The sequence below is a fragment of the Streptomyces sp. NPDC093097 genome (genome assembly GCF_044754325.1).
Lineage (GTDB): Bacteria > Actinomycetota > Actinomycetes > Streptomycetales > Streptomycetaceae > Streptomyces.
Map to the genome: position 1 here is coordinate 110,546 of NZ_JBIVOW010000021.1, position 55,986 is coordinate 166,531.

45 protein-coding genes and 3 pseudogenes (1 of these 48 running past the window's edge) are annotated in these 55,986 nt (G+C 73.9%); 28 read left to right on the forward strand and 20 right to left on the reverse strand.

The window, feature by feature from the left end:
* The 8 genes and pseudogenes from phnA to ACIQE0_RS29995 all read left to right on the forward strand — a co-directional run.
* On the forward strand, positions 1 to 988 hold the 3' portion of the coding sequence (gene phnA, locus ACIQE0_RS29960; RefSeq protein WP_402338122.1) for a phosphonoacetate hydrolase. It extends 278 nt beyond the left edge of the window; the window shows 988 of its 1,266 coding nt (coding positions 279–1,266); its start codon lies off the left edge, out of view; the stop codon is at positions 986 to 988.
* 159 nt (positions 989 to 1,147) lie between these two features.
* A pseudogene (locus ACIQE0_RS29965) lies at positions 1,148 to 2,254 on the forward strand (TIGR03364 family FAD-dependent oxidoreductase); the annotation flags it as partial.
* Between the two features lie 38 nt (positions 2,255 to 2,292).
* Positions 2,293 to 2,412, forward strand: a pseudogene (locus tag ACIQE0_RS29970) (LLM class F420-dependent oxidoreductase); the annotation flags it as partial.
* A 3-nt stretch (positions 2,413 to 2,415) separates the two neighbouring features.
* Positions 2,416 to 2,562, forward strand: coding sequence for a hypothetical protein (locus ACIQE0_RS29975; RefSeq protein WP_366336733.1), 147 nt, complete (start codon positions 2,416 to 2,418; stop codon positions 2,560 to 2,562).
* Positions 2,563 to 2,636: 74 nt separating this feature from the next.
* The gene (locus ACIQE0_RS29980) at positions 2,637 to 3,092 is read left to right on the forward strand and encodes a GNAT family N-acetyltransferase (protein WP_402338125.1); all 456 of its coding nucleotides are present in this window, start codon (positions 2,637 to 2,639) and stop codon (positions 3,090 to 3,092) included.
* A gap of 258 nt (positions 3,093 to 3,350) precedes the next feature.
* The gene (locus ACIQE0_RS29985) at positions 3,351 to 4,682 is read left to right on the forward strand and encodes a hemolysin family protein (protein WP_402338128.1); all 1,332 of its coding nucleotides are present in this window, start codon (positions 3,351 to 3,353) and stop codon (positions 4,680 to 4,682) included.
* Positions 4,679 to 5,698 carry a hemolysin family protein gene (locus ACIQE0_RS29990; protein WP_402338131.1) on the forward strand — a complete coding sequence of 340 codons (1,020 nt, stop codon included), beginning with the start codon at positions 4,679 to 4,681 and terminating at the stop codon, positions 5,696 to 5,698. The genes ACIQE0_RS29985 and ACIQE0_RS29990 overlap by 4 nt, the downstream gene beginning before the upstream one ends.
* Before the next feature lie 156 nt (positions 5,699 to 5,854).
* A complete protein-coding gene (locus tag ACIQE0_RS29995; RefSeq protein ID WP_402338134.1) occupies positions 5,855 to 7,096 on the forward strand; it encodes an FAD-dependent oxidoreductase in 1,242 nt (413 codons plus the stop codon).
* On the opposite strand, the gene ACIQE0_RS30000 is transcribed toward ACIQE0_RS29995, so the two are convergent.
* Complete coding sequence (locus ACIQE0_RS30000) at positions 7,085 to 7,711, reverse strand: TetR/AcrR family transcriptional regulator (protein ID WP_402338137.1); 627 nt, start codon at positions 7,709 to 7,711, stop codon at positions 7,085 to 7,087. The genes ACIQE0_RS29995 and ACIQE0_RS30000 overlap by 12 nt on opposite strands.
* An 89-nt stretch (positions 7,712 to 7,800) precedes the next feature.
* Between ACIQE0_RS30000 and ACIQE0_RS30005 the strand changes: the two genes are divergently transcribed.
* The 5 genes from ACIQE0_RS30005 to ACIQE0_RS30025 all read left to right on the forward strand — a co-directional run bounded on the left by ACIQE0_RS30005 (position 7,801) and on the right by ACIQE0_RS30025 (position 12,182).
* On the forward strand, positions 7,801 to 8,637 hold the full coding sequence (locus ACIQE0_RS30005; protein WP_402338140.1) for an SGNH/GDSL hydrolase family protein: 837 nt from the start codon (positions 7,801 to 7,803) through the stop codon (positions 8,635 to 8,637).
* 82 nt (positions 8,638 to 8,719) lie between these two features.
* Positions 8,720 to 8,875 carry a hypothetical protein gene (locus tag ACIQE0_RS30010; protein ID WP_366336721.1) on the forward strand — a complete coding sequence of 52 codons (156 nt, stop codon included), beginning with the start codon at positions 8,720 to 8,722 and terminating at the stop codon, positions 8,873 to 8,875.
* Between the two features lie 204 nt (positions 8,876 to 9,079).
* Positions 9,080 to 10,513 carry an adenylosuccinate lyase gene (gene purB / locus ACIQE0_RS30015; protein WP_366336794.1) on the forward strand — a complete coding sequence of 478 codons (1,434 nt, stop codon included), beginning with the start codon at positions 9,080 to 9,082 and terminating at the stop codon, positions 10,511 to 10,513.
* 12 nt (positions 10,514 to 10,525) lie between these two features.
* Complete coding sequence (mug, locus tag ACIQE0_RS30020) at positions 10,526 to 11,074, forward strand: G/U mismatch-specific DNA glycosylase (protein ID WP_402338144.1); 549 nt, start codon at positions 10,526 to 10,528, stop codon at positions 11,072 to 11,074.
* 388 nt (positions 11,075 to 11,462) lie between these two features.
* Positions 11,463 to 12,182, forward strand: a complete 720-nt coding sequence (locus tag ACIQE0_RS30025) for a hypothetical protein (RefSeq protein ID WP_402338147.1) — start codon at positions 11,463 to 11,465, stop codon at positions 12,180 to 12,182.
* 196 nt (positions 12,183 to 12,378) lie between these two features.
* On the opposite strand, the gene ACIQE0_RS30030 is transcribed toward ACIQE0_RS30025, so the two are convergent.
* A complete protein-coding gene (locus ACIQE0_RS30030; protein WP_402338150.1) occupies positions 12,379 to 12,963 on the reverse strand; it encodes a hypothetical protein in 585 nt (194 codons plus the stop codon).
* A 151-nt stretch (positions 12,964 to 13,114) separates the two neighbouring features.
* Between ACIQE0_RS30030 and ACIQE0_RS30035 the strand changes: the two genes are divergently transcribed.
* Positions 13,115 to 14,272 (forward strand): ROK family transcriptional regulator, encoded by a 1,158-nt coding sequence (locus ACIQE0_RS30035; protein WP_366336713.1) that lies wholly within the window; start codon positions 13,115 to 13,117, stop codon positions 14,270 to 14,272.
* An 88-nt stretch (positions 14,273 to 14,360) separates the two neighbouring features.
* On the opposite strand, the gene ACIQE0_RS30040 is transcribed toward ACIQE0_RS30035, so the two are convergent.
* Positions 14,361 to 15,107, reverse strand: coding sequence for a GntR family transcriptional regulator (locus ACIQE0_RS30040; protein ID WP_384093042.1), 747 nt, complete (start codon positions 15,105 to 15,107; stop codon positions 14,361 to 14,363).
* 358 nt (positions 15,108 to 15,465) lie between these two features.
* Between ACIQE0_RS30040 and ACIQE0_RS30045 the strand changes: the two genes are divergently transcribed.
* Positions 15,466 to 16,128 (forward strand): aspartate/glutamate racemase family protein, encoded by a 663-nt coding sequence (locus ACIQE0_RS30045; protein ID WP_402338155.1) that lies wholly within the window; start codon positions 15,466 to 15,468, stop codon positions 16,126 to 16,128.
* Here ACIQE0_RS30045 and sigJ read toward each other — a convergent pair.
* Positions 16,114 to 17,013: an RNA polymerase sigma factor SigJ gene (sigJ, locus tag ACIQE0_RS30050; protein WP_402338158.1), complete on the reverse strand. Its 900-nt coding sequence runs from the start codon at positions 17,011 to 17,013 to the stop codon at positions 16,114 to 16,116. The genes ACIQE0_RS30045 and sigJ overlap by 15 nt on opposite strands.
* A 376-nt stretch (positions 17,014 to 17,389) precedes the next feature.
* Complete coding sequence (locus ACIQE0_RS30055; RefSeq protein ID WP_402338161.1) at positions 17,390 to 17,812, reverse strand: VOC family protein; 423 nt, start codon at positions 17,810 to 17,812, stop codon at positions 17,390 to 17,392.
* A 213-nt stretch (positions 17,813 to 18,025) separates the two neighbouring features.
* On the opposite strand from ACIQE0_RS30055, the pseudogene ACIQE0_RS30060 reads away from it, so the two are divergent.
* The 4 genes and pseudogenes from ACIQE0_RS30060 to ACIQE0_RS30075 all read left to right on the forward strand — a co-directional run bounded on the left by ACIQE0_RS30060 (position 18,026) and on the right by ACIQE0_RS30075 (position 23,626).
* Positions 18,026 to 19,631, forward strand: a pseudogene (locus tag ACIQE0_RS30060) (alkaline phosphatase D family protein).
* A gap of 83 nt (positions 19,632 to 19,714) precedes the next feature.
* Positions 19,715 to 21,127, forward strand: coding sequence for a GNAT family N-acetyltransferase (locus ACIQE0_RS30065; protein WP_366336701.1), 1,413 nt, complete (start codon positions 19,715 to 19,717; stop codon positions 21,125 to 21,127).
* A gap of 181 nt (positions 21,128 to 21,308) precedes the next feature.
* Complete coding sequence (locus tag ACIQE0_RS30070) at positions 21,309 to 23,003, forward strand: DUF885 domain-containing protein (protein ID WP_402338164.1); 1,695 nt, start codon at positions 21,309 to 21,311, stop codon at positions 23,001 to 23,003.
* A gap of 176 nt (positions 23,004 to 23,179) precedes the next feature.
* On the forward strand, positions 23,180 to 23,626 hold the full coding sequence (locus tag ACIQE0_RS30075) for an Lrp/AsnC family transcriptional regulator (RefSeq protein WP_366336697.1): 447 nt from the start codon (positions 23,180 to 23,182) through the stop codon (positions 23,624 to 23,626).
* 415 nt (positions 23,627 to 24,041) lie between these two features.
* Here the strand turns inward: ACIQE0_RS30075 and ACIQE0_RS30080 are convergent, their stop codons facing one another.
* Entirely contained in the window at positions 24,042 to 27,263 is a 3,222-nt protein-coding gene (locus tag ACIQE0_RS30080; RefSeq protein ID WP_402338168.1) for an AAA family ATPase, read from the reverse strand.
* Positions 27,260 to 28,426 (reverse strand): exonuclease SbcCD subunit D, encoded by a 1,167-nt coding sequence (locus ACIQE0_RS30085; RefSeq protein ID WP_402338171.1) that lies wholly within the window; start codon positions 28,424 to 28,426, stop codon positions 27,260 to 27,262. Before ACIQE0_RS30085 ends, ACIQE0_RS30080 begins: the two co-directional genes overlap by 4 nt.
* Before the next feature lie 381 nt (positions 28,427 to 28,807).
* On the opposite strand from ACIQE0_RS30085, the gene ACIQE0_RS30090 reads away from it, so the two are divergent.
* The gene (locus tag ACIQE0_RS30090) at positions 28,808 to 29,179 is read left to right on the forward strand and encodes a YciI family protein (protein ID WP_366336691.1); all 372 of its coding nucleotides are present in this window, start codon (positions 28,808 to 28,810) and stop codon (positions 29,177 to 29,179) included.
* On the forward strand, positions 29,176 to 30,390 hold the full coding sequence (locus ACIQE0_RS30095) for an RNA polymerase sigma factor (RefSeq protein WP_402338174.1): 1,215 nt from the start codon (positions 29,176 to 29,178) through the stop codon (positions 30,388 to 30,390). The genes ACIQE0_RS30090 and ACIQE0_RS30095 overlap by 4 nt, the downstream gene beginning before the upstream one ends.
* Here the strand turns inward: ACIQE0_RS30095 and ACIQE0_RS30100 are convergent.
* Positions 30,351 to 31,430, reverse strand: a complete 1,080-nt coding sequence (locus tag ACIQE0_RS30100; RefSeq protein WP_402338177.1) for an alpha/beta hydrolase family esterase — start codon at positions 31,428 to 31,430, stop codon at positions 30,351 to 30,353. The genes ACIQE0_RS30095 and ACIQE0_RS30100 overlap by 40 nt on opposite strands.
* A gap of 233 nt (positions 31,431 to 31,663) precedes the next feature.
* Here ACIQE0_RS30100 and ACIQE0_RS30105 point away from each other — a divergent pair, with 233 nt between their 5' ends.
* Positions 31,664 to 32,485 (forward strand): 3-hydroxybutyrate dehydrogenase, encoded by an 822-nt coding sequence (locus ACIQE0_RS30105; RefSeq protein ID WP_366336685.1) that lies wholly within the window; start codon positions 31,664 to 31,666, stop codon positions 32,483 to 32,485.
* Between the two features lie 27 nt (positions 32,486 to 32,512).
* Here the strand turns inward: ACIQE0_RS30105 and ACIQE0_RS30110 are convergent, their stop codons facing one another.
* From ACIQE0_RS30110 to ACIQE0_RS30130, 5 genes are all read right to left on the reverse strand, one after another.
* The gene (locus ACIQE0_RS30110; RefSeq protein WP_402338225.1) at positions 32,513 to 32,974 is read right to left on the reverse strand and encodes a GNAT family N-acetyltransferase; all 462 of its coding nucleotides are present in this window, start codon (positions 32,972 to 32,974) and stop codon (positions 32,513 to 32,515) included.
* A 164-nt stretch (positions 32,975 to 33,138) separates the two neighbouring features.
* Positions 33,139 to 34,026, reverse strand: coding sequence for an alpha/beta hydrolase (locus tag ACIQE0_RS30115; protein WP_366336682.1), 888 nt, complete (start codon positions 34,024 to 34,026; stop codon positions 33,139 to 33,141).
* Between the two features lie 43 nt (positions 34,027 to 34,069).
* Entirely contained in the window at positions 34,070 to 35,305 is a 1,236-nt protein-coding gene (locus ACIQE0_RS30120; protein WP_402338182.1) for a beta-ketoacyl-[acyl-carrier-protein] synthase family protein, read from the reverse strand.
* 267 nt (positions 35,306 to 35,572) lie between these two features.
* A complete protein-coding gene (locus ACIQE0_RS30125) occupies positions 35,573 to 35,893 on the reverse strand; it encodes a hypothetical protein (RefSeq protein WP_402338227.1) in 321 nt (106 codons plus the stop codon).
* Positions 35,894 to 36,029: 136 nt separating this feature from the next.
* Complete coding sequence (locus ACIQE0_RS30130) at positions 36,030 to 36,671, reverse strand: TetR/AcrR family transcriptional regulator (protein ID WP_366336678.1); 642 nt, start codon at positions 36,669 to 36,671, stop codon at positions 36,030 to 36,032.
* 155 nt (positions 36,672 to 36,826) lie between these two features.
* Here ACIQE0_RS30130 and ACIQE0_RS30135 point away from each other — a divergent pair, with 155 nt between their 5' ends.
* The 3 genes from ACIQE0_RS30135 to ACIQE0_RS30145 all read left to right on the forward strand — a co-directional run bounded on the left by ACIQE0_RS30135 (position 36,827) and on the right by ACIQE0_RS30145 (position 42,151).
* A complete protein-coding gene (locus ACIQE0_RS30135; RefSeq protein WP_402338185.1) occupies positions 36,827 to 38,701 on the forward strand; it encodes an MMPL family transporter in 1,875 nt (624 codons plus the stop codon).
* Positions 38,701 to 39,147 (forward strand): MMPL family transporter, encoded by a 447-nt coding sequence (locus ACIQE0_RS30140; protein ID WP_402338188.1) that lies wholly within the window; start codon positions 38,701 to 38,703, stop codon positions 39,145 to 39,147. The genes ACIQE0_RS30135 and ACIQE0_RS30140 overlap by 1 nt, the downstream gene beginning before the upstream one ends.
* Before the next feature lie 235 nt (positions 39,148 to 39,382).
* Positions 39,383 to 42,151, forward strand: coding sequence for an AAA family ATPase (locus tag ACIQE0_RS30145; protein WP_402338191.1), 2,769 nt, complete (start codon positions 39,383 to 39,385; stop codon positions 42,149 to 42,151).
* Between the two features lie 58 nt (positions 42,152 to 42,209).
* On the opposite strand, the gene ACIQE0_RS30150 is transcribed toward ACIQE0_RS30145, so the two are convergent.
* From ACIQE0_RS30150 to ACIQE0_RS30180, 7 genes are all read right to left on the reverse strand, one after another.
* On the reverse strand, positions 42,210 to 43,385 hold the full coding sequence (locus tag ACIQE0_RS30150; protein WP_402338194.1) for a thiopeptide maturation pyridine synthase: 1,176 nt from the start codon (positions 43,383 to 43,385) through the stop codon (positions 42,210 to 42,212).
* Complete coding sequence (locus tag ACIQE0_RS30155) at positions 43,382 to 44,407, reverse strand: lantibiotic dehydratase C-terminal domain-containing protein (protein ID WP_402338196.1); 1,026 nt, start codon at positions 44,405 to 44,407, stop codon at positions 43,382 to 43,384. The genes ACIQE0_RS30150 and ACIQE0_RS30155 overlap by 4 nt, the downstream gene beginning before the upstream one ends.
* Positions 44,379 to 47,009: a lantibiotic dehydratase gene (locus ACIQE0_RS30160; protein ID WP_402338199.1), complete on the reverse strand. Its 2,631-nt coding sequence runs from the start codon at positions 47,007 to 47,009 to the stop codon at positions 44,379 to 44,381. The genes ACIQE0_RS30155 and ACIQE0_RS30160 overlap by 29 nt, the downstream gene beginning before the upstream one ends.
* A 12-nt stretch (positions 47,010 to 47,021) precedes the next feature.
* The gene (locus ACIQE0_RS30165) at positions 47,022 to 48,986 is read right to left on the reverse strand and encodes a TOMM precursor leader peptide-binding protein (RefSeq protein ID WP_402338202.1); all 1,965 of its coding nucleotides are present in this window, start codon (positions 48,984 to 48,986) and stop codon (positions 47,022 to 47,024) included.
* 89 nt (positions 48,987 to 49,075) lie between these two features.
* On the reverse strand, positions 49,076 to 49,258 hold the full coding sequence (locus ACIQE0_RS30170; RefSeq protein ID WP_366336664.1) for a hypothetical protein: 183 nt from the start codon (positions 49,256 to 49,258) through the stop codon (positions 49,076 to 49,078).
* A 159-nt stretch (positions 49,259 to 49,417) separates the two neighbouring features.
* Positions 49,418 to 51,061, reverse strand: a complete 1,644-nt coding sequence (locus tag ACIQE0_RS30175; RefSeq protein ID WP_402338206.1) for a SagB family peptide dehydrogenase — start codon at positions 51,059 to 51,061, stop codon at positions 49,418 to 49,420.
* A 21-nt stretch (positions 51,062 to 51,082) separates the two neighbouring features.
* A complete protein-coding gene (locus ACIQE0_RS30180; protein ID WP_402338209.1) occupies positions 51,083 to 52,981 on the reverse strand; it encodes a hypothetical protein in 1,899 nt (632 codons plus the stop codon).
* Between the two features lie 285 nt (positions 52,982 to 53,266).
* Here ACIQE0_RS30180 and ACIQE0_RS30185 point away from each other — a divergent pair, with 285 nt between their 5' ends.
* The 3 genes from ACIQE0_RS30185 to ACIQE0_RS30195 all read left to right on the forward strand — a co-directional run bounded on the left by ACIQE0_RS30185 (position 53,267) and on the right by ACIQE0_RS30195 (position 55,693).
* On the forward strand, positions 53,267 to 53,443 hold the full coding sequence (locus ACIQE0_RS30185) for a CopG family transcriptional regulator (RefSeq protein ID WP_366336658.1): 177 nt from the start codon (positions 53,267 to 53,269) through the stop codon (positions 53,441 to 53,443).
* A gap of 1 nt (position 53,444) precedes the next feature.
* The gene (locus ACIQE0_RS30190) at positions 53,445 to 53,789 is read left to right on the forward strand and encodes a VOC family protein (protein WP_402338212.1); all 345 of its coding nucleotides are present in this window, start codon (positions 53,445 to 53,447) and stop codon (positions 53,787 to 53,789) included.
* A 761-nt stretch (positions 53,790 to 54,550) separates the two neighbouring features.
* Positions 54,551 to 55,693 carry a hypothetical protein gene (locus tag ACIQE0_RS30195; RefSeq protein WP_402338215.1) on the forward strand — a complete coding sequence of 381 codons (1,143 nt, stop codon included), beginning with the start codon at positions 54,551 to 54,553 and terminating at the stop codon, positions 55,691 to 55,693.
* Positions 55,694 to 55,986: the final 293 nt, after the last annotated feature.

The following is a 55,986-nucleotide window of genomic DNA, read 5'->3' on the forward strand; positions in this document are numbered from 1 at the left end:
CCCGGCCTCCCATGGCGAGGTCATGATGAACGACCCGGCGCTGCTGCGCGCCCCGACCCTGTTCGCGGCCTTCTCAGCACACGGCGCGCGGGTCGCGGTGATCACCGCCAAGGACAAACTGCGCCGCCTGCTGGGCCACGGGCTCACCGGCGGCATCTGCTTCTCCGCCGAACGGGCCGACCGGGTCACCGAGGCGGAACACGGCATCGACAAGGTGCTGGAGCGCACCGGCATGGACCTGCCGCCGGTCTACAGCGTCGAGCTGAGCGAACTGGTGCTGGCCGCGGGCGTGGACGTGCTCGAACGCGAGCGCCCGGAGCTGATGTACCTGTCGCTCACCGACTACATCCAGCACAAGCACGCCCCCGGCTCACCGGTCGCGAACGACTTCTACGCCATGCTCGACCGGTACTTCGCGCGACTGGACGCGCTCGGCGCGGTGCTGGTGGTCACCGCCGACCACGGGATGAACGCCAAGAGCGACGGCGCGGGCCGCGCCCAAGTCGTCTTTCTTCAGGACCGGTTGGACCGGAGCCTCGGCACGGGACGGGCCCGGGTGGTGCTGCCGATCACCGACCCGTACACGGTCCACCACGGCGCGCTGGGCTCCTACGCCACGGTGCACCTGCCGCCGGGCACCGGCCCGGAGGAGACCGCCGCGCTGGCCGCCGGGCTGGCCGAACCGGCCGGGGTGGCGGCAGTGCTGACCCGCGCCGAGGCGTGCGAGCGGTTCGAGCTGCCGGGCGACCGGATCGGCGACCTGGTCGTGCTCGCCGAGCGCAACACGGCACTGGGCACCACCCCCGCCCGGCACGACCTGAGCGGTTTCACCGAACCACTGCGCTCGCACGGCGGACTGACCGAGCAACGGGTCCCGTTCCTGGTCAACGCCCCCGTCGGCGCCCTCCCCGACGGACACCGACTGCGCAACTTCGACAGCTACTGGATCGGCACCGCGCTGGCCGCCGGACGACCCCTGACCGGCTGACCGCCCCTCCCCACTCCCCCGCTCCCCCTGACCGGACTGTTCCTCCCTCAACGGGAACAGCCGTCCTACTACGCTTTTTTGACGATGCGTCAGCCTTGTCGTACTCCGGCACCACACGGCACCTCCTCGCGACCCACCCCGTCTCCAGAGAGGGAACCGATGACGACGCACCCCACCCACCGCACGCCCGATCCCCGTACCGCCGCGGCATCCGGCCGCGCCACCGGGCCGGTCCGCACCGCCGACACCGCGGTGGTCGGCGGCGGCATCGTCGGCCTGGCGCACGCGCTGGCCGCCGCCCGGCGCGGCGACCGCGTGGTCCTCTTCGAACGGGACACCCGCGCGGTCGGCGCCTCGATCCGCAACTTCGGGATGGTCTGGGCGATCGGCCAGCGCCGCGGCACGGTCTACGAACGAGCGCTCCGCAGCCGGGACATCTGGCTGGAGCTCAGCGCGAAGACCGGGATGTGGGCGGAGCCGACCGGCTCGCTCCATCTCGCCCACCACCCGGACGAACTCGCCGTCCTGGAGGAGTTCGTGGCCACCACCCCGGCCGCCCGTGAGCGCGGCACGACGATGGTCACCGCGGCGGAGGCGGTGCGCCGCGGCCCCGCGGTGCACGCGGAGGGGCTGCTCGGCGCGATGTGGAGCCCCACCGAGGTCAATGTCGATCCCCGGCGGGCGATCCCCGCGGTCGCGGCCCAGCTGGCCGACGCCCACGGTGTGGACGTCCGCTTCGGGACGGCGGTGCGCGGGATCGCGGCGCCGCGGCTGTCCACCACCGACGGCGCGTGGCGGGCCGACCGGATCGTGGTGTGCAGCGGCAACGACTTCGCCACCCTCTACCCGGAGGTGTTCTGGGAGAGCGGGCTGGTGCGCTGCAAGCTCCAGATGCTGCGGACGGGGGTGCAGCCGGACGGCTGGCAGCTCGGACCGATGCTGTGCGGCGGGCTGACCCTGCTGCACTACGCGGCGTTCGAGCGGTGCGCGGCCCGTGCGGCGCTGGACGCCCGGTTGCGCGCGCGGCTGCCGTTCCACCGGGAGCACGGCATCCACGTGCTGCTGTCGCAGACCGCCGACGGCCGGCTGACGATCGGCGACAGCCACGCCTACGCGGTGACCCACGACCCGTTCGCCAGCGAGGAGATCGACCAGGCGATCCTGGGCGCGCTGCGGGAGTTCGCGCGGCTCCCGGACCCCCGGATCACCGAGCGCTGGACCGGCTACTACCCGTCGCTGCGGGACGGCCGCACCGAGCTGGTGGTCGATCCGGAGCCGGGGAGGACTTCCGCTTCGGCGTCGCTCTGCTCGCCCTCGACACCGGTCCGGCCTGGCGCGCGAAGTGCCGCCGCGCCGAGGAACTGGGCTATGACGTGCTGCTCGTCCCGGACCATCTGGGGTGGCCGGCGCCGTTCCCCACGCTGTAGGTGCCGACGCTGCTGATCGGCACCCCGGCGCAGATGGCCGAGCAGCTGCGGGAGCACCGGGAGCGCCACGGCTTCTCGTACCTGACCGTCCTCGAATCGGCGAGGGAGGAGTTCGCCCCGGTCATCGAGGAGCTCAAGGGCAGCTGACCGGACGCCGCCCCCGGTCTCACTCCGCGGAATCCCTTCGACGGGGCGGCGGCCGCGGTGATGGGATCCCCACCATGAGTGACGTGCAGATACGGGCCGCTGGGCCGGCCGATCTCGATGCCGTGCTGGCCTTCTGGAAGAGCGCCGCCGAGGGCACCAGCATCAGTGACGACACCGACGGCGTGGCCCGGCTGGTGGCCCGCGACCCGGAGGCGCTGCTGCTGGCCGTGCGGGTCCCCCAGGCCGGGACGGAGCCGGGAGCCGACGAGGAACTGGTGGGCACGGTGATCGCGGGCTTCGACGGCTGGCGGTGCAGCCTCTACCGCCTCGCCGTCCTGCCGGAACGGCGTCGGCAGGGCATCGCCACGGCGCTGCTCGCGGCCGCCGAGCGGCGGTTCACGGCCCTGGGCGGCCGGCGTGCCGACGCGATGGTGCTGGAGGCGAACGAGCCGGCGCACCACGCGTGGGCCGCCGCCGGCTACCACCGGGAGGACCAGTGGCGCCGCTGGGTCAGGCCGCTGGAGGCCTGAGCGCCGCGCCGACCCGCCGCTCTGGAGCCCGTCCCCGTTTCCGGGGCGGGCTCCTCGCGTCTCCACGACCGTCCGACCCCTCGAACTTTGCCGTCGCTTTACTATGGGCGTTCGGGATGAACGGAAATCCCCCGAAACCCCTCTCCGACGAAAGGTGTGTGAGCGTCCGGCCATGGCCGAACCTCCCAGTTGTCGTGCGTCCTTCCGACAGGGCGCGAACCTCCCGCCCGTGCCCGACCATGGGACGGAGGTGACCCGATGACCGACCTGCTCCTGCTGGCCGTGGCGCTGCTGCTGACCCTCGCCTGCGGCGTCTTCGTCGCGGCGGAGTTCTCGCTGACGACGGTGGAGCGCGGTGATCTGGAGCGCGCCGCCGCCCGCGGCGAGCGCGGCGCGGACAGCGCCCTGAAGGCGGTCCGCGGACTGACCTTCCAACTGTCCGGCGCCCAGCTCGGCATCACCGTGACGGGCCTGATCATCGGCATGCTCTCCAAGCCGGCCATCGCCACCGTGCTGACCGGTCCGCTGGCCGCGATCGGGCTGTCGCGCGCCGCCGCCGGCTCACTGGCGGTGGTCCTGGGGACCGCGCTGTCCACCGTCGTGCTGATGGTCATCGGCGAGCTGGTGCCCAAGAACTGGGCGATCTCCAGCCCCCTGGCCGTGGCCAAGCGCGTCGCCACCGCCCAGCGCGCGTTCAGCGCCGTCTTCAAGCCGCTGATCACCCACCTGAACAACACCGCCAACCGGGCCGTCCGCCGGCTGGGCCTGGAGCCGGCCGAGGAACTGGCCTCGGCCCGCGGGCCGCAGGAGCTGATGGCGCTGGCCCGGCACTCGGCCAGGGCGGGCGCCCTGGAGGCGGACACCGCCGAACTGTTCGTCCGGACCCTCAACCTCGCCGACCTGACCGCGGAGAACGTGATGACCCCGCGGGTGCAGGTGGTGGCGCTGGACGTGCAGTCCACCGCCGAGGACGTCGCGTCCGCGTGCCGGGCCACCGGGCTCTCCCGCTTCCCCGTCTACCGCGGCAGTCTCGACAGCGTCGTCGGCGTGGCACACGTCAAGGACGTGCTGGCCGTCCCGGCCGAGCTGCGGCCCCGCCATCCGGTCGCCGAGCTGCTGCGCGAGCCGCTGCTGGTCCCCGAGACGCTGACCGTGGACCGGCTCCTGGACCGGCTGTCCGACCGGCGCACGATGGCCGTGGTCATCGACGAGTACGGCGGCACGGCCGGCGTCGCCACGCTGGAGGACATCGTCGAGGAGGTGGTCGGCGAGGTCCGCGACGAGCACGACCCGCTGGAGATCCCGGACCTGGCCCCGGCCGGCGCCGACGCGGACGGGCGGGCGATCTACCAGGCCGACGGCGCCGCCCGCACCGACCAGCTGGAGCGGATCGGCCTGCGGCTGCCGGAGGGCCCGTACGAGACCCTCGCCGGCGTGATCGCCACCGAGCTGGGCCGCATCCCCCAACCCGGCGACAGCGTCGAGATGGCGGGCTGGACGATGGAGGTGCTCGACGCCACCGGCCGTCGCGCGGCCCGGGTGCTGCTGCACGCGCCGGCCGACGCCGCCGGCGAGGAGGCCGGCCGATGATCGCCCTCCAGTTGTTCGTCGGCCTGCTGACCCTGGTCGTCAACGCCTTCTTCGTCGGCGCCGAGTTCGCGCTGATCTCGGTGCGCCGCAGTCAGATCGAGCCGTACGCGGAGTCCGGTGACCGCCGGGCGAGCAGCGTGCTGTGGGGTCTGCAGCACGTCTCGGCGCTGCTGGCCGCGGCCCAGTTGGGCATCACGCTGTGCACGCTGGTGCTGGGCGCGGTGGCGGAACCGGCCATCGCGCACCTGCTGGAGCCGCTGTTCGACCTGGTGGGGATGCCGCAGGCGCTGACCCACCTGATCTCGTTCGTGATCGCGCTGGCCGCGGCGACCTATCTCCACATGCTCTTCGGCGAGATGGTCCCGAAGAACGTGGCGCTGGCCGAACCGGTCCGCAGCGCGCTGCTCCTCGGGCCGCCGCTGGTGGCGCTGGCCCGGGCGCTGCGCCCGGTGATCTTCTCGGTCAACGCGCTCGCCAACAGCCTGCTGAAGCTGCTGCGGGTGGAACCCAAGGGCGAGATCGCGGCCGCCTTCTCGAACGTCCAGCTGGCCCAGTTGGTCGAGGACTCACGGGCCGCCGGCCTGCTCGACGAGCGGGCCCAGGAGCGGCTCCGGGACGCCCTGGAGCTGGGCCGGCGCCCGGTGCGGGACGTGGTGCTGCCGGTGGACGAGGTGGTCTCGGCGCGCATCGGGACCACCCCCGAGGAGCTGGAGCGCCTGGCCGCCGAGTCCGGGTTCTCGCGGTTCCCGGTCGTCGACGACACCCGCCGCATCCTCGGCTACCTGCACGTCAAGGACGCCCTGGACGCCGCCCCGCGCACCGCGCCGTTCCCGGTGTCGGCGCTGCGGCCGATCGCCCGGGTCCGGGCCGCGACCCCGCTGGACGACGTGCTGACCGCGATGCGCGGTTCCCGTACGCACCTGGCCGCGGTGATCGGTGACGACGGCCGGCTGGCGGGTCTGGTGACCATGGAGGACGTCCTGCGGGAGCTGGTGCTGCAACAGCCCACGGCCTGACGCCCCTTGGGGTCCCGCCGCGACGGAACGACCCCCTGAACACCACCACTGACCGATCGGTTAGATTGCTAACCGATCGGTCAGTCGCGTGGCGCACCGCCACCGCGACGGCCCGGTCGCGCATCCGTACGCGCAACGCGACGAGGGGGAGACACCATGGACCGCACGACATGCTGCGTGGTGGGCGGGGGCCCGGCCGGCATGATGCTCGGACTGCTGCTGGCCAGGGCCGGCATCGAGGTCACCGTCCTGGAGAAGCACGGCGACTTCCTCCGCGACTTCCGCGGCGACACCGTCCATCCGTCCACCCTGAACCTGCTGGACGACCTCGGCCTCGGCGAGGAGTTCGCCAAGCTGCCCTTCCCCAAACTGGAGGAGATGCGGACCCAGATCGGCGACACCACCGTGGTGATGGCCGACATGCGGCGCATCCCCGGCCGCCACAAGTACTTCGCCATGGTCCCGCAGTGGGACTTCCTCAACCTGATCGCCCGCGCCGCCGCCGAGGAACCCGCCTTCACCCTGCGGATGCGCACCCGGGCCACCGGACTGCGCACCGAGGGCGGCCGGGTGACCGGGGTGACCTACGTCGACGAACACGGCGAGGCCGGGGAGCTGGCCGCGGGCCTGACCTTCGCCTGCGACGGCCGGGACTCAAAGATCCGCGAGACGGCCGGCATGCGGCAGCGGTACTTCGACGTCCCGATGGACGTCTGGCAGATCCGGGTGGACGCCCCGGCCGACGCCCTCAAGGAGGGCCGGGTCTTCGGCCGGTTCGGCGGCGGCCAGGCCGCCGTCACCATGGACCGCGGCACCTACTTCCAGACGTCCTACCTGATCGGCAAGGGCCAGGACGCCGCCCTGCGCCGTCACGACATCCAGTGGCTGCGGGACCGGCTGGGCGCGCTGTTCGGCTGGGGCGACGAGGTGACCGGCACCATCGGCTCCTGGGACGACGTCAAGCTGCTGGACGTGACCTTCGGGCGGCTGCGGCGCTGGCACCGGCCCGGCCTGCTGTGCCTGGGGGACGCCGCGCACACCATGTCGCCGGTCGGCGGGGTCGGCGTCAACCTCGCCCTCCAGGACGCGGTGGCCGCCGCCCGGATCCTGGCCGGGCCGCTGCGCCTGGGGACGGTCGGCAGCGACGACCTGGCCCGGGTCCAGCGGCGGCGGGAGTGGCCGATGGCGATGGTGCAGAAGTCGCAGCAGAGCGAGCACGCCTTGATCCGGTCCGCGCTGGACGGCACGCTCCACGGGGATCGACTCCCGGTCCCGATGAGGCTGCTGCGGCGGGTGCCCGCACTGCGGACCGTCACCGGCTACCTCGGCGGCATCGGCTTCCGGCCCGAGCCGACCCCGGACTTCGCCAGGGCGGGCACCGGCGCGCTACGACGCTGAGCGCGCCACCGCGTTGAGGGTGAAGGTCTCCAACTCCGCGGCGGCGGCGTCCAGATCGAGGTCCGGGTGGGCGAGCCAGTGCCCGATCACCCCGTCGATCGCGCCGCCGATCGCCAGCGCCACCGTGCGGGGGTCGAACTCCCGCAGCGCGCCGGCCCGTTGCCCCTCCGCCAGCAGCGCGGCAAGGCTCTGCCAGCGGTCGTAGGTGTCGTGCGAGCCGGGCGTCTTGAGCCGGGTGCCACCGTGGTCGTCGAGCAGCATCTCGGTGATCAACCGGACCTGGCGGCGATTGTCCCGCTGGTAGCCGATCATCGCGTGCACATAGGCGACGACCGCGGCCGGCGGGTCACCGGCCCGCTCCACCCGCTCGCGGACATAGGCGCCGAACTGCTCCAGCACCTGGGTCAGCGCCGCGCGGGTGAGGTTGTCCTTCGAGGAGAAGTGGTAGAGCACCGCGGCCTTGGAGACCCCGGCCCGCTCCGCGATCGCGGACAACGAGGTCGACGGGAAGCCGCGGGTGGAGATCAGGTCGATGGTGCAGTCGATCAGCTGCTGCCGCCGGGCCCGCTCGGTGAACGTCGCCGCCTCGGGATCGGTGCTCCGCCGAGGACTCATCCCACGCCCACCTGTGCCTTTCCCTGCCTCGTCGCGACCGGCACTCCGGCCGCTGTCGACCGTACACCGCGGGATAGGATCACCGCGCCATGGAGACGAATGCGCAATACAACAGTTTCGTCGCGGTCGGCGACAGCTTCACCGAGGGGATGTCCGACGGCCTCCCCGACGGCTCCTACCGGGGCTGGGCGGACCTGCTCGCGGCCCGCCTGGCGGCCCGGACACCCGGCTTCCGATACGCCAACCTCGCGGTGCGCGGCAAGCTCATCGACCAGATCGCCGACGAGCAGTGCGGCCCGGCCGCCTCGATGGGCGCGGACCTGGTGACCCTGGTCGGCGGGCTCAACGACGTCCTGCGCCCCACATGCGACGTGGCCCGGGTCTGCGCGCGGCTGACGGAGTGCGCCGACCTGCTGGTGCGCGGCGGCGGACAGTTGGTGCTGATGCGCAGCCCGGGACGCCGCGGACCGGTGCTGGAGCGGTTCCGGCCGCGGATGGAGCAGCTGTTCGCGCACATCGACGAACTGGCCGCCCGGCACGGCGCGCTGGTCGTGGACCTCTACGCCTCCCGGGCACTGGCCGATCCGCAGATGTGGGCGGAGGACCGGCTGCATCTGAACGCCGAGGGACACCGCCGCGTCGCCGAGGCCGTCTGGCAGACCCTGGGCCTGCCCGCCGAGTCGGACTGGGACACCCCGCTGCCGGCCGCGATACCGCCGGGCTGGGCCGCCCGGCGCACCGCCGACCTGCGGTTCGCCCGCGAGCACCTGGGCCCGTGGATCGGCCGCCGGCTCACCGGACGCTCGTCGGGGGACGGCCGGACCGGCGCCCAGTTCAGCGCCGCCCTCGGCAGGGCCTTCTGGATCACCCCGGCGGACCACGCCGACCCCGGCCCCGTGACAGGCTGGCGCACGGTCGGGGCGTGAGGTCCGGCCGGCCCGGGCCGTCGCCCCTTTCGCGCGATACGCTCGTTGTGCACGCATACGTTCCGATCGTGCGGAGGCGGCCATGAGCCAGTACGACGAGTACACGACTCCGTCACAGGCCGAGGGCGAGCGGCTGGACGAGGACCGGGATCCCAACGAGCCGCGCCACCCCGAGACGATGCGCACCCAGCCGTCCCAGGCGGAGGGCGAGCGCACCGCGGAGGACGACGAGAGCTGACGGCACGGGACCGCGCGTGCCGACGAGGGCGCGCCGCGGCTGCAGCACAGCGCCGCGGCGCGACGGCCGCCACCGCAGGATCGCGGGCGGCGGTGAGCGGAGGCGCGGGGCGCCGGCCCTCGGGCTGGACCTGTAGGAAAGCACAGCCGGGACCGGGGCGCTGGCCTGCGCAAACCGCCAGTAGACTCTGACCACGTGACTGCTGTGTCTGCGAAGCCTCGCATCCCCAATGTCCTGGCCGGCCGCTACGCCTCCGCGGAGCTGGCCGTGCTGTGGTCCCCCGAGTACAAGGTCAAGCTGGAACGAAAGCTGTGGCTCGCGGTGCTGCGCGCCCAGAAGGACCTGGGAGTGGAGGTCCCCGAGCAGGCGCTGGCCGACTACGAGCGCGTGCTGGAGACCGTCGACCTGGCCTCGATCGCCGAGCGGGAGAAGGTCACCCGGCACGACGTCAAGGCCCGCATCGAGGAGTTCAACGCCCTGGCCGGGCACGAGCAGATCCACAAGGGCATGACCTCCCGGGATCTGACCGAGAACGTCGAGCAGTTGCAGGTGCGGCTCTCGCTGGAGCTGGTGCGGGACCGCACCGTCGCGGTGCTGACGCGCCTGGCCTCGCTGGCCGCCCAGAACTCCGAGCTGGTCATGGCCGGCCGCTCGCACAACGTCGCCGCGCAGGCCACCACCCTCGGCAAGCGCTTCGCGACCGCCGCCGACGAACTGCTGGTCGCCTTCGCACGGACCGAGGAGCTGCTCTCCCGTTACCCGCTGCGCGGCATCAAGGGCCCGGTCGGCACCGCCCAGGACATGCTCGACCTGCTCGGCGGGGACGCCGGCAAGCTCGCCGAGCTGGAGCAGCGGATCGCCGCCCACCTCGGCTTCGGGCAGGCGTTCACCTCCGTCGGCCAGGTCTACCCCCGGTCGCTGGACTACGAGGTGGTGACCGCGCTGGTGCAGCTGGCCGCCGCGCCGTCGTCGCTGGCCAAGACGATCCGGCTGATGGCCGGGCACGAGCTGGTGACCGAGGGCTTCAAGCCCGGCCAGGTCGGCTCCTCGGCGATGCCGCACAAGATGAACACCCGCTCCTGCGAGCGCGTCAACGGCCTCATGGTGATCCTGCGCGGCTACGCCTCGATGACCGGCGAACTCGCCGGCGACCAGTGGAACGAGGGCGACGTCTCCTGCTCCGTGGTCCGCCGCGTCGCGCTGCCGGACGCCTTCTTCGCGCTGGACGGCCTGCTGGAGACGTTCCTGACCGTGCTGGACGAGTTCGGCGCGTTCCCCGCCGTGGTCGCCCGCGAACTCGACCGCTACCTGCCCTTCCTGGCCACCACCAAGGTCCTCATGGGCGCGGTGCGGGCCGGGGTGGGCCGCGAGGAGGCGCACGAGGCGATCAAGGAGAACGCGGTCGCCTCGGCACTGGCCATGCGCGAGCAGGGCGCCGAGCGCAACGAGCTCCTCGACAAGCTCGCCGCGGACGCCCGAATCCCGCTGGACAAGGCGCAGTTGGCCGAGCTGATGGCCGACAAGCTGTCCTTCACCGGCGCGGCCGCCGACCAGGTGGCGGCGGTGGTCGCCCGGATCGACGCGATCGCCGAGCAGCACCCCGAGGCCGCCGCCTACGCCCCTGGCGCGATCCTCTGACCGGGGCCTGACGTGCGCTTCACCCCTGAGGAACTGGAGGCCGCTCGCGACCGCGTCGTCCCGGACGTGGTCGCGGGCGGACTGCGGGTGCTGTTCTGCGGGATCAACCCCGGGCTGATGACGGCGGTCACCGGGCACCACTTCGCCCGCCCCGGCAACCGCTTCTGGCCCGTGCTGCACGCCGCCGGCTTCACCCCCCGGCAGTTCCACCCCGCCGAGCAGGCCGAACTGCTCGACCACGGGCTGGGCATCACCAACGTCGTGGCCCGGCCGACCGCCCGGGCCGACGAACTGACCGCGCAGGAGTACCGCGAGGGCGGCCGGCTGCTGGCCGAGAAGGTGGCCCGGCTCCAGCCGCACTGGCTCGCGGTCGCCGGGGTCACCGCCTACCGCGTCGCCTTCGGCGACAAGCACGCCGCGATCGGCCCCCAGGAACGCACCCTGGGCGCCACCCGCATCTGGGCACTGCCCAACCCCAGTGGCCTGAACGCCCATTGGACGCTCGCGACCATGGCGGAGGAGTACGGGCGGCTGCGGACGGCGGCGTTCACCGAGTCCTGACGGGCGGCGGGCACGGCCCGCGGCGGGTGCCCGCCGCGTGCGCGCCGTGGCCCTGGGGCCTGTCCGATGAGTCTGCCCCGCGGCAGCCATCGGACAGGCCCCGGTGGTGCTTCTCCGGTAGCGCTTCTCCAGTAGTGCTTCGCCAGTAGCGCTGTGGCGACACAGAATGGTCTGTTCCGTCAGCTGTGGGCACGGACGTCGATCCCGCACGCCGCCCCCATTGCCGCCCGGTCCGCGTACGTGACGGAGACCGGCAACGTGCGCGCCCTTCCAGCTCACCCGCGTTAGCCGGATGTTAGAGGAGCGGCAGTCCCGCGATAGCGGCCCCGATCAGAGTGGGTGACCTACCAAGGAGACCACGTCACCAACTGTCCCGGGGGGACCTGAAATGCACTCCAGCGCCGCCGTCCGCACCGCTCGCCGCCGTACCCTGCACGTTGCCGCGGCGGCCCTGACCGCAGCCGCCGCCCTGACCCTGACCGCCTGCTCCGGCTCGGACGCCGGCGGCGCGAAGTCCGCGGGCCACACGGACACCAGCGCGGCCACCGTCGAGTCCAGCGGCGCGGGCTCCTCCGCCGGCGCCCAGGGCTCCGGTGACAAGGCGGGCTCCGGTGACAAGGCGGGCACCAAGGCGAGCGCCACGGGGAAGCAGTCGAGCGGCTCGCACGCCGGCACGGGCACGACGGCATCCCCGATCCGCACCCAGACCCTGGCGGACGGCAGCAAGGCCGAGATCTACGACCTCGGCGCCCAGCGCTACCGCGCCAAGATCATCAGCCGCGGTTCGGTCCTGGCCACGCTGGAGACGACGGGGGAGGAAGCCGACGCCGGGCTCGACGCCAACGACATGTTCGTCGTGCTCACCATGGGCGGCCAGGTCCACTCCTGGATGGGCGGTGGACACCAGGGACCGGGCACCTTCAAGCTCGCGGGCGGCTGGACCGCCAAGGTCACGAAGGTCGGCGAACTGCGGTACCGCGCCCAGATCATCGGCCACGACGGCTCGGTGAACGCCACGCTGGAGACCAAGGGGCACGACACCGGGGTCGACGCCAACGGCGTGTACATCGTGCTCAGCACCGGCGGCGTGATCAGCGCCCACGGCTAACCACCCGACAGACCGCGGCGGTGGAGCCTCCTCCGGCGGGGCGGCCCCACCGCCGCCGGGACGACAACCTCCGCGTGCCCCCGACGCCCTGGGCCGACGCCTCGCGAAGGCGGCCCGGCAACGCCCCCTTCACCACGCGTCCGCGTCCCAGGGGCATCCCCCAAGAGCCTCTCCACCGGGCCGATCGAGCGGACGATCAGAAAGCGCCTCCCCAGGGCATGCGTATGACCCGGCCCGGCGGTCGCGCCGCCACCGCGCCCAGGACCTGGCGCGGCTGCCCGGGCTCCAACGGCCCGGCGCCCACCGCGATCCAGCGACCGCCGTCGCCCCAGGCGTACACCCGCGGTACCAGGGCGCACAGCACGTCCAGCGGAGCCGGGACGGGCAACCCCTGCGCGCCGCGCTCCAGCGCGTCGGTCAGATCGTGGACGACGGGCTCGCCCCAGCGTAAGGACACCACCGCGACCAGCGCGGCGAGTTGGTCCGTGCACTGCGCACGGGCCGCGGCGGCATCGGCCGGATCCGCGTCCCACAGCGGTCCGCTCCGCCACAGCCGCGCCACATGGAAGCCCGGTCCGCTCTCGCCTGCCGCGGTGGCCGCCCTCCGCTCCGGGAACGGACGGGCCGTCAACGCGTCGAGCCGGGCGAGCGCGGTGGACGCGCCGCCGGACGGCTCGGGCCCGTGCGGTGCGGTGGGCGGAGCCCCGGCGGACCCCGCGGGGGCCCGGGGCGCCGGGATCGTCGGACGGGACTGCTCGCTGCCGGTCGGTTCGGGCGTCATACCGTCAGTAAACCGGCAGGGTCTGACAATTGACGGCGCCGGGCACCTCCGCAGCACCGCCGCCGGGCCCTCGGGAGCCGGTCCACAGGGCTCGCCGCACACCCGCTGACCGGCTACGATCCGCCAGACAGGCGAGGCGAGGAGACGGACGTTGGGTCGGCTCACCGGCGGGGACCCCTCTCTGCTGCGACGGATCAACTCCGCGGTGGTGCTGCACGCGTTGCGCGCCGCGGACTCCCCCACGCTCACCGATCTCGTCCAGATGACCGGCCTGTCCCGGCCGACGGTCGAGGGCGTCATCGAGGGGCTCATCGAGACCGGGCTGGTGGCCGAGGCCCCCGCCGAGGACGGCGAGATCCGGCGCCAGGGCCGGCCGGCCCGCCGGTTCCGCTTCCGTACCGAGGCCGGGCACCTGCTGGGCATCGAGATCGGGCCGCACCGGGTCGCGGTGGTCCTCGCCGACCTCAGTGGGCAGCTGCTGGGCTCCGCGCAGCGCGACGTGGCCGAGACCGCGGCGGCCGGCGAACGGCTGGAGCGAGTCCGGGCCGTGGTGTCCGATCTGCTGCGCCGGGCGGGCGTGGCCCGCAGTTCGCTGCGGGCGGTCGGGGTGGCAAGTCCCGGCATCGTGGAGGCCGACGGCACGGTGCGGCTGGGCACCGCGCTGCCCGGCTGGACCGGACTGCCGCTCGGCGAGCGGCTGCGCCGCTCGTTCCGCTGCCCGGTGCTGGTGGAGAACGACGCCAACGCGGCCGCGGTGGCCGAGCATTGGCAGGGTGCCGCCGCCGGCTCCGACGACGTGGTGTTCGTCCTCGCGGGGCTGAGCCCGGGCGCCGGGGCGTTGATCGGCGGGCGGTTGTACCGCGGGTTCGGCGGCGCGGCCGGGGAGATCGGCGCACTGCACCTCCTGGGCCGGGAGGCGACGCCCGAAAAGCTGCTGTCGACGACCGGTGAGCCGCTGCACCCCTTGGACGAGGCGCAGGTGGCGACGGTGTTCGCGGCGGCCAGGGACGGGGACGCCCAGGCCCAGGAGGCGGTGGACCGCTTCCTTCAGCGGCTGGTGCACGACGTCGCCGCACTGGTGCTGGCCCTCGATCCGGAACGGGTCGTGGTCGGCGGCTGGGCGTCCGGTCTGGCGGGCGTCCTGACGCCGCTGCGACGGGAGTTGGCGCGCTACTGCCTGCGCCCGCCGGAGGTGGTCCTCTCGCAGCTGGGGCAGGCCGCGATCGCCACCGGTGCGCTGCGGCTGGCGCTGGACCACGTGGAGGGCGAACTCTTCGCGGTGGACGGGACGGTGACCGCGCGGCGGTGAACCGCGCGCCCCGGGCCGGGCGGTGGACGGCGTACGGGCCCGCACCGGGAGCGCCCCGGTGCGGGCCCGTACGCGGTGCCGTTCCCGGTCAGCTCGCGAGGAGCGGTTCCGTCTCGCGCTCCCCGAAGGTGAGCCGGCAGGTGTCGGCGCGGTAGGTGGAGACCGCGACGGCGACGGCCCGCCCCTGGGAGACGTAGCGGGTGGTGACGACGAGGACGGGTGCGCCGGGCAGCCGGTCCAGTTGCCTGGCGTCCTCGGCGCGGGCCGAGCCCAGTTCGACGGTGCGGTCCTGGCCGTCCAGGTCGAGGCCCTGGAGGGCGAGCAGCACCGCGCGGGCACGGGCGGCGGGGTCGACGGGCGTGACCTCGATGCAGCCGGGCACCGCGTCGGCCCGGACGTAGAGCAGTTCGGCGGCGACCGGCTGGCCCGCCGAGACGCGGCTGCGGCGCACGAGGTGGACCGCCTCGCCGGGGGCGGTCTCCAACAGGCGGGCCACCGCGGTGGGCACCGCGTCGGCCTCGCCGGCGTCGACCGGCTGCCAGTCGTCGCCGGCGGCGCCGGGCCAGGTGTGGCGGGCGGGGTCGACGGCCACGCCGACCCGGGGCGGCGCGACGGTGGTGCCGACACCGCGGCGGCGCTGGAGTCTGCCCTCCAGCTCGAGCTGTTCCAGCGCCTGCCGGAGCGTGGCCCGGGCGACGCCGAACCGCGCCGCCAGATCCCGCTCGTTGGGCAGGATCTCACCGACCGCGAACTCCTTGTCCAGCGCCTCGCTGAGCACGGTCTTGAGATGCCAGTACTTGGGCTCCGGAGCCGTTTCGAGCTGCGTGATCCCCACCCCCCGAGGCCGCGGGCCCGCCGTGCGGACCCGGTGCTGATGACGTGAGGGCCCGCGGACGGGCCCCATCGCGCGCGAGCCCGGACGGACCCGGTGCCACCCGGCCCCGACGGGCGCGGTGACATGTGGGCCCAGCGGGCGCGGTGACATATGGGCCCAACGGGCTCAGTGACATCTGGGCCCCAGCGGGCCCGAATAATGCGCGCTTCTTTATTAAAGGTTGTTGCAGTATCTCGACGATATGACTGCCCCCATCCTTGGTCAAGACCAATCCCTTATCCTTTGCGCCCCGCTCACCGCCTCTTCACCAGGCCGCCGGCCGTCCGCTGCGCCATGTGCCGGCGTTAGGCTCCCGGGCATGCTCGCCCTGCTGCACACCTCGCCGGTCCATGTCCCCGTCTTCGACGCCCTGCGCGACGCCGACGCCCCCGGACTGCCGCTACGGCACCTGGTCCGGCCCGAACTCCTGGCGGGGGCCCGGGAGTCGGGGCCCGACGGGGTGGCGGAGGAGGTCGCCGAGGCGCTCGGCGAGGCGGCGCGCGCCGGGGCCCGGGCGGTGCTGTGCACCTGCTCGACGCTCGGCCCGGTGGCCGAGGCGGCCGGGCCGGCGGCCGGCCTGCCGGTGCTGCGGGTGGACCGGCCGATGGCCGCGGCGGCCGTCGCCGCCGGCCCCCGGATCGCGGTCCTCGCCGCGCTGGAGAGCACCCTGGCGCCCACCACGGAACTGATCGCCGAGGAGGCCCGCAGGGCCGGACGCCCGGCGCGGGTGCACCAGGTGCTCGTCCCGGGTGCCTGGGAGCGGTTCGAGGCCGGCGACCGGGCCGGCTATCTCGCGGCGGTGGCAGACGCGGCCCGGCGGGAGCGGGACTCCGGCCGGGCCGACGTCCTCGTCCTGGCGCAGGCGTCCATGGCACCCGCCGCGGAACACCTCCCGGCCGACGGGCGGCCCGGCCGCGAGGTGCCCGTGCTGTCGAGCCCGCGGAGCGGCCTGCGGGCCGCGGCCCGGCTAGCCGGCGAGTGACACCAGCTTGTCCGGGTTGCGGATGATGTAGACCGTGTCGATCCGGCCGTCCCTGATGCCGAGTTGGAAGACCGAGTCCGGAGCGCCGCCGGCACGGACGACCAGCCCCATCCCGCCATTGAGCTCGCGGAAGTCGAGTTCCAGGTCCGCCGGGGAGGTGCGCAGGACGCCGATGAGGAAGCGGGCGACCTTGTCGGCGGTCTCGACGATCCGCAGCGGCGCCTTGGCCTTGCCGCCGCTGTCCCCCACCAGCCGGGCGTCGTCCGCGAGCATGGCGAGCAGCCCCTCCAGGTCGCCCCCGGTGGCGGCGGACAGGAACCGCTCGGTCAACTCCCGCTGCTGCTCGGGGTCGACGTCGAACCGCGGAGTACCCTCCGCCACGTGCCGCCGGGCCCGGCCGGCCAGTTGGCGCACCGCGGCCTCGCTGCGCTCCAGGACGGCGGCGATCTCCGCGTACGGGTAGCCGAACGCCTCGCGCAGCACGAACACCGCGCGCTCCAGCGGGGAGAGCGCCTCCAGCACGACGAGGACGCCGAAGGTGACCGTCTCGGCGAACACCGCGCGCTCGGCACCGTCCGGGACCGGCCGCTCGGGGGCCAGCACATCGGTGGCGAGGGGTTCGGGCAGCCAGGGCCCCACGTAGGACTCACGGCGCGACCGGACCTGCCGGAGCCGGTCGATGGCCAACCGGGTGGTGATCCGCACCAGATAGGCGCGCGGTTCGCGCACCTCCGCCCGGTCGACGGCGAACCAGCGCAGCCAGGCGTCCTGGACCACGTCCTCGGCGTCGGCCACCCGGCCGAGCATGCGGTAGGCCACGGACTGGAGCAGCGGGCGGTGGTCCTCGAAGACCGTGGTGGCGTCGTCGGCGGGTTCGGTCGGCACCGTTCCATCCCAGCGGGCGAACGCCGCGTTGTCCAGCGAAAACGGCAACCCGCCGGCCGCCCCGGGGTGTTGCCTTCGTCTCGTCAGGGGCGGTGCGGTGGCGTCTTCCCCGTGGCCGGCTCGGTGCGGCGCTCCGGTGCCGCGGCAGGTTCGGCGCTTGGGGCCCGGTCCCGTTCGGGTCCGCGGTCCGCTCGGCGGCCAGGACCGCGAGGTCGAAGCCGAGCATCCCGACGGCGGCGAGCGGCGCCGGCCACACCCGGCGCCACCACGAAGGACCGGCGGGTGCGCCTGGTACTGGGGTACGCGCATCCGACGCCGGCGGAGATCCGTCAGAGGCGCCCCGGGGACGGCCAACCCCCGTCCCCTGCAAGGCGGTTCAGGACCCCGCCAGCACCCGCGCGTTGTTCCATTCCCGGGTGCACAGGACCAGGCGGTAGCCGTCGGGGTCCTCGACGGTGACGCCCCAGGTGTCCCAGTAGGGGTTGTGGGCCGGGACGCGGGTGCCGCCGCAGCGCTCCAACCGGGCGAGAAGGTCGTCGGGGACCGGCCCGCCCAGGTAGATGACGAGGAGGTCGTCGGGCGTGGGGGTCGGGCGGAGCGCGCCCGTCGGGTCGAGGGTCAGTTCCAGGTGCCAGGAGGCGTCCGGCCGGCCCAGCATCAGGAGGGAGTGCTCGCCCGCCTCCGCGGTGTGGCGGTGGAGCTCGTGCAGGCCCAGCCCGTCCCGCCAGAACCGGCCGGCGGCGGCCAGATCGCGGGACGGGCGGGCGAGGCGGAGGTGCGCGGAACCGAGGGTCGGCATGGCGGTCGCCTTTCGTGGGGCCGCCGGGCGGCGGCGCGTTACCGGAGCGTAGAGCTCCGGGTCGGTACCCGGCGATCGGTCGTTGGTCCTGCGACCCTGGTCCCGGTTCGCGCCTCATATGACGGGAGTTCACCGGGAGTTCGTGCGTGCGGCACCGGACAGCGATACCAACGGGACGGAACGAACGAGATCGACGCAGCACGGAGGTAGGACATGGCGCAGGGTTCCGGCGGTGGCTTCGGACGGCGGGCGCTCCTTCAGGGCGCGGCGGCGGGTTCCGCGGCACTCGCGCTGCCTGCGGTGGCCGCTGCCGCCCCCCGCGGCGGCCGCGCCGGCACTGGTGCGCGGCGGGCGGCCGCGCGCCTCCTGGGGCGTACAGGCCGGCGACGTGACCGCCTCGTCCGGCCTGGTGTGGACGCGGTCCGACCGGCCGGCCCGGATGGTGGTGCAGACCGCGGCCACCGAGGCGTTCCGCAACGCCCGCACCTGGTACGGGCCGTTGCTCGGTCCCGGTACGGACTTCACCGGGGTGACCGCGCTGCACGGACTGCCGGCCGGCGAGCAGATCCACTACCGGGTGCTGCTGGCCGATCCGGACCGCCCCGGGCACGCCGGCGAGCCGGTGACGGGCACGTTCCGCACGGCGCCCGACAGCCGCCGCGGTGGCGGCCGCCGGGAGGGCATGCGGTTCCTGTGGTCCGGCGACCTGGCCGGACAGGGCTGGGGCATCAACCCCGAGCACGGCGGCTACCGCGTCTACGAGGACATGCGGCGCCTGGACCCGGACTTCTTCCTGTGCAGCGGCGACAACATCTACGCCGACAACCCCATCCCGGAGCGGGTGAACCTGCCGGACGGCCGGGTCTGGCGGAACGTGACGACGGAGGAGAAGTCCAAGGTCGCCGAGACGCTGGCGGAGTTCCGCGGCGCGTTCCGCTACAACCTTCAGGACGCGAACCTGCGCCGGTTCAACGCCCAGGTGCCGACGATCACCCAGTGGGACGACCACGAGGTGCACAACAACTGGTATCCGGGCCAGCTGCTGGACGACGACCGGTACCGCGTCAAGGACGTCGACGTGCTGTCCGCGCGGGCGCTGCGCGCGTTCGGCGAGTACTTCCCGATCCGCACGCTCCGCCCGGACGCCGGAGGCCGGGTCTACCGCGTCCTGCGGCACGGCCCCCTGCTGGACGTGTTCGTGCTGGACATGCGCCGCTACCGCAACGCCAACTCCCCCGACCGGCAGACCGACGACCCGCAGGGCACCCTGGGCGCCGAGCAGCTGCGCTGGCTCAAGCGGGAGCTGTCGCGCTCGCGGGCGGTGTGGAAGGTGATCGCCGCGGACATGCCGCTGGGCCTGGTCGTCACAGACGGCCCGGAGAACTTCGAGGCGGTCGCGCAGGGCGACCCGGGCGCGCCCCTGGGGCGGGAGTTGCAGATCGCCGAGCTGCTGCGGCACATCAAGCACCAGCGGATCACCGGTACCCTCTGGCTGACCGCCGACGTCCACTACACCTCGGCGCAGCACTACGCGCCGGAGCGGGCCGCGTTCAAGGACTTCGAGCCGTTCTGGGAGTTCGTCTCCGGGCCGCTGAACGCGGGCGGCTTCCCGGCCGTGAAGCTGGACGGAACCTTCGGACCGGAGCAGCCGTTCGTCAAGGCACCGGACCGTGCGAACGTCTCCCCCGCGGAGAGTCCGCAGTACTTCGGCGAGGTCGTGATCGACGGGGGAAGCGGGGAGCTGACGGTGCGGTTGCGTCAGGAGGGTGGAGAGGTGTTGTTCGCGAAGACGCTGCAACCGGGACGGGTTGGACAGTAGAGGCCAATGCGTCGATTGCGTCTTTTACCCGCCCGACACAAGGTGTTGGCGGCCAGGCAACACCCGTCGGCCAGGCTGTCGGCATGACTGATGCGACTTCCGCCCGTTCGGCCCGGCGCCACCACTGGCGTCGGGACGTCGTCGAGCTGGCCGCCCTGTTCACGGCCGTGGCGGTGGCCGACGCCGTCGCCAACACCCTCGTCCGCGGCCCCTCCGGCCCCGTGCTGCTGTGCGCCGGCGCGGTCGCCCTGCTGGCCACGGCCGGTTTCCACGTCTGGTGGGCACGCCGGCGAGATCACGCAGTGCGCCGGCACGAACACGCTCCACCACCGCCGATCACCGCGGATACCGGCGCCACCGCACCGCCCGCCGCACCGGCTCCCGAGGCCGGCGCCCGGGAGGCGGTGCTGTGGCGGATGCGCACCACCGTCCGGGACGAGCCGGGCAGCCTGGCCGCCCTGTGCACGGCCCTGGCCGCCCGGCACATCGACATCCTCAGCCTCCAGACCCACCCGCTGTCCACGGGGACCGTCGACGAGTTCCTGCTGCGCGCCCCGGCGGGGCTGGCGCCGGCACAGCTGACCCGCGCGGTCGCCGGCGCGGGCGGCACGCACAGCTGGCTGGAGCGGGCCGACGCGCACGACCTCGTCGACGGCCCGACCCGGATGCTCGCCCTGGCCACCCGCACCGCCCTGGACTCCGCCGAACTCCCGCTCGCGCTACGGCAGTTGCTGGGGCGGTGCACCCTCCACTCGGTGCCGGCCCGGTCGCTGACGGGCCGGCCGCTCGCCGAAGCCGTGCCGGCCGAGGGCGTGCTGGCGGACCACACCATGACCTTCCGCGCGCCCTCCGGGGGCTCGCTCACCATCGAAAGGCCGCAGTTGCCGTTCACCCCCACCGAGTTCGCCCGGGCGCGCGCACTGGTCGAGCTGGACACCCGGCTCGGCCCGCGCGTACCCCCGCGCCGCGAGGTGCTCACGCTGCCGGAGGGCAACGACATCACGATCCGCCGTGCCGGCCCCGGCGACCTGGCCGCCGCCCGCACGATGCACCAGCGCTGCTCGGACCGCACGCTGGCGCAGCGCTACCACGGCCCGGTCGGGGACGCCGACCGCTACCTCGGGCATCTGCTCAGCCCGCGGTTCGGCCGCACACTGGCCGCGGAGACCGCCTCCGGACGGCTGGTCGCCCTGGGCCACCTGCTGTGGGACGGCGACGAGACCGAGGTGGCGCTGCTGGTCGAGGACGCCTGGCAGCAGCGCGGAGTCGGCGCGGAACTGCTGCGCCGACTGGTCGCGATGGCCGCCGAGACCGGCAGCGAGAGCGTCTACGCCGTCACCCAGGCGTCCAACACCGGCATGGTCGCGGCGATGCGGAGCCTGGGCCTGCCGCTCGACTACCAGATCGAGGAGGGCACGTTGGTCATCACGGCACGCCCGACGGGCGTCCCGGCCCACCGGGAGCCCCGGGAGGCGCTCCGGGTCCGGGACGGCTGACGCCCCCGGTGCCCTGCCGCCGGGGCGTCCGGCCGGCCCCCGCGCCCCGACGGCCCGGCACATCCCGCCGCGCTCCCCCTCTCACCCGGGGACGGACGGACGACGAACACGTCAGCAACGTCAGCAACGTCAGTCGGAATGGTGGTGACGCGGCGGCTCGATCCGTACGAGGATGGCCCGCATGTCCAACACCACTACTCCCACGAGCGGTCCGCTGCCCCGCCAGGTTGCCGACGCCTATGTCGACGCCCTCGTCGAACTGGACCCGATCACCGGCACCTTCCTCGGCGTCGCCGAGAGCTCCGGCAAACTCCCCGACTTCTCGCCCGAGGGCCAGGAAGCGGTGGCCCGGCTCGCCCGTACGACCCTGGACGAACTGACCGAGGCCGAGGCCCGCCCGGGCGCGGACAGCGCCGCCGAGAAGATCTGCGCACGGCTGCTGCGCGAACGGCTCACCGCGGAACTCGCGGTCCACGACGCCGACGAGGGCCTGCGCACCGTCAGCAACCTCAGCTCGCCGCTGCACCACGTACGAGAAGCCCTCACCCTCACGCCCGCCGACACCGAGGCGGACTGGGCGGCGATCGCCCAGCGGCTGCGCGCCGTGCCCGCCGCACTGGCCGGCTACCGCGCCTCCCTCCAGGCCGGCCTGGAGAAGAACCTCCCCGCCGGGCCGCGCCAGGTCACCACCGTCATCGGACAGCTCGGCGAGTGGATCGGCACCGACCGCAGCTGGTTCGCCGAGTTCACCGCCCCCGGCCCCGAGGCGCTGCGCGCCGAGCTGGACACGGCCGCCGAGGCGGCCACCGGCGCCCTGGTGGAACTGCGCGACTGGTTCCGGGACGTCTACGGCCCGGCGATCGAGGGTGCACCGGACGTGGTGGGCCGCGAGCGGTACGCCCGCCTCGCCCGCTTCTACAACGGCGCCGACCTCGACCCGGAAGAGGCGTACGCCTACGGCTGGTCCGAGTTCCACCGGCTGCTGGCCGAGATGGAGGCCGACGCCGAGAAGGTGCTGCCGGGCGCCAGGACGCCGTGGGAGGCGCTGGCGTGGTGCGATGAGCACGGCGAGGCGGTGGAGGGCGTCGAGGAGACCCGGCAGTGGCTCCAGTCGCTGATGGACGAGGCCATCGACGCGCTGGACGGCACCCACTTCGACCTCGCCGAGCGGGTCCGCCGGGTGGAGTCGAAGATCGCGCCGCCCGGCAGCGCCGCCGCCCCGTACTACACCCAGCCGTCGCTGGACTTCTCCCGCCCCGGCCGCACCTGGCTGCCGCCCATGGGCCAGACCCGCTTCCCGGCCTACGACCTGGTCTCCACCTGGTACCACGAGGGCGTCCCCGGCCACCACCTCCAGCTCGCGCAGTGGGTGCACGTCGCCGACCGGCTCTCCCGCTACCAGACGACGGTCGGCATGGTCAGCGCCAACGCCGAGGGCTGGGCGCTGTACGCCGAGCGCCTCATGGACGAACTGGGCTTCCTGACCACCCCGGAGCGGCGCCTGGGCTACCTGGACGCGCAGATGATGCGGGCGATCCGGGTCATCATCGACATCGGGATGCACCTGGAGCTGCGGATCCCGGACGACTCGCCCTTCCACCCGGGCGAGCGCTGGACGCCGGAGCTGGCCCAGACGTTCATGGCCGCGCACTGCAGCCGGCCGGCCGACTTCGTCGAGAGCGAGATCATCCGCTACCAGGGCATGGCCGGCCAGGCGATCGGCTACAAGCTCGGCGAACGGGTCTGGCTCCAGGGCCGGGAGGCCGCCCGGGCCCGGCACGGCGCGGACTTCGACCTCAAGGCATGGCACATGGCGGCGCTGTCGCAGGGCTCGCTCGGCCTGGACGACCTGCTGACGGAACTCTCGGCGCTCTGACCGAACTCCCGGCGCACCGACCGGAGTCCGCGCGCCATGGCCGGCCACCCGCCCCCCACGGGGTGGCCGGCCGCAGCGCGGGCACGGGGGCGCACGGCCGAGCAGCGGCCGCCGGAGCCCGCGCCCGCACCCCAACCCCCTTGCCCACCAGGTGACACGCCTGCTAGACAGCGGGGATGACCGGATACTCCCCTGATGCCGTCGACCGGCGCATCCTCGACGTCCTCCAGCACGACGGGCGGGTGGGCCACGCCGAGTTGGCGCGGGCGGTGAACGTCTCGCCGGGCACGGTCGCGACACGGGTGCGGCGCCTGGAGGAGTCCGGGGTGATCTCCGGCTACGCGGCGGTGATCGAGCCGGAGCGGGTCGGGCTTCCGGTGCTGGCGTTCGTCCGGCTGCGGAACGCCGTCGGGAACGGCGAGCCCTTCCGGGACCTGCTGGCGGACACGCCGGAGATCCTGGAGGCGCACCATGTCACGGGCGAGAACTGCCTGTTCCTCAAGGTCGCGGCGCGGTCGATGAAGCACCTGGAGGAGGTCTCCGGCCGGATCGGCGCCCTGGGCGAAGTGGCCACCAGCGTGGTCTACTCCTCACCGCTCCCCCGACGCCCCGTCAGCACCTGACCGCTCCACCCGACGGGCCGCCGGGCAGGTCCCGAACGCGTCGTGGCTCGAAACAGGTCGACGGCGTGGGCTCGACGACTTCCTCCACCACAGCGGTTCGCGACCGAGTGCCGCAACCCGCCCATTCCGCCCTACGGAGTCGCGTTGGACCGAGACGCCTCTCCGCAGCCGTCCCCTTGCGCGGCCTTCGGCAGGAAGCCCTTGATGAACTTCAGGAGCGCCGACTTCATCTGACTGGTGTCATCGGGATGGAATCCATCAACTTCCATGGCATAGCTGCGTATCTCCTTCTCCCGCAAACCAGGGGGAGCCTTACGGCAGCGAAAGGCCAGAGGGGGAGGCAGGGGGTGCTCTGGGTGCCGCGCCGTGCCGCGCGGTCAGTGTCTGAGTCGCCGGCCGATGGGCCGGCGCATCGTCAGGCGTCGCCCGGTACCCGGTGTCGGACCCGTGAGCCGGAGCGGTCCTTGAGGACCTCCAGTTGGGTGGGGATGCGGGACTTGAGGTCAGGGACGTGGCTGACGATGCCCACGTTGCGGTCGCGTTCGCGGAGGCCGTCCAGGACGTCGAGGACCTCGTCGAGGGTCTGTTCGTCGAGGCTGCCGAAGCCCTCGTCGATGAAGAGCGTGTCCAGGCGGATGCCGCCGGCCTCGTCGGTGACGACGTCGGCGAGGCCGAGGGCCAGCGCCAGGGAGGCGAAGAAGGTCTCGCCGCCGGAGAGGCTCGCGGTGTCCCGTTCACGGCCGGTCCAGGCGTCGATGACGTGCAGGCCGAGGCCGGAGCGGCGGGCGCCGCCGACGCGTTCGTCGGAGTGCACGAGGGTGTAGCGGCCGGCGGACATCCGGTGCAGGCGGGCGCTGGCGGCGGCCGCGACCTGTTCGAGACGGGCGGCCAGGACGTAGGACTCCAGCCGCATCCGGCGGGCGTTCTCGGTGGAGGTGCCGGCGGTGAGCGTGGCGAGGCGGGCGATGCGGTCGTACGCGGCGCGCAGCGGGGCCAGTTCGCGGGCGTCGCGGACGGCGTCGGCGGAGAGATGGGCGAGGGCGGTACGGCGATCCCGGGCGGCGGCGAGGACCGCGGTGGCGGTGCGCAGGCGGGCGGTGGCGGCCTGGTGGGCGGTGCGGGCGGCGTCCGGCTCGGCGGGCGGCAGGGCCGCGGCGGCGCGGAGTTCGGGGTGGTCGAGTTCGGCGGCGATGGCGGCGGACTCAGCCTGCCAGGCGTCGTACTGGTGCTGGAGCGCCTGTCGTCGGGCGTCCGGGAGGAGGGCGTCGGCGGCGTCCTGGGGGGTGGCGAAGCCGGTGCGGTAGGCCGCGTCGGAGAGGCGGGCGTCGGCGTCCTTGAGGCGTTCGGCGCAGGCCGCGGCGGTGTGGGCGGCGCCGGCCGCGGCGGCGAGCAGGGTCGTCTGCCGCTCCAGTCGGGCGGCGCGCTCGGCGACGCTGGCGCAGTCGCCGCGGGCCTCGGTCAGTTCGGCCTCCAGTGCGGCCCGTTCGCGGTCCAGGGCCTCGCGGTGGGAGGTGCGGGCGGCGGCCCGGCGTTCGGCCCGCTGCTGGTCCTCGCGGCGGCGCTCGTGCTCCCGCTCGGCGCGGGCCAGCGCCTCGCGGGCGGTGTGCAGGGCGGCGCCGGCGGTGCGGGCGCGGGCCGCCTCCCGCGTCAACTGCTCGGCGTGGGCGGCCAGTTCGGCGGTCGGGGCGTCACCGGCGGTGGCGCCGGCGGCGGCCAGCGCCTCCTTGACGGACTGGCGATCGTCCTCGGCGCGCTGCCGGGCGTCGTCGGCGCGGCGGTGGTCGGCCTCGGCGGCCTCCTCGGCCGCCCGGTCGACATGGCCGGCGCCGGGGCGGGCCGGGTCCGGGTGGGCGGTGGAACCGCACACCGCGCAGGCCCGGCCGGCCGAAAGGCCGGCGGCGAGTTCGGCGGCGATACCGCGCAGCCGCCGGTCCTTGAGGTCCAGCCAGTGTTCCCGGGCGGCCGCCGCGCGCTCCCGGGCGGTCAGCACCTGCCGTTCGGCCGCGGCGAGTTCGGTGGCCAGGCGGTCGCGGCGGCGGGCGGCGGCGAGCCGTTCGGCGGCCGGGGCGAGCTGGGCTGCGAGCTGTTCGGCGCGCTGGACGGCCTCCTGCGCCTCGTCGATACGGCGCTGGTGGGCGCGGCGCGTGGCGTCCCAGCCGGTCAGCCACTCCGCGGCGTCCAGCAGCGTCTGCTCGTCGGCGCGGGCCTCGCGGTCGAGGTCCGCACGCTCCCGGGCGAGGTCGGCGGCGCGCCGTTCGGCCCGCCGGGCCGCGGCGAGGGAGCCGAGGGTGGCCCGCACCTCCCGTTCCCGGGCGGCCAGTTGGTCGCCCTGGGCGTCGGCGAGGTCGGGCGGCAGCGGGGTCCGGTGGCGCCGTTCGGCGTCCTGGGCGTCGGCCAGCTCCCGTCCGGCGGCGTCCCGGAGGGCGAGGACCGGGGCGACCTCGGCGGCGGCCCGGGCCCGCGCCAACTGGGCGTGCAGCCGGTCGCGTTCGTCGGAGCGGGCAGCCAACCGCTCGGCGCGGTGCCGGGCGTCGGAGTGGCGGCGCTGGAGGCGGTCCCGTTCACGGGCCTCCTCCCAGCGGCCGGCCGCGGTGCGCTCGACCGCCTCGGCGGCGGCCACCGCACTCTGCGCGATCTCCAGACGTTCCTGTGCGCCGACCCGGGCGACGGCGGCGCGGGCCAACACCGCGTCGGCGAAGCCGGGTTCGCCGGGGCCTGGCGCGGTGGCGGGCTCGGCCCCGTCGGCGGCGCGGGCCGGTGCCGCGCTCCGGGTTGTACGTCCATTGCGTCCGGCGGGTCCGGCGGTTCCGGTGTCCCCGTCCGCGGCGCGGGCCGCTGCCGCGCTCCGGGTGCCGCGACCGCCGCGTCCGCCGGGACCGGCCTGGGCGGGGACGGCGGCGCGGGCGGCCGGGGCCGGCACGGACGGGTCGGCGAGGTCGGGGGTGTCGCCGGCGGCCTGCGCGATCCGGTGGGCGAGGGCGAGCAGGCGCTCGTCACCGGCCGCGACCCGGTCGGCGGCGGCCTTGCGGCGGGCGGTGAGCTGCTCCTCCAGCGCGGCGAACCGCCCGGTGTCGAAGAGCCGGCCCAGCAGCCGGGCCCGGGCCTCGGCGTCCGCCCGCAGGAAGCGCGCGAAGTCGCCCTGCGGCAGCAGCACCACCTGGCAGAACTGCTCCTTGCTCATGCCGAGGAGCTGCCCGACCTCCTCGCCGATCTCCTGGTGGGAGCGGCTGAGCGCACGCCACTCCCCCGCGGCCGGATCGCCGTCCGCCGCCGGCGCGAACTCCCGCAGCCGGCTGACCGCCTTCTCCTTCGTCGTCCCCGTACCGCGCTTCTTCGGGCGCGGCTGCTCGGGCAGCCGGGAGATCTCCAACCGCCGTCCGGCGACGGTCAGTTCGAGGACGACCTCGGTGGGGGTGGCCGGGTCCGCCAGGTCGCTGCGGAGTGCCTGGCCGCTCTGCCGGGCCCCGGGAACCGAGCCGTAGAGCGCGAAGCAGACCGCGTCCAGGACCGAGGTCTTGCCCGCGCCGGTCGGCCCGTGCAGCAGGAACAGGCCCTCGCGCGCGAGCCGGTCGAAGTCGACGGTGTGGGTGCCGGCGAACGGGCCGAACGCGGTCAGGGTCAGCCGGTGCAGCCTCATCGCGCCACCTCCGCGGCCGCGTCGGCGGCCCGTACGTCGTCGATGGCCGACCGCAGTTCGGCCCGTTCGCCCTCGTCGACGCCGCGGCCGGCGCGGACGTGGGCGACGAAGTCCTCGGCGATCTCCTGGTCGCTGCGGCCGCGCAGCCGCTGGGCGTACGAGGCGGAGGGGCGGGCCGGGGCCTCGTCGGGGTCGAAGACCAGGCTGAGGGTGTGCGGGAACCGCTTGCTGAGCCGGGCCATCGGCTCGGCCGGGCGGGCGGTGTCGGTGAGCGTGGCCTCGACCCAGGAGTCCTCGTGCCGCGCCAGCTCCGGGTCGTCCAGCAGCTGCTCCAGGGGGCCGCGGAGGCGGGCGAGCGGGCGGGGCACCGGGCAGTCCACCCGCTCGGCGTGCACGGCGCCGTCCGCGTCGAGGTCGATCAGCCAGGACGACTTGCGGTGCGTGGCCTCGGAGAAGGAGTAGCCGAGCGGCGACCCGGAGTAGCGGATCCGCTCGGTGAGGGTCTGGCAGCCGTGCAGATGGCCCAGGGCCGCGTAGTCGACACCCTCGAACACCGCGGCCGGGACGGAGGCGACGCCGCCGACGGTGATGTCCCGCTCGCTGTCGCTGAGGGCGCCGCCGGTGACGAAGGCGTGCGCCAGCACCACCGAGCGGGTGCCGGCGGGCCGGGTGGCGAGGTCGGCGCGGACCCGGTCCATGGCCGCGCCGAGCACCGCGGCGTGGTCGGCGCGCGGGGCGCCGAGGGCGTCGCGGACCATGGCCGGTTCGAGGTACGGCAGCCCGTAGCAGGCGACCGGGCCGTGCGCGTCCGCCAGGAGGACGGGCGTACCGCACTGTGCCGGGTCGGTGTGCAGATGGACGCCGGCGCTCCGCATCAGTCCGGAGCCGACGCCGAGCCGGCGGGCCGAGTCGTGGTTCCCGGAGATCATGACGGTGGGGACGCCGAGCGCGGCCAGCCGGTGCAGGGCGTCGTCGAAGAGCTCCACGGCGGCCAGCGGCGGCACCGCCCGGTCGTAGACGTCGCCGGCGACCAGCACCGCCTCGACGTCGCGGGTGCGCACGGTCTCGACGAGGTGGTCGAGGAACGCGCGCTGGGCGGTGAGCAGGTTCACTCGGTGGAAGGACCGGCCCAGGTGCCAGTCGGAGGTGTGCAGAAATCTCACGACACCGCTCCGACCTGCATCTTCTTCCCTTCCCTGGGCGCCGGCTCAGCACCATGTCGGCACGAGCCTACGCATCGGCACGGCCGACCTTAGCCGCTGGCGGCGTCCGGCCCGCCATCGGGCCGGGCGGCGGACCCTGGCAACCGTCGGCAGTCGGCCGGTCCCGCCACGCACGGGACGCCCCCGCGGCCTCGACCGCGCCGCCGGCACCCACGCGGGAGCTACGCGCGCGTCGTCTCGTCATCGGGAAGAGCGGCGGCAGCCGGAGAGGTGTCGACGCGGACGAAAATCCGGTGCGAAAGTTCCGGGCCGGATGTCAAAACACTGACGACGGCTCCGACCACCACCCGGAAGAGCCCCGCCCACCACAAGGAGGACCCGATGCAGTTCCTGATCAGCATGCACATCAACCCGGCCGTGCTGGACGCGTTGACCGACGAGGAGAAGGCGGCGATCGGCCAGGGCCACGCCGCGTTCATCGCGGGGCTGAAGGAGTCCGGCGAACTGGTCACCACCCAGGCGCTGGTGGACCCGTCCCAGGCCGTGGTGGTGTCCGTGCGCAACGGCCGGCCGGTGGTGACCGACGGCCCCTTCCTGGAGTCCAAGGAGTACCTGGGCGGCTTCTACCTGGTCGACTGCGAGAACAAGGAGCGGGCGATCGAGCTGGCCACGCAGATCCCGGACGCCGCGATCGAGGGACTGGGGCTCGAGGTGCGTCAGGTGATGTTCGCCGACGGAGACCTCGAATCATGACGGCTCCGGCTCTGGAGGACCTGCTGCGTGCCCTCACGCCGCAGGTCCTCGGCGCGCTGGTCCGCCGGTACGGCCAGTTCGAGGGGTGCGAGGACGCCGTGCAGGAGGCGGTGCTCGCCGCCACCGTGCAGTGGCCGGCCGAGGGGGTGCCGCACCACCCGCGCGGCTGGCTGACGACGGTCGCCGCCCGCCGCTTCGTCGACCAGCTGCGCAGCGACCAGGCCCGTCGCGAGCGGGAGTCGGCGACGGCCGCCGAGGTGGTGCCCGAGGACGTCCCGGACACCGACGACACGCTCCTGCTGCTGTTCCTGTGCTGCCACCCGACGCTGACCGCGGCCTCCCAGACCGCCCTGACGCTGCGGGCCGTCGGCGGCCTGACCACCGCCGAGATCGCCCGCGCGTTCCTGGTGCCGGAGGCCACCATGGCGGCCAGGATCAGCCGCGCCAAGCAGCGCGTCAAGGCCGCCGGCAGCACGTTCGGCCTGCCGGCCGGCGCGGAGCGCGAGGAGCGGCTGCGGGTCGTCCTGCACGTGCTGTACCTGATCTTCAACGAGGGCTATACGGCGTCCTCGGGCCGCGCACTGCACCGCGCCGATCTCGCACACGAGGCGATCCGGCTGACCAGGACGGTCCACGCGCAGCTGCCCGAGGACGACGAGGTGACCGGGCTGCTCGCCCTGATGCTGCTGACCCACGCCCGCCGGGCGGCGCGGACGACGGCGGACGGCGACCTGGTGCCGCTGGACGAGCAGGACCGTACGCGGTGGGACCGCGGGCTGATCGACGAGGGCACCGAGCTGGCCAAGGGCGCGCTGGCCGGCCGGAGCCTGGGGCCGTACCAGCTCCAGGCCGCCATCGCCGCCACCCACGCGGACGCGACCACGGCCAAGGAGACCAACTGGCCGCAGGTGCACGCCCTTTACCTGATCCTGGAGCGGATCGCGCCCAACCCGATGGTCACCCTCAACCGTGCGATCGCGCTCGCCGAGACCGAGGGCCCCCGGGCCGGACTGGCCCTGCTGGCCACGTTGGACGACGACGCGCGGCTGGCCGGGCACCACCGGCTGCTGTCCGTACGGGCGCATCTGCTGGAGCAGACCGGCGACACCGCCGGCGCCCACGCGCACTACCGGCGCGCCGCCAAGGCCACCGCCAGCCTGGCCGAGCAGCGCTACCTGGAGTCCCGGGCCGCTCGGGTGCGGACGGCCTGACGCTCGGCTCCGGCCCCGCCCGCGGACCCGTCCAGGCCGAAGAACGCGGCGGTGTAGTAGCTGGCGCACAGGGAGCCCAGGTAGTGGGTGCCGGTGGCGCCGCACTGGTCGGGGCCGGGCCCGGGGTCGACGGCGAGGCCATGGCCCATGCCGGGGACGGTGTAGACCGCGACCGCGGTCGTGCCGCTGCCGTCGTCGTAACGGCTCTCGGTGGTGCCGCCCGGCAGGGTCCGGGTGTGCGACGGGGTCCGGCCGATCCCCCAGACATCGGTCCACTGGTCCCGCAGTTCGGTGGCGTTCACCGGGAAGACGGTGGTGTCGGCGGTGCCCTGCCAGACCGCGAGGCGCGGCCAGGGGCCGGCGTAACCGGGGCGGGCCGCGCGGACCTTGTCGCCCCACTGGGCGGGGGTGAGGTGCTGGTCGCTGGTCTGGCACAGGGAGGCCTGGAGCAGGGTGAGCGCGCAGTGGGCGGGCGGCCCGGCGTTGACCGCTCCGCCGGCGAACACCTCGGGGTAGTCGGCCAGCAGATCGGCGGTCATCCCGCCGCCCGCCGACAGGCCGGTGACGAAGACGCGGTGCGGGTCCGAACCGTACTGGGCGGCGGCGTGGCGCACCATCTGGACGAGGGAGGCGGCCTCGCCGTTGCCGCGGGTGTCCTTGGTGGCGTCGAACCAACTGAAGCACGACAGCGGGTTGTTGACCGGCGTGGTCTGGGCGAAGACCAGCGCGAAGCCGTACCGGTCGGCGTACTTGGGCCAGCCGGAGTGCGCGTAGTAGTCGGGGGCGCTCTGGGTGCAGCCGTGCAGCGCGAGGACCAGGGGCGCGCCGGACGGGAGGCCGGCCGGCGCGTACGCGTACATCTGGAGGTGGCCGGGGTTGGCGCCGAAGTCGGTGACCTGCTGGAGCGTTCCGCCCGCCGCGGCGGCGGGCGGGGCGGTGGGGCCGAGTACACCGAGGCACGCGGCGAGGAGGCCGTGGACGGCGGCGAGCGCCGGCCGCGGCGAGTGGCGGCGCGCGGGATGCGGGGACGAGGAACGCATGGCGGCTCCCGGTTCTGAGGCGGACGTCGAGGAGCGGCGGCGCACCGGCCGGCATCGCGCCCGGGTCCCACCGCGCCCGACACCGCACGACGGCATGCCACGCGGCTTGCTGATGCGGCACGTTACGAGGCGGGAGGGGCGAGCGGACATGTGCCGGACGCCCACGGTGGCGCGGGGGAATGTGGGCGGTGCTCACATGTGCCGCGCGGCGTTCGGTTCCTATCGTGGCGCCCATGCAGAGCAGCCCCGGCCCCAGGGCCTCCACGGAAGGTGATCCGCGCGGCGACGCCGACCACGCGGCGGTCGGTGCGCGGTTCCTGGCCGGGCGGACCGCCCTGGTCACCGGAGCCGCCGGCGGCATCGGACGGGCCTGCGCACAGGCCCTCGCGGCCGCCGGGGCCCTGGTCCACGTGGTGGACCGCTCCGAGGAGGCGACCTTGCAGCTCGCCGCGGCGATCGGCGGCACCGCGCACCTCGTCGACCTGTCCGATCCGGACGCGGTGGACACGCTGCCGGACGACGCCGACGTGGTGGTCAACAACGCGGGACTCCAGCACGTCGCGCCCGTCCACGAATTCCCCCCGGAGCGCTTCGCGTTGCTGCAACGGGTGATGGTGGAGGCACCCTTCCGCATCCTGCGCCGCACCCTGCCGCAGATGTACCGGCGCGAGTGGGGCCGGGTGGTCAACATCTCCTCCGTCCACGGACTGCGCGCCAGCCCCTACAAGTCGGCCTATGTGGCGGCCAAGCACGCCCTGGAGGGGCTCAGCAAGGTCGTCGCCCTGGAGGCGGCCCCGCACGGCGTCACCAGCAACTGCGTCAACCCCGGCTATGTGCGCACCCCGCTGGTGGAACAGCAGATCGCCACCCAGGCCCGCGCCCACGGCATCCCGGAGGACGAGGTGGTGACGCGCGTGATGCTGGCCCACCCGGCGATCAAGCGCCTGATCGAGCCCGAGGAGGTGGCCCGCGCCGTCCTGTGGCTGTGCGCTCCGCCGGCCGCGGGCATCACGGGCATCTCCCTTCCGCTGGACGGGGGTTGGACGGCGCAGTGACGGCCGGTCGGGTCCGTCCCGAGTGCGTCAGCCGACCCGCTGGGCGAGCACCTTCCCGGGCCAGGAACCGGACAGGAAGCGCTCGGTGGGGGTGAAGCCGTTGCGCTCGTAGTACGCGACCAGTTCGCCCCCACCGCCCGCCCAGCAGTCGACACGCAGCAGCGCGATCCCGGCCCGCCGGGTCTCCGCGACGGCATGGGCCAGCAGCGCCGCCCCGACGCCCCGCCCGGCATGCCGTCGATCGGAGACCAACAGCCGGACGTACCGCTCCGGTTCCTCGACCGGCGCGATCGGCATCTCCGGGCTGGGGCCGGAGTCCAGCACCAGGGCTCCTACGGGCCTGCCGTCCACCTCGGCGATGTACGGGGCGTTCTCGGTCGTGTACCGCTCCACCCGCGCCGTCCCGCCGGGCCGCTGCGAATACGGTGTCGTGCCCCACTGCTCGGTGTTGCCGCGCCCGTTCATCCAGACCACCGCGGCGTCGAGCATGTCCAAGATGGCCGGCGCGTCCGCCGGGCCGCCGGGCCGGATCCGTATGTCCTGTGTGGTGTCGTTGTCGTTCACGGCGGAAGCTTAGGCACTCCCGACGGCCCCCGCCGGGAACGCGACGACCACACAGGAGCGCGGAGCGGGCGGCCGCCCGCCTTCACGGACTAGGCGCGGATGCCCTCCAGGCAGTACTCGCTCTCCGCCATCCACTCGGCCGCGCAGAGGGATTGGTCGGTGAAGAACGCGGCGATGAGCTCGGTGACCTCCTGGGGGCGTTCGAAGCACACCCAGTGATCCGATTCGGGGATGGTGAGGAAGCGCCCTCCGCTGATGGTCCGGGCGAAGGCCGCTTGGCTGTGCGGCGCGGACACCGTGTCGTGTTCGCCGCAGAAGACCAGGGTGGGGACGCCCTGAAGCCCGCCGCGGGCGTCGACGTCTTCGGATGCCGAGCGATGGAGATGCGTGAAGTTCCGGGGGTTGGCGGAAATGGCATGGGTGACCAGGCGTTTGACATAGCGATGGGCGAGTTTCCGGTGCCGGACCGTGCGGCTCTCGTCCTGGCAGAGCCACAGCCGCAGCGCGCGGCGGATGAATTCGTCGGGCGCTCCGCGCGCCATGTACCGTGCGGCGTCCTGCCATTGGGCGATCTGCTGCTCGGTGATGTAGGCGGGTACACCCCCGAGAAGGAGTCGGGAGATCCGGTCGGGGTGGCGTTGGGCGAAAGAGAAGGCGATACGGGCACCGAAGGAATAGCCGAAAAGATTGACCCGGCCGAAGCCGAGGTCGTCCAGAGCGCGCTCCACCGCGCGGCACATGGTGTCCATGCCCTGGTCGTGCCGTAGGGGATCGGCCTGGCCCGCACCGGGCAGGTCCAGTGTCAGCAGGCTCGCCAGCGGTCCCACGGGTTCGTCGAGATGCGTCCACCCGTGTTTGTCCTGGAGGGCACCGCCCAGCACCAGGATCGGTTCGGTCTGCGGATCGGGCTGCCGCAGCAATCGGTAGTAATAGGTAAGCCCCTCCACCGTCAGGGCTTTGACTGTCTCCGCGCTCATTTCCATCCTCGGAATACGTCCTCAACTGCGGGGCGGCGCCGACTCAAGGGCGACTGATGACCAATGCGGCGTTGTGTCCACCGAACCCGAGGCTGGACTTCACGGCGAGATCAAAGCGTGCGGGTCGGGCGTCCTTGGCGACCACCTCGACGGGGATCTGCGGATCCGGTTCCTCGAAGTTCGCGGTCGGCGGCACCAACTGGTGCTGGACCGCCAGTACCGTGAAAGCGGTTTCGATCGCACCGGCGGCACCCAGGGTGTGCCCGGTCATCCCCTTCGTCGAGGTGACCAAGGGGTGATCGCCCAGGACGCGCCGCAGCATCGCGCCCTCCACCCGGTCGTTCAGCACGGTGGACGTGCCGTGCGCATTGACATGGCCGATCTCCGCGGGGCCCGCGCCGGCATCGGCCAGGGCTTCGCGCACGGCCCGTTCCGCGCCCGCGCCGTCAGGATGCGGCGCGACCGGGGAGTAGGCGTCATTGGACGAGCCGTAGCCGACGACATGCGCCCGGACACGGGCACCCCGGGCCCGGGCGTGCTCAGGGCGTTCAAGGACGAGGATGCCGGCGCCCTCCCCCAGGACGAACCCCTGCCGACCGGCGTCGAAGGGGCGGCATGCGCCCGCAGGATCGTCCCGTCGCGTCGAGAGCCCTTTCGTCTTGCACAGGCTCGCGACGATCAACCGTGAACACACGGACTCCGTTCCCCCCGCGATGGCGATATCGCATCGGCCCGCCTGGAGGAGCTGACGCGCATAGCCGACGCTGTCCGTGCCCGAGGCGCAGGTGGAATTGATCGCCATGCTGGGCCCGTTGGCGCCCAGGTCCCGGCAGACCCCTGCCGCCGCGCTGTTGCTGGTGAACAGGGCCGCCAGCATGGGCGAGACGCGGCGGTGCCCGCGCTCCAGCAAGGTGGTGTGCTGCGCCTCGTAGCCCGGGAGCCCGCCGTTGGCGTTGCCGATGACCACCGCGACGCGGTCCCGCTCCCACCGGGACGGGGAGAGGCCGGCGTCGGCCACGGCCTCACGGGCCGCCAGGACCGCCAGCTGGGAGAACCGGTCCAGCAGCCGCCGGCTGTTCGCGTCCAGCTCGGCGGCGATGTCGACGCCGTCGACCAGATACATGAAGTCGGCCTGGAGCCCCCGGAGTTCGTCGGGCCGGCGCACTCCTGAGGGCTTGTTGGTGCCGGTCACCGCCTCCCAGTTCCTCGCGGCTCCGACGCCTGCGGCGGTGAGCAGGCCCACGCCGGTCACGGCCGCGGCATATCCGGCGGTCGGCATCCGGCGGTTCCGCACGGTGACCGTCACGAGGCGCGCGCCGCCCGGATGAGGGACGCCCCCGGCCGCTTCGGCGCATGCGACGCGTACCGCCTGCCCGCCGGCGATTCCGCCGGGACCTGACGCACCGCGGACGGACTTTTCATCTACTCACACCTTCGTCGCCGTTGTTCAGGTGGGCCTGAGATCAGCCGGTACACCCAGTACACCTAGACAACGCCGGCGCCGGCAGATGGGTCACCCCCTCCGCCGGAACGGACTCACCCCGCCTCAGGCGGCATCGGGCCCGTCGAGGAACCGGCGCAGCACGGCGGCCTCCGCGCGGAGCCGCGCGGCGCGTTCGGCATATGCGGGAGCGGTCAACTGCGCCGCGGCATCGAGCCGTTCGGCGGCCTCGGCACGCACGAGGGCGACCACGCCGCGCTCGCTCAGCTCGCGCCGCGCCGCCTCGGTGGCACCGGCACCGACCGGCGACTGCTCCAGCGCCGCGGCGCGGTGCACGGCCTCTTCCACCGGCACCGCCTCGGCGTTGTCCAGCACGGCGAGCGCGGCACGCAGCGCACTCACCGCGGCCTTGTCACGGGCCCGCATCGCTTCCGGCAGCGCTTGACACATACGAAGACGCAAAGACATAGCGGTGACCCTAGGTCCGCATCCGCGCACCCACAACGCGATATGTGCCTGGGGTCAGGGTTGACACCGGTGCGCCGGTGGCGGGGAGGTGGGGTCAGCCCTGGGCGGCGCTGGTGAGGGCGGCGCGGAGGTCGTCCTCGTCCGGGCCCGGGGGCGGGAGGGGGGTGGCGTTCGCGGGGTTGAGCGAGTCGAAGAGCAGGACGGTGTAGCGCGCGCGGGTGGCGGGCGTGGTGCCGGGGAGGGCGAGGCCGGCGACGCCCATGATCAGGACGCGCGGGATGTCGTCCGCGGTGAGGTCGGTGCGGATCTCGCCCTGCTTCTGCCCCTGCTCCAGGAGGGGGCCGAGCGAGGCACTGAGGCGCTGGACGGCGTCCATCGCGACGTCGGCGAAGTTGCCGACGAAGGTGACCAGCCCCCGCTCCTCGGTGATCAGATCGAGCAGCCGGGTGGCGATCTCCAGGAGCGACCGGCGCGGGTGGCGGGAGGCCGCGGCGTCCGTGATGAGCGGGAGGAGGTCCGTTTCGAGGATGTCGTCGAGGACGGCCCGGACGAGGGCCTCGCGGTTGGGGAAGTGCCGGTAGAGCGTGGCGATGCCCACGCCCGCCTCGGCCGCGATCTGCTCCAGGGATGCCTCGCCGGAGCCGAGGACGATGCGTCCGGCGGCGACGATGCGCTCCGCGCTGGAGCGGGCGTCGACCCTGCGGGCCCGGGGCTTGCGGGGTGCGGTGTTCGGCATCTGGGTTCCTCCCGTTTCCGTGTCGCAGGGTACCTGGACCCCACCTGGGTGAGAGCACCCTCTCGCTTTGATAGTCCACTATCGTTTTGAGGGTACGCTCTCACTTCCAGAGGTGCGGTCCCCCGACGAACCGCACCGGAAGAAGGGAGACCGGTGTGTCCGTGTTGCTGTACCGGATCGGGCGCTTCGCCTACGGCCGGCCGTGGCGGGTGATCGCGGCCTGGGCGGCGGCGGTGTGCGCCGTGGTGGCACTGCTCGTGGCCAACCCCGTCAAGCTGAGCAACGAGGTGCGTATCGACGGCACCCCCGCCCAGCGGGTCATCGACGACCTGGCGACGTCCCTGCCCGAGGCGTCCGGCGGGCAGGGCATGCTGGTGTTCCGCGCACCGGACGGGGGCCGGGTCGACGGCGCGGGCAGCCGCGCCGCCCTCGTCGCCGCGGTGGACGCGGTCTACCGCCACGACCATGTCGTCGACGCCCGCAAGGTCCTCGCCGGCGAACTGGCCAAGGGCCCGAAGAGCCCGCTGACGCAGGCCCGGGCAGCGGTGGCCCAGGCGGCCGGCCGGCCGACGGGCAAGGCACCCGTCGCCCTGCTGGAGGCGGGCCGGCCGGTGCCGGGCGTCGTCGTCTCCGCCGACGGCTCCACCGCCTTGATGCAGTTCCAATTCGACGAGCAGACCTATGAGTTGCCCGCCGGGACGGTCGACAGCCTCGTCCGCGCCGCCGAGCAGCACGCCGGCAAGGCGCACCTGGACGTCCTGCCGTCCGCCGTCATGATGGAGATGCCCGAGATCATCGGCGCCGGCGAGGTCGTCGGCGTCGTCGTGGCCGCCGTCGTCCTGCTGATCACCCTGGGGTCGGTCGTGGCGGCAGGGCTGCCCCTGGCCGTCGCGGCGACCGGCGTCGCGGTGGGCGTCGGCGGCACCTTCGCCCTCTCCTCGGTCTTCGAGATCCACTCACTGACCGCCGTGCTGGCCCTGATGCTGGGACTCGCCGTCGGCATCGACTACGCCCTGTTCGTCATCAGCCGGCAGCGGCGGCTGATGCTCGACGGCGGCCTGGACGCACACGAGGCGGCCGCCCGCGCCATCGGCACCGCCGGCAGCGCGGTCTTCTTCGCCGGCAGCACCGTCGTCATCGCCCTGGCCGGGCTCCTGGTGGTCGGCATCACCCTGCTCAGCACGATGGCACTGGCCGCCGCGGCCACGATCGCCCTCGCCGTCCTCCTGGCGCTGACCCTGCTGCCGGCACTCCTGGGCCTGGTCGAGGAGCGCATCTGCCCGGCCCGGGCCCGCCGCGCGGCGCAGCGGCGCGCCACGGCGGCCGCGCCGACACGGGCCACCGCGTGGGGCGCGGGCCTGGTGCGCCACAAGTACCCCGCGCTGGCGGCGGCGTTCCTCGTCCCGCTGGTGCTCGCGCTACCTGCCGCCGGTATGAAGCTGGGACTGCCCTCCGGCGCCGGCTACAACCCCGACACCGTGCAACGCCAGAGCTACGAGGCGGTCGGCCGGGCCTTCGGCCCTGGCTACAACGGGCCGCTGATGGTCGTCGCCCGCTCCACCGACGGCGAGCGCCCCCTCACCCCCCAGGCCCTCGCCGCGGTCGCCGCCGACCTGAAGGGCACCAAGGGCGCCACCGCGGTCTCACTGGCCGGCATGAACGCCTCCGGCACCATGGCCGTCCTCGGCCTGGTCCCCGACGACGGGCCGAACGACGACGGCACCAAGGACCTCGTCGGCTCCGTCCGGGCCAAGAGCGCCGCGATGAGCGCGACGCACGGCGTCACCACGGGCGTCACCGGGTTCACCGCCCTCGCGATCGACGTGTCCGACCGCCTCGCCGACGCCCTGCCCGTCTACCTCGCCACCGTGCTCGGGCTCTCGCTCCTCGTCCTGCTGCTGGTCTTCCGCTCCGTCGTCATCCCCGTGATGGCCACCGTCGGCTTCCTGCTCAGCATCGCCGCCGCCCTCGGCGCCACCAGTGGGGTTGGCTGCAGTCCCTGCTCGGGCTGGACGCCACCGCACCGGTGATGAGCCTGCTGCCCATCATCGTCACCGGCGTGCTCTACGGACTGGCCATGGACTACCAGATGTTCCTGGTCACCTCGATGCGCGAGGCCCGGGTGCACGGCGCCGGCCCGCTGGACGCGACCGTCTCCGGCCTCACCCGGGCCGGCGCCGTCGTCGCCGCCGCGGCCACCATCATGGTCTCCGTCTTCGCCGGGTTCGTCTTCAACGCCCAGCCCATGATCAAGCAGTTGGGGTTCGCGCTGGCCCTGGGCATCCTCCTCGACGCCTTCGTGATCCGCATGACGTTCATCCCGGCCACGATGGCACTGGTCAAGGACAAGGCCTGGTGGATCCCGAGGTGGCTGGACCGCCTCCTGCCGGACCTCGACGTCGAGGGCGACAAACTCGCGCAGAAGATCCCCCTCCCGCTCCCCGCCGAACAGCGGCGACACGCCACCGTGCGGTGAGGGTGCGCGACCGCTAGCCAGCCAGCGTCCGTTCCCGCGCCGAGCACCCCTCGCGCGGGAGCGGACGAGGCGGTTGGGGACCAGGGTGTCTGCTGTGCCGGGGCGTTGTGCGGCGGCATGCTCGGTTTCCGGTCACCTTGCGGCGATCGTCGCATCTGCCCAGGTCACGCCCACTACAGTGGCGCTCCCGGGGCCGGTTGACCGCGGCCACCGGGCACGTCGCAGAGGGGGACGCTTGACCTTGGCGGGTGGGATAGGACGGGTGGACGAGCGGGCCCGGCTACGGGCCCTCCTCGACACGGTGCGCGCGGGACGGGTGCCGGCGAGCGTGCTCGTCACAGGGGAGCCCGGGATCGGGAAGTCGGCGCTGCTGCGGGAGTTCGCCGCGTCCGCCGCCGACGCCGGATTCCAGGTCGCCCTCGTTCCGGGGCGGAGCCTGCCCGAGCACCACCTGGCCGCGGCCCACCACGTCCTCGGCCGGCTGCCGGCGGCCTCCGGCGGGCCGGCCGACGCGACCGCCCAGGACGCCCACGACGCCCAACGCGCCCCGTGCGGCACCGCCGTCCGGGACCTCGTGGAGTCGCTGCGGCAACGGGCCCGCCGGGCGCCGGTCGCCCTCTGCCTGGACGACCTGGCACACCTCGACGCCTGGTCGGTGCGGTGGCTGGCCGGGCTCTCCGAGGCCGTCCCCGACGTCCCGTTGGCGATCGCGCTGACCGACCGCGCCATCGGAATCGGGGACGACGCCAGACCGGCCGCCGCGCTCGCGGCGAGCGCCGAACGGATCGATCTGACGGGCCTGGAACCGGCGGCGCTCGGCGCCTTCGCCACGGCGCACCGCGGCGTCACCCTCGACGAACCGGCCGCCGCCGCGTGCCGCCAACTGACCGGCGGCAACCCCGCGTTGCTGCTCACCCTGCTCGCCGCGCACACCGGCACCGCGCCCACCGCCGAGGCCCTGCACGACACCGCGGCGACGGCCGCACTCCCGGGCCTGGAACGCTGGTCGGCCGGGCTCGGCGGAGCCGCACTGGCGTTGGCCCGGTCGGTCGCCGTGCTCGGCCCGGACGCGGAGCTCGCGCAGTGCGCCGCACTCACCGGCCTGCCCGTCCGGGAGACGCTGCCCCTGGTCGACGAACTGGTCGGCCGGTCCCTGCTCGCCAACCGCACACCGCTGCGCTTTCGCCATCCCCTGCTGGCCGCCATGGTCCTCGGCACGATCCCGGTCGGCACCCGGACCGCCCTGCATCTGACGGCCGCCGAGATCCTGCGCGACGGCCACTTCGCCGCCACCCGGGTCGCCCACCACCTGGTCGCCGCCGGACCGCTCGGCCTGACGTGGACCGTCCGCCCGCTGCGGACGGCCGCCCGCCAACTCGAACGGGAGGGCCGGCACGAGGACGCCGCCCGGCATCTGCGCGGCACCTTGCGGGAGCCCCTGCGCCCGCGCGTACGGTCGGCCGTCCAGCGCCAACTCGCGGAACTGGACGGCTTCGTCGCCCCGGACCGCGCCGCCCGCCTGCTGGACGCCGCCCGGAGCGAGGCCGACGACCCGGACATCGCCACCGACCACGCCCTCGCCCTGGGCGCCCTGCTGACCGCGTGCGGGCGCCCCGAGGACGCCGTGGCGGTCTACGACGACACCGCCGAACGGCTCGGTACCGCCGCATCGGCCCAGCGCTGGCGGCTCCGGCTGCACAAGGCCCTCACCTGCCTCGGCGGCCCCGCCCAGCCGACCGCAACCGCCGATCCCCCGGACGCCCTGACCGCACAGGCCCCCCGGCACGGCGCGGCCCAGCGGGAACTGGCCGCACTGCACGCCGTCCACGCGGTGCACGAGGGCGCGGACCGGGACGCCGCGGTGCGTCATGCGCGCCGGGCACTGAGCGGCGCCCCGGCCCGGCATCTGCCGCCCTGCTGCTCCGTACTGATCAGCGCCGACGAGCTGGCCGAGGCCTGGACGCACTGCGGCCGGGCCCGGCCGCCGGCCCGGGAGAAGCCGGGAAAGTGGGAGGAGGTCGCCGTCGACCTGCTGCGCGCCCAGATCCTGCGCGCCCGCGGCCGCCTCACCGCCGCCGACGCCGCCCTGACCCCGCTGGTCTCCCCGTTGCGCGCGGCGGCCGCGGCCGGCCGGCTGTCCGCCGTGCTCGCCGCGGCGGCCCTGGTCGAGGTGCGGGCGCTGACCGGCGACACCGACGCCGCGCTGGCCCTCCTGGCCGACTGCGCACTGGACGGCGAACTGCCGCCCCGGCAGGACACGGTGGCCGTACTGGCCGCACGGGCCGTGCTGTGGGAGCAGACCGGGGAGCCCTCGCGCGCCCTGGAGGACCTCTTCGCCGCCGGGCGGCTGCTGACCGACGCCCGGGTGCGCAATCCGGCGGTACTGCCCTGGAGGTCCCGCGCCGCCCGGCTGCTCGCCCGGCGCGGGGAGGCCGCCGAGGCATCGGGACTGGCGCTGGCCGAATGGGAGGACGCGCGCCGCTGGGGCACCCCGCGCGCACTCGGCACGGCCCAGCACGCGCTCGCCCTGACAGAATCCGGCGACCGGCGCATCCACCATCTCGCCGCCGCGGCGGAGACACTCACCCACTCCCCCGCCCGCCTGGAACTCGCCGTCGTCCGCTGCGACTTGGGCGTCTGGCTGAGCGAGTCCGGGCGGACGGACGCGGCACGCAGCGAGTTCTCCGCGGCGCTCCTGCTGGCCAAGTCCTGCGGGGCGCAGCCGCTCGTCCGCCGGATCCTCGCGGCGCGGGACCGCCTCTCCCCCGGGGCCGACGAACCCCTCCCGCCCCTCCTGACCCGGCTGACGCCCCAGGAGCAGCGGATCCTGAGCCTGGCCCGGGCCGGGCACACCAACCGGGACATCGCCGGGAAGCTGTTCGTCACCGTCCGGACCGTGGAGTTCCACCTCTCCGGCGCCTATCGCAAGCTCGGCATCTCCGGTCGCCAGCAGCTCGCCGACGTCATCCCCGCGTCGTTGGAGACGCGCCTGGGGCAGGGGTGAGAGGACGGGGACGGGGTGGTGCGGAACGGTCCGGTCCGCACCACCCCGCGCGGCGGCCTCAGCCGGCTCCGTCCGCCGCCCACGCCGCGCCGAGCCGGCGCCACTCGGGCGACCCGCCGGCGGCGTCCGCGGCGGCCACGTACTGCCGGAAGCTGCCGACCGCGTCGACGCCGTGCACCGACTCCACGGTGCACGCGGCCAGATGGCACAGCAGCCCCCGGTCCACCGGTTTGAGCCCGAGCCGGTTCAGATGGAGGTACAGGTAGTTCATCACCAGCCGGAACGAGGCGAACCAGTCGTCGGTCCGCAGGAAGTCCTGGTGCCCGTGGTCCGACTGGAGCAGCGCGTGGAACTCGCTGAGCTGCCGGGTCGGCATCCGCGGCGCCAGCGCGGCCCCGCCCATCGACACCTCGCCGGAGGCCAGCAGGGGGTGCGCGATCCGCTGGTGGCGGCGTACGGCCGCGGCCCAGTCCGCGACGAACGGCACCGGGCCGGCCCCGCCCGCCAGGGTGCTCTCCACCGCCCGCAGCCGGTCGCACAGCGCGGCCTCCTGCCGGCGGAACCGCGCGTCGAACTCCGCCCGCAGCGCGGCCGGTTCGCGCGTACGGGACAGGAACGCGTCGGCGTGCGACCGCAGCGACAGAAAGCCCCGCTCGATCGGCGCCCCGCCCTCGGCGAACGGGACCGCCGCGACCGACGCGGTGGTCCACAGCAGGTCCAGCGCCAGCAGCGACAGTCCGCCACCGTCCCGGACCTGCGCATACGCGCGAAACGCCTGGTCGTTGGTATCGCTGAGGAAGTCCGCCAGCAACTCGCTCGCCCGCAGCGACCCGAGGACGGGCAGCCGGTGGTCATAGGGCCGTTCCCGCACCGTGTTGTCGGGCGCCCACGGGTGCAGCGGGCCCGTCTCCATCTCCAGTGCGGCCAGCCGGGCGTGCACCGGCGCCAGCGCGGCCTCGTCCAGGCGCGCCGTGGACGGATGGCCGCGCAGGTGGTCCTCCAGCGCCACGACGACGGTCGGCCGGACGCGGTCGATCCAATCCGCCTCGTCGGTACGGAAGTTGAGGCGCAGATGCGGCCCGAGCAGCCAGTGGCGGCCGAACCAGGCGCCGCCGACCCAGGGGGCGACGGCCTCGAACGCCGGGCGGACGGCGCGCAGGATCAGCTCCGGTTCGGCGGCCTCGTCGTGGTGGTGGACATGGATGCTGCGCCAGCTCCCGGTCGGCCGGCTCATGAGGCGGTCAGCGCCTCGGGCAACTCGGCGAGCACCCGGCCCACCAGGAACCGCAGCTGGTTCTCCTGCCACAGCGTCAGCCCCAGCCGGTTGTTGACCAGGTGGGCACAGCGCAGCAGCACCAGACTCGTGGCCGGATGCCGCGTGGCGGACAGGCCCAGCGGCTCGGCCAGCGGGGACGCGGCCCACTCGGCGGCGAAGGCGCCCGTCTCCTCCAGGGCGTGCAGCCGCTCGCGCAGCCGCCGTACCGAAGCCAGCCAGTAGGCCCGCTGGTCCGACCGGCCCGCCTCCGGCGCACGGGCCGCCCGCCAGGTGCGCCGGGCCCGTTCCCGGAGCCGGTCGCGCTGGGCCAGATGGCGCGGTGCCACATCGGCGGCCTCGGGGCCGCTGCCGAACGGCAGCGGCGGCCCGCCGTGCCGGACCCACTGGTCACGGACCTCGTCGCACAGCGCGAACACCCCGACGACCAGGTCGAAGGCGAGCAGCGCGCGCTGCTCCACCGTCACCCCCGCCGCCACCACCGACAGCGCCAACCGGCTCGACTCGAAGAAGTGCCGCTCCACGGCGCCGATCGCCGCGCCGTACCCGTAGTCCGCGTGCTCCCGCTCGTAGGCCGGGAACTCCACCGAGTTGTTGGGGCGCACCACGGCGTCGTGCCCCAAGCGGCCCTCCAGACCGGCCAGTCCGGCGGCGACCTCGGCGAAGCGGCCGCGGTCCACCACGTCCGCGGCCGGTGTGCGCGCCAGGAAGTCCCGGAGGTGCCGCGCCGCCCGCCCTTCGACCGCCGCGCGGTCGGCGGCGCGCGCGGGCAGCAGCCGCAGCCGTACGTGCGGCCCGCCCTCCCAGTACCGCAGGAAGAAGTACCGCTGCACCAGGCCCTGCGCGGTCAACTCCGCGACCAGCGGCCGTACGCAGTCGGTCAGCAGGAGGTCCTGGTCGGTGTCGTAGAAGAGGTGCGCGCACACCCAGTCCGCGCCCTGGACGGCGTCGGGGTCAAGCAGACCGCTGTCCTGCGTCGGCATCCTGTCCTCCGTTGATCTCGATGACGAACTCGGTGACCCGGGGCCCGCTGTCCCCGTAGCGCGGCAGGTCGGCCGGGGCGGGCAGCGCCTCCTGGAGGAACAGCACCTGGCCCCCGCCGGTCAGCATCCGTTCGAACCCGCCGAGCAGCAGCAGGTTCGCGAAGTCGACGTAGAGCGGTTTGCGCGACTTGATCCGCCATACGCTGCCGCCGACCACGGACGCCGGGTCCAGGGCGCGCACAAAGCAGCGCTGCGGAATCCCGTGCCCGCCCAGCCACGCCGCCAGCCGCAGCAGATACGCCCGGTCGCGCTCGCCCTTCTCCCGCACCGGTACGGCGGTCGCCGGGAACACCCACTGCCGGCGGCTGACCGTCGTCCGGCCGATCACCACCCGGGGCTCGGCCGCCATCCCGTCCACCTCGGCCAGGGACGGGTCCCCGAACATCCGGCGACCCGGGATGAGCAGGTTGGACGTCGCGCCGAACGCCTGGAGCAGCAGCCGCAGCGCCGGCGGCAGCCACAGCTCCGCGATGAGGTTGGGGTGCACCGGCCGCACCTCGGCGTCCCGTCGCCGCGACCACAGCACCAGCAGCCCCCGCGCGGGATCGTGCCGCACCAGCAGGTCGGACAGCGGGATACGGTGCTCGCCCGCGCGCAGGCTGTGGCCGCCGGGGTAGTCGATCTCGTCGGCCACCGCCGACATCCGCAGTCCCACGTTGCTGCCGTAGTGCCGGCAGGTGTCCGCGACGAGCACGCCGTCGGGCGGCGGTGCCGTGTCCGCGCCGGCCGCGATCCCGGCCTGTGCCAGCAGGCGGCGGATGCGGTCGCGCCCCCGGCCGTGCCCGGAGTTGACCGCGTTGACGACGAAGTGGGGGTCGGTCCCGCCGAGCGGCTGGCCGTAGAACGCCACGGAGTCCGGCGGCCGCAGCCACACCGGCCAGCCGTCGGCCAGCGCGGCCAGCCGGGCCGGCGCCAGCCGCAGCACACCGTCCTGGTCGGCCCGTCCCGCGTCCGCCGCGGCGCACAACTGCGCTCGCAGCCGGGCGAGTTCACGGATGCGCGGCAGCCGGTGTCCGCTCAGTGCGGCGTAGCCGTGCGTCGCGATGGACAGCAGGCCCGGCAGCTCGGGATCCTCGCGCAGCCACTCCTGCACCGCCCGGTGGAACGCCAGGAACGGTACGGCCGCCCCGGCGCCCAGGCGTGCGGCGAAGGCGTCGGTGAGCGCCACCCGGCCGGGCAGCGCCGGATCGAGCACGGCATAGCAGCGGCGGATCACGTCCAGGTCCCGCAGCACCGGCGCCCAGTCCCGCCGCGCGGGTCCGGTCAGCTCCGTCGTCAGCAGCGCGTTCTCGATGACGGTGTTCTTGGCCGGCAGCTGGATGTGCTCCGGGCCCGCCAGATCGCGCACCCGGCGCAGGGCGGCCTCGACCGCCGAGATGCACCGCAGCCGGTCCGCGGGGGCGGCCAGCGTCGGGTACTCCGCCACCCGCGCCGCGAGGACGTCGAGTTCGCCGACGAGCCCCGCCAGGTCCGCACCTCCGCCCGCCACCCAGGCACGCAGTGCGGCCAGCGGATCCAACGCCTGGTCGGGGAAGGGGCGTTCGGCCTCCAGCAGGCCCAGTTCCACCAGCCGCCCCAGATACGCGTCGGCGGCCGCGAGGTCGTTCCCCGTCCTGGCCGCGACATCGCGGGCGGCCTCCGCCCGGATGCGGCCGCTCGGGCCGACCGCGTGCGCGCAGGCCGCGACCGCCGCACCGGCCGGCAGGGCGCGCAGCGGCTCCTCGTCTCCCGGGCCGAGGAACTGCCAACGCCCCTCGGCCGGGTGCGCGCTCGGGTTGAGCCGCAGCCGCAACCCGGCCGCCAGCACCGGATGCCGGCTCAGCTGCCGCACCACCTGCTGCACCACCCACACATTGAGCTCCGCGACCGTCGTCACGGTCAGGCCGGGCACCGGCGGGGGCGCGGCCGGCCCGGCACTCCGATCGCGCCAGGCCCCCAGGCCGCTGACGGTGAAGGTGCTGAACGGGCTGGTCTTCATCGTGATCCGGGCCAGGTACTTGGTCAGCCGCAGCGCCAGCGAACGGTCCGGGGCGCTCTCGTCCGGGCGGGCCAGCCACTTGCGCACCTGCCGGTGGAGCACCGGGCTGCTGAGGACCAGCCCGTACTGGAAGGCGGGATCGGCGACCGCCTTGCGCAGCAGCAGATGCTGCCCCGCGCTCTGGTGCCCCACCAACGCGTCCAGCCGCGCCAGGTCCCGCCCGTGCGCGGCCAGCAGATCCGTCCAGGCACGCACCCCCTCGACCACCGGCGGCGGCAGCATGGCACGGACCTCGTCGTTCCAGTAACGGTCGGTGAGGGCGCGCCGGTTGTGGACGGCCCGGCGCAGCGCCACCAGCCGCGGCTTGCCGGCCGCGGCGCGCCCGATCAGCGCGTACAGGGCCTCGGACAGCTCCGCCTCGGCGGCAGCGAGCCCCCGCTCACCGGCCAGGACCGCTTCGACCTGGTGCCACAGTTCCGGTGAGCGCAGGTCGTCCAGCATCGGCACCGGCAGCCCGCCGAGCCGTACGCCGAAGGTGTCGGGGGTGGAGAAGCTCGCGGTCATGGCCGGCTCCAGTCACGGGAACGGATGCGGATGCGCAGGGATCTCCGACTCGGTCAACGGCCCGGCCCGGTACCCCAGTTGGGCCGGGAGCCGGAGCAGCCGCGGCAGACCGTGCGTACGGCGCATGCCGTGGCCGAACGTCATCGGCAGCAGCCCGGGAATGATCACCTTGGCGCAGGCCAGACCGCCGGCCCGGTGCTCGTCCGTGGTCTGGTCCACCACGATCACGTCCTGTCCGCGCCCGGTGAACCGCGCCACCACCTCCGCGAGGTCCTGCCGCAGCTCGGCACCGCGCGGCCGGCAGTCCGCCCGCGCGAACGCCTCCTCCACCGGCCGGCCCCGCCCGTCGGCGAGGAGGAAACCGAACCGGTCGAACGCGGCGGGGTGGCAGTACAGCAGGGCGTGATCCCGCATCTCCCGGACCAGGTGCGGCTCGTCGACCAGCGCCGCGATCCGCTCCCGCTCCCGCCGGTACGCCTCCCGGTTCCAGCCGAGGTTCGCCGACAGCTCCAACAGGCCGTTGAGCAGCGCCCGTTCAGGATCGAAGTGCGCGCCGGCGGCGCAGATCACGGCCGGTTCCACGGGGCCGGCCGCCTGCTTCCCGGCCGCGGAAGGGTGCACGGCCATCACCCACGCGGTGGGGATACCGTGCTCGGCGGTGGTGGCGAAGGCCATGACCTCGTGCCCGCTGTCCTGCCGGATCCGCTCGGCCAGCACCGCGATCCGCACGTCGGACACCGTCGCCAGGTCCACCCGGGGCACGGGCAGCCGCGCGTACCAGGTGAGCAGGAACGCGTCCCGCTCGGCCAGTTCCACGATCCCGTGCAGTGCGGCCTCCTCCAGGCAGCCGCCCAGCGCGCACCCGTTGGACACCTCGTACGCCAGCGGCCGGGCGAGCGGATTGCCGTGCCGGGTGCGGTAGTACGCGTAGTCCTCGGGCACCAGGATCGGCGCGTTCCGGGCGAACGAGTGGCCCCACACCCAGTTCAGCTCCAACTCCGGGGCGAACGGCGGGTAGGGGAAGTCCGGCTCGGTGTACCGCTCGGGCGGGTACAGGCCCAGCTCGGTCGGGCACAGCGCCCGCTCGGCGACCTCCCGGTAGCAGGCCCGCACCGCCGTGCGGCGGCCGCCCGGGCGGGCGCCGCCGAGCCGTTCGAGGGCCTCGGCCAGCGCGGTGCGGGCGCAGGAGGCGTAGTCGAGGTCCCGGCCGAATCCCGCCTCCTGCTGTCCGTCGGGCAGATGCAGCGGGGCCGACACCATCGGATAGCGGTAGTCGGTACGCACATCGAGCTGCCGGACCAGGCCGGTGCGCCCGTCCACGTACGTCGCCACCAACGCGTCCCAGTCGGCCCGCAGATCGCGGACCCGGTAGAGGTCCGGGCGGAGCTTGGGCCGGGCGGCGTCCATCAGCGCCGGCGGCCGGTCCTCGGGGAGCCCGCCGCATACGGGGCAGTGCGGGTCGGGCAGGAACGGGTGGACGTCGACCGCCATGGCCGTCAGGGAGACGATCGCCACCGCCCGCCGGGTCAACTGCCCTTCGCCCGAGGTGAGTTCGTTCGCCACGAGTGCCGCCACCGCGTCACACGCCCAGGCCGAGAGCACCGGCGCGGCGCGGTCGGCGAGCCGCTCACCGTGCTGCCGGACCAGCGCGGAGCGGGGACTGTCCGGACCCAGCGCACGCTCCCGCCGGGTCTGCGCACACCGGTCGCAGCCGGACTCGCCGGGGACGACCAGCGGCCCGACGACGACGTTCCCCAACTCGACCCGGACCGGCAGCCGGCGGACGCCGGCGCGCGCGGGCGACGACGCGGCGTCCGGGGCCCATCCGTCAGCGGCCGAGACGAGCGCGGCGCAGTCGTCCGCCTCGGCGACGACGTCGTGCGTGCGGGAGAGCGCCGCCCGGATGGCGGCGGCGAGCAGCCCCTTGCCCAGGACCGCCACCGTGGTGGGGCGGAGTGCTCCAACTGTGTCGGCCACCGGCCCGTCCTCGTCGTCGAGAGTGGTGCCGTGCCCGGCGGACGCACACCCGCCGGACACGACAGTGCGCTGAGCGCCGCCGAGGGCTCTCAGCAACAGCAGCACGAGCAGCAGCTCGCCGGCGTGCCGGTCGAGGTGCAGTTGGACGCGCCGATCTCGACCATCGCGTGACCGACGTTCACCGACTCCAGGCCGGCGCCCGGCGAGGTCGGCAGCACATCGAGTTCGTCGACGCTGAGGTCCGCGAGGTCGAGGACGAGTTCCTTCTCCATCGAAGTTCCCCTTCTGCGGTGTCGGTTGGGCAAGTGACCAGGGAACTGGTCGGCTTCATAGTCGAGCGGGACGCGGACTGCGGTCTTCACGGTGCGACCCCAGGAACGGCCGTAGGATCGGGCCGCCGGCGGCTCCGGGGGCGCGACAACGGCCTCCGGTCACCACGTCAGGGGCACCTCGTACTGGGCGGTGGCCCGGCGCCGGCCGACGACCATGCAGAACACCGGCACGTACGCGGCGTCGCCGACACCGGTCAACTCGCGGACCAGGCCCTCGTGGTAGCCGTTGGTGATGCGGACGGAGAGGCCCGTCACGGCCGCCAGCACGCTGATGCGCTGGGCGACGATCCCGGCCTCCTGGTGCAGGATGCGGTACCCGCGGGCCCCGAAACCGCGCTCCCCCTGGCACCGGTTCACCGTCAGGAACACCAGTGCATCGGCCTTCGCGGAGTTCACCGCGGGCGTCCGGTCGCAGAGCATGGCGAGCACGGCCCGCCAGTCCCGGCCGGGCAGCCGCACCAGCGCGGGCGAGGGCTCCAGCCGGTACAGCCCGGCGTCGAGGCCGTCGGCACCGAGCACCAGCACATGGCAGTCGACCAGCGGACGGCAGTCCCCGCGGGTGTGGTCGGACGCCACGGGTTCCACGGCGTACCGGAGCATGGCCGCCAGCCGATGCGCGGGCAGCGCCGCACCGCCCGGCAGGAACATCCGCCCACCGGAGTCACGCGCCCGCAGCGCGGCGGCCAACTCCAGTTCCCCGGGCCCCGGTTGGGGACCGTCCAGTGGAACCCGGGCATCGGCCCCCGGTACGTCGGCGGGCAGACGGAAGGCCACCGGGTCCACGGGCGGCCAGGCGTCGCCGCAGGTCAGCCGGGCGGCACGATCGACCTCCCGCAGCCCCGCCCAGGCATCGGGGTCCGCGGTGTCGGTCCGCAGGTGTTCCGGCCGGATCACCGGCAACGCGGAGTCGAGCACCGCGGGGGCGGCGGCCGGAGCCGGCACCGGAGCCGCCGCGGACGGCTCGGCACAGGAGAGCTGGACGACCGCGAACGCGGTCTCCTCGTCCCCGTCCAGCCCCAGTGCCCGGTTGACGATCCCGTCGTCGAACCGGTGGTGCACCCGGCCGTGCAGCCCCAGCGCCCCCGCCACCAGCAGCACGTTGCCGACCGTCAGCCCGGCCTCCTGCGCACACAGCCGGTAGGCGTAGTCGCGGTACCGGAACGCCGTCTTGCGGAAGCAGACGGCGGTGAACAGCAGGGCCAGCGGACCGCATTGGTCCCCCCACCCGCCGACGGCCGAGCGGACGGCGTCCGGTATGCCGCCGGCGCGGAGCCTGGTCAGCGCATGGTGCGCCGGATCGTAGTGATGGCACCCGGTCGGCAGGCCGTCCGCCGCGGCCGCCGTCCACAGGTACACCTCCACCGGGTAGAAGCACCGGGCGGAGGCCACCAGCCGGTGATAGGGCCACACCGCGTACGGCCCCAACTCCAGCCGCCCCAGCCCGTAGGCGTACCCCAGCAGCGCCGACACGGCGGGCTCGTCCAGGCGCCGCGGCGCCGGGCGGCCGGCCGGGAACGCCCGGCGGAAGGCGGCGAAGGACCACCGCGCATCGCCGAGGGCGCGCACCGGTTCGCTCAGCACCTGCCGCGGCAGCCCCCGGTACGTCTTGACCGGCAGCGGATCGTCCGCGCCGCCCTCCTCCCCGTGTCCCTCGGCGAACAGCTCCCGGACCCCCTCGAAGGTGCGGTGCCAAAAGCGCAGACCGACGGATTCCCCGGTCCCGGATGCCGTGCCGTACGTCACCGAAGTGCCCCTTCCCGCCCCCTACTCACCGACGAGCACAACCCGAAGCAGGAAGGGCAGGACCTCGTGCACGGCGGGATCGTGATCCAGCGGCACGACCACCGGGCGCAGACCGCGCGCCCGCAGCGCCCCCACCATCTCCTCCTGCCCGGGCGGCACCGGCCAGGGCGCCGCCTCCGCCGGGATGTCCGGCGGGCCGCCCACCCCCGCCACCACCGGCGGCGCATAGTCCGACTCCCCCGACAGGGCCGCCTGCCGGTCCAGCACCGCCCGCTCCAACCCGTCCGCCGTCGCGTCCGGCCCGCACGTCACCGCGACGGCCCGGCCCTCCTGCCACCACGCCGGCACCGGGATCCCGAGCGCACCGCCGACATCGGCGGCCTGGACGCGCCCACCGGCCGCGCGCAGCAGACCGAGCAGCGACCGCGCCCGGGGATCGAGGGCCGCCGCGGACCCGAGATCCAGCGGAACCGGTCGCGTACGCCCGGCGCCCAACTCCCCCACGGCCAGCCGCGCGCAGTGCTGCGCAAGACCGTCGGTCACCGCGTCGTCCCAGCTCAACCGTGCCGCGACGGCAGACTCCTGGCCGGACACCACGGCCGCGGGCACGGCCCGGACCCGCCCGTCCACGACGTCCCAGGCCCACACCGTGCCATCCGCGCGGACGCGACGCGGATCGAAGAACTCCGCCGCGTGGGCCGCGAGTCCACGGAGCGCGGCACTGCGACGGGCCTCGGCGAACCCCGTCCCGGCGCCGAACACCCGCGGCCCGCCGTCCGGGTGCCGCACGGCCTCGGTGACGTTCAACGGCACCTGTGTGAAGTCACGTTCGTCGAGACTGCGCAGCACACCCACGTACGGGTCGAAGCAGCGTGCCGCGCGGGCGGAGAACTCCTGCGCGCCGAGGGGCGCCACCGCACTGAGGCGACGGACCCGCCGGGCGAACTCCGCTTCGCTCTCCGGCCGGGCGGGCCGGGCGCCCGGGTGGGACAGGAAGGTGTGCGTCGAGGTGCGCAGGGTCTCCAGATCGATGCGGGTCAGCTCGGTGTCGTGCGGACCGGCGATTCCGGTACGGGCCTTGAGGGCGGCCAGCCCGAGATGCCCGGCGACGACCGCGGCGGCGGGCCCGGTGAGGAACCGGTTGGGCCGGTGCGGCCCCGCGACCCCCAACCGCGCCCAGGCCGACGCCCATCCCCGCCCGCAGGGCCCCAGCCAGGCAACGTCGTCGAGGACGACCCCCTGCACCAGCAGGACATCCGACGCCCGGCACAGCCGATCAAGCCGCACCGCACGCTCGACGGCGTCAGCCGACGCCACCACATGCAGCACCAGGTCCGCACCGGCCGGCGCCGCCTCCTCCGCCCCGGACCAGTCAACGCACTCCACGCTCTGCTCCGGATCACGTAGCAGGGCCTCGTCCGTCAACTCCGCCAGCCGCTCGGTGTGGGTCACCGTCTCCGCCGTCCGCACCGCCCGCAGCCGCCGCACCCCGGAGTGCAGCGCCGAGCAGACCAGCGAAACGAACACCGGCCCCGAACCCACCACCACGACCGCGCTGTTGCGGTACGTCTCGAACCGCCGGGCGGCCGAGTCGCCGTAGTACTCGATGAACGCGATCTCCGCCGCGTACGTCTCCCGCTCCCGCGCGGTCAGCCCGTGCGGGAGGTCCTCGGCGGCGTCGAGGAGACACCCGGCCACGTGCAACCGCTCCACCAGCGCGGTGACCACGCCCTTCTTGTCGTCCGGCAGGCCGCGCACCAACTCCGCGAGTTCGGTCGCCCCGTCGAGATGCGGGGCGAGCCGGTCGAGCCACTGATAGGCGGACCGGCCGCGCAGCGCGACATCGGCCCCCGCGCCGAAGACGTGCACTCCGTCGTCGGTCGGCACGTACAGCACATCGGATTTGAGTTTGGGACGCATCGCCAGCCCTCGGGTCGGTCGTCAGCCGATTCTCACGGCCGCGATCACCCCTGTCCCGACGGGACCACCACAGATCCGCCCACAGGGTCGCCACCCCAGGGAGTGCGCGGCGGTCGCGCGCTCCCCAGGCAGCCACCGGAAGAGACCCCGACGCCGACGCGGCCACGCACCACCCCCGCACCCGCCCGATCGGTTGCATCGCACCGTGGCCGGCACAGTCATCAGCCAGCAATCACTGGACCGACTGACTAGCATGCTAGCAACCTAGCGAGCTAGTATCCTCGTATGGGCGACACGGAAGTCAAACAGTTCAACGTGTATCTGCCGCTGGATCTGATCAGGCAGGTCAAACACCACGCGATCGAGACGGGCATGTCACTGTCGGCGCTGGTCACCGAGGCGCTGCGGGCATACCTCGACGACGCCCACAAGCAGCAGGACTCATCCGGAAAGGAGTCATGACATGGCTACCGAAGGCATCGAGGCGCTCTTCCTGGAGACCCACAACTGGGGGAAGACCGCGAAGTTCTTCCAGGAACTGGGCTACGAGTTGGAGACCTCCGCAGGCGACGGCTCCGGCGTGTTCCGCAACGGCGAGGGCGCCTACCTCGTCGTGGTCGAGATCCCCGAGAACCGTGAACCCGGCGTACAGGTCGCACTGAAGGTGCCCGACGCGGACTCCTTCCGCCCCGGGTCCGCCGTGGACGTGGTCACCCCCTTCGAGGACACGCACTACGGCACCCGGGAGATGACCGTCCGGGACCCCGACGGTCGACTGTGGAGCCTGCAGGCCCCCGGGAAGCAGTGACCGTCCACCCCTCACCCCGGTGAGCCGAGGCGTCACGACTACCGACGCCCACACCCCACCCGCCGGGCGTTGGCCTTTGGGCCATCGCCCGTTGGGCCATTACCCGTTGGGTCATCCGGCAGCAGCGACGCACCCTCCGCCCCCTGCCCCCTGCCCCCTGCCCCCAACGGCCATGAAAACGAGCAGGAGATTCGCCAGACTCCGCGGATTCAACAGCTCCCGCAGCTCGCGCAACTCCCGCAGAGCACTGCCGAATCTCCTGCTCCGTTCGCCACGCGGGCGTCGCAGGGCGTGGGGCTGCGGCACTGATGCCGCAGCCGATGACGCTCATCATCGTTACGTTCCCGGCCGAGCACCGGGGCGCCGCGCTCGGCGTCCGGGCCGGCGTCGCGGACGTGGCCACGATCGCCGGGCCCACCCTCGGCGGACTCCTGGTCAGCACGACAGGCTTCGTGATCGCCCTCGGCGACCTCTCTCCTGGTTCAACCAGGAGGCGTGGACTGGGGGATGGACCAGGACCCCGTTCGGGAACGCCGCGGCCAGACGTTCCCCGACCTCTTCAGGGCCCGCGCCCCGCGTATCAAACGAACGGGCCGTCAAACTCCGAACGGCGGCAAGACCGCCGCACGATGACACTGAAGCATGACCGGAACGCGACGCCCAGGGCCACGTTCAGCCAGTGGCCCCCAACGCGTACGGACAGGCCCCTGACCACAGGCAACCCCCGTCGCGCGCTACACGGCGGTGGAAGAATCACGGGCATGTACGACATGAGCGAGCCTGTCGCCCGTCCACGGACGGAGCGCTTCATATCGGCACGGCTGATACCGCTGCTGCTATGTCTGCTGACGGCCTTCGGGGCCGGAGGTGTTGCCGTGTTCGGAGTGGCCCCGGAGGAACGGCGGGAGCGGCAGTGGCAGGCGGCGACGCCCTGTCCGACCGCGGCTCCGGTCGATGTGCGTGCGGACTGCCTGACCACACTGCACGGGGTCATCGAACGCCTTGAGACCCATCGGCGCTCGCGCGGCTATGACCTCCGACTGCACTTCCGCGACAGCAAGCCGGTGAAATGGCTGGACGTCGAGTACGAGGCCGACGCCTACTTCGCTGTCGGCGACCGCATCGCAGTGACCTGGTGGCGCGGCGAGGCGATGCGGATCACGAACAGGCAGCACACCACCGACCTTCTCTCTGTGCCGCGTCCCGTCGACGTGGCCGTCGTCACGACCCTCGTCATCCTCGTCATCAACGGCCTGCTCATCGTCAAGCTGGGCAACAGCCGCCGCCGGGGAAAGCCCATCGGCTCAGGCCCGACAGAGCCCGACGGCCTGGCCTTCCTACGCCCCGTCGCCGCCACCGCAGCGTGGACCGTGCCGATGGCCGGACTCCGGCCGAGCCCGGCCATCGCCGAGCCGGTGGCGGCCGTCTGCACTCTCGCCGTCCTCTGGCTCACCCTGCTGGCCTGGCGAAAGAGCGGCCGCACAGAGCCAGTTGAACCGCGCCCGCTGCCCGAAGGCGAGGACGTCTTCCTGCGCGCCCACTTCCTGGAAGACACCCCGTACAACCCGCACCTCATGGGCACCCATATCGTCCTCGGAGCCGGGCCGATGGCGGTGGTGCCCCACGGCGGTCCCGGACGCCTGGCCGCCAAGCAGATCCCCGCCGGGCGCCTCACCGTACAGGGAGTCCGCGGGCCCACTGCCAGCGAGGAGTACGTCTCGTCGCACTGGTACGTCGCCGACCTCCTCGACGGCGACGTCCCCGTACGCCTCACCGCCGCCCCCGCCGACCTGCTCCTCCTCGTCCAGGAGCTGGAGCGCGCGAAAAGCGGAAACACCAACCCCCCGTCCACACCGCCCGGCACCACACCCCCGCCAAACGACACAGCAACCCCCACGGCATGACCTGCCGCCAGCGGTCCATTGACGCAGCACCTCGTCACACGCCTCGCCACCCACCGCCCACCGCCTCCCGAGCACGAACCGGGGAACCCAGCAAAGCCGGCAGAGCAGCGGCATAAACAAAGAAGCCGGCCCCATTACTGGGGCCGGCGGCAGGCACACGGAAGAGGACAGAAACACGAAGAGGACAAAAGAACCCGGAACGCAGAAAGGCCCCGCACCATACGGTGCGGGGCCTTCCCACAAAGATTGTTCGGCGGCGTCCTACTCTCCCACAGGGTCCCCCCTGCAGTACC

Bases quoted from the DNA above. Each gene is read 5' to 3' on its own strand.
- ACIQE0_RS30110 (WP_402338225.1), bottom strand. From the start codon at position 32,974: ATGCTCGACGCCGCGGTGGTCTGGATGAACGGGCGCGGCAACACCGAG.
- ACIQE0_RS30005 (WP_402338140.1), top strand. From the start codon at position 7,801: ATGGAGACGAATGCGCAATACAACAGTTTCGTCGCGGTCGGCGACAGC.
- ACIQE0_RS30030 (WP_402338150.1), bottom strand. From the start codon at position 12,963: ATGACGCCCGAACCGACCGGCAGCGAGCAGTCCCGTCCGACGATCCCG.
- ACIQE0_RS30125 (WP_402338227.1), bottom strand. From the start codon at position 35,893: ATGCGGGCCCGTGACAAGGCCGCGGTGAGTGCGCTGCGTGCCGCGCTC.
- ACIQE0_RS29980 (WP_402338125.1), top strand. From the start codon at position 2,637: ATGAGTGACGTGCAGATACGGGCCGCTGGGCCGGCCGATCTCGATGCC.
- ACIQE0_RS30105 (WP_366336685.1), top strand. From the start codon at position 31,664: ATGCAGAGCAGCCCCGGCCCCAGGGCCTCCACGGAAGGTGATCCGCGC.
- ACIQE0_RS29990 (WP_402338131.1), top strand. From the start codon at position 4,679: ATGATCGCCCTCCAGTTGTTCGTCGGCCTGCTGACCCTGGTCGTCAAC.
- ACIQE0_RS30045 (WP_402338155.1), top strand. From the start codon at position 15,466: ATGCTCGCCCTGCTGCACACCTCGCCGGTCCATGTCCCCGTCTTCGAC.
- ACIQE0_RS30010 (WP_366336721.1), top strand. From the start codon at position 8,720: ATGAGCCAGTACGACGAGTACACGACTCCGTCACAGGCCGAGGGCGAG.
- ACIQE0_RS30100 (WP_402338177.1), bottom strand. From the start codon at position 31,430: ATGCGTTCCTCGTCCCCGCATCCCGCGCGCCGCCACTCGCCGCGGCCG.
- ACIQE0_RS30070 (WP_402338164.1), top strand. From the start codon at position 21,309: ATGTCCAACACCACTACTCCCACGAGCGGTCCGCTGCCCCGCCAGGTT.
- ACIQE0_RS30075 (WP_366336697.1), top strand. From the start codon at position 23,180: ATGACCGGATACTCCCCTGATGCCGTCGACCGGCGCATCCTCGACGTC.
- ACIQE0_RS30055 (WP_402338161.1), bottom strand. From the start codon at position 17,812: ATGCCGACCCTCGGTTCCGCGCACCTCCGCCTCGCCCGCCCGTCCCGC.
- ACIQE0_RS30090 (WP_366336691.1), top strand. From the start codon at position 28,808: ATGCAGTTCCTGATCAGCATGCACATCAACCCGGCCGTGCTGGACGCG.
- ACIQE0_RS30170 (WP_366336664.1), bottom strand. From the start codon at position 49,258: ATGGAGAAGGAACTCGTCCTCGACCTCGCGGACCTCAGCGTCGACGAA.
- ACIQE0_RS30025 (WP_402338147.1), top strand. From the start codon at position 11,463: ATGCACTCCAGCGCCGCCGTCCGCACCGCTCGCCGCCGTACCCTGCAC.
- ACIQE0_RS30150 (WP_402338194.1), bottom strand. From the start codon at position 43,385: ATGAGCCGGCCGACCGGGAGCTGGCGCAGCATCCATGTCCACCACCAC.
- ACIQE0_RS30190 (WP_402338212.1), top strand. From the start codon at position 53,445: ATGGCTACCGAAGGCATCGAGGCGCTCTTCCTGGAGACCCACAACTGG.
- ACIQE0_RS29995 (WP_402338134.1), top strand. From the start codon at position 5,855: ATGGACCGCACGACATGCTGCGTGGTGGGCGGGGGCCCGGCCGGCATG.
- ACIQE0_RS29985 (WP_402338128.1), top strand. From the start codon at position 3,351: ATGACCGACCTGCTCCTGCTGGCCGTGGCGCTGCTGCTGACCCTCGCC.
- ACIQE0_RS30115 (WP_366336682.1), bottom strand. From the start codon at position 34,026: ATGAGCGCGGAGACAGTCAAAGCCCTGACGGTGGAGGGGCTTACCTAT.
- ACIQE0_RS30180 (WP_402338209.1), bottom strand. From the start codon at position 52,981: ATGCGTCCCAAACTCAAATCCGATGTGCTGTACGTGCCGACCGACGAC.
- ACIQE0_RS30095 (WP_402338174.1), top strand. From the start codon at position 29,176: ATGACGGCTCCGGCTCTGGAGGACCTGCTGCGTGCCCTCACGCCGCAG.
- ACIQE0_RS30120 (WP_402338182.1), bottom strand. From the start codon at position 35,305: ATGCCGACCGCCGGATATGCCGCGGCCGTGACCGGCGTGGGCCTGCTC.
- ACIQE0_RS30080 (WP_402338168.1), bottom strand. From the start codon at position 27,263: ATGAGGCTGCACCGGCTGACCCTGACCGCGTTCGGCCCGTTCGCCGGC.
- ACIQE0_RS30155 (WP_402338196.1), bottom strand. From the start codon at position 44,407: ATGCCGACGCAGGACAGCGGTCTGCTTGACCCCGACGCCGTCCAGGGC.
- ACIQE0_RS30000 (WP_402338137.1), bottom strand. From the start codon at position 7,711: ATGAGTCCTCGGCGGAGCACCGATCCCGAGGCGGCGACGTTCACCGAG.
- ACIQE0_RS30065 (WP_366336701.1), top strand. From the start codon at position 19,715: ATGACTGATGCGACTTCCGCCCGTTCGGCCCGGCGCCACCACTGGCGT.
- ACIQE0_RS30160 (WP_402338199.1), bottom strand. From the start codon at position 47,009: ATGACCGCGAGCTTCTCCACCCCCGACACCTTCGGCGTACGGCTCGGC.
- ACIQE0_RS30140 (WP_402338188.1), top strand. From the start codon at position 38,701: ATGAGCCTGCTGCCCATCATCGTCACCGGCGTGCTCTACGGACTGGCC.
- ACIQE0_RS30195 (WP_402338215.1), top strand. From the start codon at position 54,551: ATGTACGACATGAGCGAGCCTGTCGCCCGTCCACGGACGGAGCGCTTC.
- ACIQE0_RS30185 (WP_366336658.1), top strand. From the start codon at position 53,267: ATGGGCGACACGGAAGTCAAACAGTTCAACGTGTATCTGCCGCTGGAT.
- ACIQE0_RS30130 (WP_366336678.1), bottom strand. From the start codon at position 36,671: ATGCCGAACACCGCACCCCGCAAGCCCCGGGCCCGCAGGGTCGACGCC.